Source organism: uncultured Polaribacter sp., from assembly GCF_947497125.1.
Taxonomy (GTDB): domain Bacteria; phylum Bacteroidota; class Bacteroidia; order Flavobacteriales; family Flavobacteriaceae; genus Polaribacter.
The window spans coordinates 115,344-173,014 of sequence record NZ_CANMFI010000007.1; the positions used below are offsets into that span (position 1 = coordinate 115,344).

53 protein-coding genes (2 of these 53 cut by a window edge) are annotated in these 57,671 nt (G+C 30.9%); 30 read left to right on the top strand and 23 right to left on the bottom strand.

Annotated features, from left to right (window positions below; genetic code table 11):
- The 4 genes from Q0678_RS10960 to Q0678_RS10975 all read right to left on the bottom strand — a co-directional run.
- Positions 1-1,506 carry the 5' portion of a YifB family Mg chelatase-like AAA ATPase gene (locus tag Q0678_RS10960; protein ID WP_299057796.1) on the bottom strand. It extends 30 nt beyond the left edge of the window, so only the first 1,506 of its 1,536 coding nucleotides appear in the window; it begins with the start codon at positions 1,504-1,506; its stop codon lies beyond the left edge, outside the window.
- A gap of 88 nt (positions 1,507-1,594) precedes the next feature.
- Positions 1,595-4,174: a phosphoenolpyruvate carboxylase gene (locus Q0678_RS10965; RefSeq protein ID WP_299057798.1), complete on the bottom strand. Its 2,580-nt coding sequence runs from the start codon at positions 4,172-4,174 to the stop codon at positions 1,595-1,597.
- A 174-nt stretch (positions 4,175-4,348) separates the two neighbouring features.
- Complete coding sequence (gene tilS, locus Q0678_RS10970) at positions 4,349-5,644, bottom strand: tRNA lysidine(34) synthetase TilS (RefSeq protein WP_299057800.1); 1,296 nt, start codon at positions 5,642-5,644, stop codon at positions 4,349-4,351.
- A gap of 7 nt (positions 5,645-5,651) precedes the next feature.
- Entirely contained in the window at positions 5,652-5,888 is a 237-nt protein-coding gene (locus Q0678_RS10975; protein WP_299057803.1) for a hypothetical protein, read from the bottom strand.
- A 155-nt stretch (positions 5,889-6,043) separates the two neighbouring features.
- On the opposite strand from Q0678_RS10975, the gene Q0678_RS10980 reads away from it, so the two are divergent.
- The 11 genes from Q0678_RS10980 (at position 6,044) to Q0678_RS11030 (ending at position 18,557) form a co-directional block, all read left to right on the top strand.
- The gene (locus tag Q0678_RS10980) at positions 6,044-9,169 is read left to right on the top strand and encodes an exodeoxyribonuclease V subunit beta (protein WP_299057805.1); all 3,126 of its coding nucleotides are present in this window, start codon (positions 6,044-6,046) and stop codon (positions 9,167-9,169) included.
- A 47-nt stretch (positions 9,170-9,216) separates the two neighbouring features.
- Positions 9,217-10,410, top strand: a complete 1,194-nt coding sequence (gene kbl / locus Q0678_RS10985; RefSeq protein WP_299057807.1) for a glycine C-acetyltransferase — start codon at positions 9,217-9,219, stop codon at positions 10,408-10,410.
- A gap of 113 nt (positions 10,411-10,523) precedes the next feature.
- Positions 10,524-11,882: an OmpA family protein gene (locus Q0678_RS10990; RefSeq protein WP_299057810.1), complete on the top strand. Its 1,359-nt coding sequence runs from the start codon at positions 10,524-10,526 to the stop codon at positions 11,880-11,882.
- Positions 11,883-12,067: 185 nt separating this feature from the next.
- Positions 12,068-13,576: a F0F1 ATP synthase subunit beta gene (gene atpD / locus Q0678_RS10995; RefSeq protein ID WP_299057812.1), complete on the top strand. Its 1,509-nt coding sequence runs from the start codon at positions 12,068-12,070 to the stop codon at positions 13,574-13,576.
- A gap of 43 nt (positions 13,577-13,619) precedes the next feature.
- Entirely contained in the window at positions 13,620-13,913 is a 294-nt protein-coding gene (locus tag Q0678_RS11000; RefSeq protein WP_299057814.1) for a F0F1 ATP synthase subunit epsilon, read from the top strand.
- A gap of 356 nt (positions 13,914-14,269) precedes the next feature.
- Positions 14,270-14,899 carry a hypothetical protein gene (locus tag Q0678_RS11005; protein WP_299057816.1) on the top strand — a complete coding sequence of 210 codons (630 nt, stop codon included), beginning with the start codon at positions 14,270-14,272 and terminating at the stop codon, positions 14,897-14,899.
- Positions 14,900-15,213: 314 nt separating this feature from the next.
- Positions 15,214-15,558, top strand: a complete 345-nt coding sequence (locus Q0678_RS11010; RefSeq protein WP_299057818.1) for a hypothetical protein — start codon at positions 15,214-15,216, stop codon at positions 15,556-15,558.
- The gene (locus Q0678_RS11015) at positions 15,534-16,286 is read left to right on the top strand and encodes an ATP-binding protein (protein WP_299057820.1); all 753 of its coding nucleotides are present in this window, start codon (positions 15,534-15,536) and stop codon (positions 16,284-16,286) included. The genes Q0678_RS11010 and Q0678_RS11015 overlap by 25 nt, the downstream gene beginning before the upstream one ends.
- Positions 16,283-16,927, top strand: a complete 645-nt coding sequence (locus tag Q0678_RS11020; RefSeq protein WP_299057822.1) for a response regulator transcription factor — start codon at positions 16,283-16,285, stop codon at positions 16,925-16,927. The genes Q0678_RS11015 and Q0678_RS11020 overlap by 4 nt, the downstream gene beginning before the upstream one ends.
- A 20-nt stretch (positions 16,928-16,947) precedes the next feature.
- Positions 16,948-17,343 carry a 30S ribosome-binding factor RbfA gene (gene rbfA, locus Q0678_RS11025; RefSeq protein ID WP_299057824.1) on the top strand — a complete coding sequence of 132 codons (396 nt, stop codon included), beginning with the start codon at positions 16,948-16,950 and terminating at the stop codon, positions 17,341-17,343.
- 14 nt (positions 17,344-17,357) lie between these two features.
- Positions 17,358-18,557: an FtsX-like permease family protein gene (locus Q0678_RS11030; RefSeq protein ID WP_299057825.1), complete on the top strand. Its 1,200-nt coding sequence runs from the start codon at positions 17,358-17,360 to the stop codon at positions 18,555-18,557.
- Positions 18,558-18,571: 14 nt separating this feature from the next.
- Here Q0678_RS11030 and dusB read toward each other — a convergent pair whose 3' ends face one another.
- Positions 18,572-19,570, bottom strand: a complete 999-nt coding sequence (gene dusB / locus Q0678_RS11035; RefSeq protein WP_299057826.1) for a tRNA dihydrouridine synthase DusB — start codon at positions 19,568-19,570, stop codon at positions 18,572-18,574.
- Positions 19,571-19,714: 144 nt separating this feature from the next.
- Here dusB and Q0678_RS11040 point away from each other — a divergent pair, with 144 nt between their 5' ends.
- Complete coding sequence (locus Q0678_RS11040) at positions 19,715-19,990, top strand: EF-hand domain-containing protein (protein ID WP_299057828.1); 276 nt, start codon at positions 19,715-19,717, stop codon at positions 19,988-19,990.
- 117 nt (positions 19,991-20,107) lie between these two features.
- Positions 20,108-21,904, top strand: a complete 1,797-nt coding sequence (lepA, locus tag Q0678_RS11045; protein WP_299057830.1) for a translation elongation factor 4 — start codon at positions 20,108-20,110, stop codon at positions 21,902-21,904.
- A 218-nt stretch (positions 21,905-22,122) separates the two neighbouring features.
- Here the strand turns inward: lepA and Q0678_RS11050 are convergent, their stop codons facing one another.
- The 4 genes from Q0678_RS11050 to Q0678_RS11065 all read right to left on the bottom strand — a co-directional run bounded on the left by Q0678_RS11050 (position 22,123) and on the right by Q0678_RS11065 (position 27,380).
- The gene (locus tag Q0678_RS11050) at positions 22,123-22,887 is read right to left on the bottom strand and encodes a LytTR family DNA-binding domain-containing protein (RefSeq protein WP_299057832.1); all 765 of its coding nucleotides are present in this window, start codon (positions 22,885-22,887) and stop codon (positions 22,123-22,125) included.
- A gap of 233 nt (positions 22,888-23,120) precedes the next feature.
- Complete coding sequence (locus Q0678_RS11055) at positions 23,121-24,128, bottom strand: sensor histidine kinase (RefSeq protein WP_299057834.1); 1,008 nt, start codon at positions 24,126-24,128, stop codon at positions 23,121-23,123.
- 15 nt (positions 24,129-24,143) lie between these two features.
- Complete coding sequence (locus Q0678_RS11060) at positions 24,144-26,519, bottom strand: outer membrane beta-barrel protein (RefSeq protein ID WP_299057836.1); 2,376 nt, start codon at positions 26,517-26,519, stop codon at positions 24,144-24,146.
- Positions 26,520-26,684: 165 nt separating this feature from the next.
- Positions 26,685-27,380 carry a zinc metallopeptidase gene (locus Q0678_RS11065; RefSeq protein WP_299057917.1) on the bottom strand — a complete coding sequence of 232 codons (696 nt, stop codon included), beginning with the start codon at positions 27,378-27,380 and terminating at the stop codon, positions 26,685-26,687.
- Positions 27,381-27,477: 97 nt separating this feature from the next.
- Between Q0678_RS11065 and Q0678_RS11070 the strand changes: the two genes are divergently transcribed.
- The 6 genes from Q0678_RS11070 to Q0678_RS11095 all read left to right on the top strand — a co-directional run bounded on the left by Q0678_RS11070 (position 27,478) and on the right by Q0678_RS11095 (position 31,799).
- The gene (locus Q0678_RS11070; protein ID WP_299057838.1) at positions 27,478-28,515 is read left to right on the top strand and encodes an asparaginase; all 1,038 of its coding nucleotides are present in this window, start codon (positions 27,478-27,480) and stop codon (positions 28,513-28,515) included.
- Between the two features lie 218 nt (positions 28,516-28,733).
- Complete coding sequence (locus Q0678_RS11075; protein WP_299057840.1) at positions 28,734-29,456, top strand: MotA/TolQ/ExbB proton channel family protein; 723 nt, start codon at positions 28,734-28,736, stop codon at positions 29,454-29,456.
- An 8-nt stretch (positions 29,457-29,464) separates the two neighbouring features.
- Entirely contained in the window at positions 29,465-29,920 is a 456-nt protein-coding gene (locus Q0678_RS11080; protein ID WP_299057842.1) for a hypothetical protein, read from the top strand.
- A gap of 4 nt (positions 29,921-29,924) precedes the next feature.
- Positions 29,925-30,545, top strand: coding sequence for a biopolymer transporter ExbD (locus tag Q0678_RS11085; protein WP_299057844.1), 621 nt, complete (start codon positions 29,925-29,927; stop codon positions 30,543-30,545).
- A gap of 17 nt (positions 30,546-30,562) precedes the next feature.
- Positions 30,563-31,024: a biopolymer transporter ExbD gene (locus Q0678_RS11090; RefSeq protein ID WP_299057846.1), complete on the top strand. Its 462-nt coding sequence runs from the start codon at positions 30,563-30,565 to the stop codon at positions 31,022-31,024.
- A 97-nt stretch (positions 31,025-31,121) separates the two neighbouring features.
- Entirely contained in the window at positions 31,122-31,799 is a 678-nt protein-coding gene (locus tag Q0678_RS11095) for a porin family protein (protein ID WP_299057848.1), read from the top strand.
- Here Q0678_RS11095 and Q0678_RS11100 read toward each other — a convergent pair.
- The 10 genes from Q0678_RS11100 to rplM form a co-directional block, all read right to left on the bottom strand.
- Positions 31,794-32,393 carry a hypothetical protein gene (locus tag Q0678_RS11100; RefSeq protein ID WP_299057850.1) on the bottom strand — a complete coding sequence of 200 codons (600 nt, stop codon included), beginning with the start codon at positions 32,391-32,393 and terminating at the stop codon, positions 31,794-31,796. The genes Q0678_RS11095 and Q0678_RS11100 overlap by 6 nt on opposite strands.
- Positions 32,393-33,850 carry an RNA polymerase factor sigma-54 gene (gene rpoN / locus Q0678_RS11105; protein WP_299057852.1) on the bottom strand — a complete coding sequence of 486 codons (1,458 nt, stop codon included), beginning with the start codon at positions 33,848-33,850 and terminating at the stop codon, positions 32,393-32,395. The genes Q0678_RS11100 and rpoN overlap by 1 nt, the downstream gene beginning before the upstream one ends.
- A gap of 119 nt (positions 33,851-33,969) precedes the next feature.
- Positions 33,970-35,406, bottom strand: a complete 1,437-nt coding sequence (asnS, locus tag Q0678_RS11110) for an asparagine--tRNA ligase (protein ID WP_299057854.1) — start codon at positions 35,404-35,406, stop codon at positions 33,970-33,972.
- 333 nt (positions 35,407-35,739) lie between these two features.
- Positions 35,740-38,121 (bottom strand): MMPL family transporter, encoded by a 2,382-nt coding sequence (locus Q0678_RS11115; protein WP_299057856.1) that lies wholly within the window; start codon positions 38,119-38,121, stop codon positions 35,740-35,742.
- Between the two features lie 91 nt (positions 38,122-38,212).
- Positions 38,213-38,767 (bottom strand): ribosome recycling factor, encoded by a 555-nt coding sequence (gene frr / locus Q0678_RS11120; protein WP_299057859.1) that lies wholly within the window; start codon positions 38,765-38,767, stop codon positions 38,213-38,215.
- A 14-nt stretch (positions 38,768-38,781) separates the two neighbouring features.
- Positions 38,782-39,495 (bottom strand): UMP kinase, encoded by a 714-nt coding sequence (gene pyrH, locus Q0678_RS11125; protein WP_299057861.1) that lies wholly within the window; start codon positions 39,493-39,495, stop codon positions 38,782-38,784.
- 136 nt (positions 39,496-39,631) lie between these two features.
- Positions 39,632-40,603, bottom strand: coding sequence for a translation elongation factor Ts (tsf, locus tag Q0678_RS11130; protein ID WP_299057863.1), 972 nt, complete (start codon positions 40,601-40,603; stop codon positions 39,632-39,634).
- A gap of 23 nt (positions 40,604-40,626) precedes the next feature.
- Positions 40,627-41,445, bottom strand: a complete 819-nt coding sequence (rpsB, locus tag Q0678_RS11135) for a 30S ribosomal protein S2 (RefSeq protein ID WP_299057865.1) — start codon at positions 41,443-41,445, stop codon at positions 40,627-40,629.
- Positions 41,446-41,601: 156 nt separating this feature from the next.
- Entirely contained in the window at positions 41,602-41,988 is a 387-nt protein-coding gene (rpsI, locus tag Q0678_RS11140) for a 30S ribosomal protein S9 (protein WP_299057869.1), read from the bottom strand.
- Entirely contained in the window at positions 41,988-42,443 is a 456-nt protein-coding gene (gene rplM, locus Q0678_RS11145) for a 50S ribosomal protein L13 (protein WP_299057871.1), read from the bottom strand. The genes rpsI and rplM overlap by 1 nt, the downstream gene beginning before the upstream one ends.
- A 223-nt stretch (positions 42,444-42,666) precedes the next feature.
- Between rplM and Q0678_RS11150 the strand changes: the two genes are divergently transcribed.
- The gene (locus Q0678_RS11150; protein WP_299057873.1) at positions 42,667-45,306 is read left to right on the top strand and encodes a DUF5916 domain-containing protein; all 2,640 of its coding nucleotides are present in this window, start codon (positions 42,667-42,669) and stop codon (positions 45,304-45,306) included.
- A gap of 96 nt (positions 45,307-45,402) precedes the next feature.
- Here the strand turns inward: Q0678_RS11150 and Q0678_RS11155 are convergent, their stop codons facing one another.
- Positions 45,403-46,458 (bottom strand): branched-chain amino acid aminotransferase, encoded by a 1,056-nt coding sequence (locus Q0678_RS11155; RefSeq protein WP_299057875.1) that lies wholly within the window; start codon positions 46,456-46,458, stop codon positions 45,403-45,405.
- A 123-nt stretch (positions 46,459-46,581) separates the two neighbouring features.
- Between Q0678_RS11155 and Q0678_RS11160 the strand changes: the two genes are divergently transcribed.
- Together Q0678_RS11160 and mnmD are read left to right on the top strand one after the other, a co-directional pair.
- Positions 46,582-47,091, top strand: coding sequence for a DUF4920 domain-containing protein (locus Q0678_RS11160; RefSeq protein ID WP_299057877.1), 510 nt, complete (start codon positions 46,582-46,584; stop codon positions 47,089-47,091).
- Positions 47,092-47,136: 45 nt separating this feature from the next.
- On the top strand, positions 47,137-47,802 hold the full coding sequence (gene mnmD, locus Q0678_RS11165; protein ID WP_299057879.1) for a tRNA (5-methylaminomethyl-2-thiouridine)(34)-methyltransferase MnmD: 666 nt from the start codon (positions 47,137-47,139) through the stop codon (positions 47,800-47,802).
- 319 nt (positions 47,803-48,121) lie between these two features.
- On the opposite strand, the gene Q0678_RS11170 is transcribed toward mnmD, so the two are convergent.
- Together Q0678_RS11170 and Q0678_RS11175 are read right to left on the bottom strand one after the other, a co-directional pair.
- Entirely contained in the window at positions 48,122-49,237 is a 1,116-nt protein-coding gene (locus Q0678_RS11170) for a glycosyltransferase (protein WP_299057881.1), read from the bottom strand.
- Positions 49,234-50,193 carry a lysylphosphatidylglycerol synthase domain-containing protein gene (locus Q0678_RS11175; protein WP_299057883.1) on the bottom strand — a complete coding sequence of 320 codons (960 nt, stop codon included), beginning with the start codon at positions 50,191-50,193 and terminating at the stop codon, positions 49,234-49,236. Before Q0678_RS11175 ends, Q0678_RS11170 begins: the two co-directional genes overlap by 4 nt.
- Before the next feature lie 66 nt (positions 50,194-50,259).
- On the opposite strand from Q0678_RS11175, the gene ruvC reads away from it, so the two are divergent.
- From ruvC to Q0678_RS11195, 4 genes are read left to right on the top strand one after another with little or no spacing between them, the layout of a single operon-like run.
- Positions 50,260-50,811, top strand: coding sequence for a crossover junction endodeoxyribonuclease RuvC (gene ruvC / locus Q0678_RS11180; protein WP_299057885.1), 552 nt, complete (start codon positions 50,260-50,262; stop codon positions 50,809-50,811).
- A gap of 5 nt (positions 50,812-50,816) precedes the next feature.
- Positions 50,817-51,944: a radical SAM family heme chaperone HemW gene (gene hemW, locus Q0678_RS11185; protein ID WP_299057887.1), complete on the top strand. Its 1,128-nt coding sequence runs from the start codon at positions 50,817-50,819 to the stop codon at positions 51,942-51,944.
- Between the two features lie 16 nt (positions 51,945-51,960).
- Positions 51,961-52,710 (top strand): cyclase family protein, encoded by a 750-nt coding sequence (locus Q0678_RS11190; protein ID WP_299057889.1) that lies wholly within the window; start codon positions 51,961-51,963, stop codon positions 52,708-52,710.
- A gap of 49 nt (positions 52,711-52,759) precedes the next feature.
- Positions 52,760-53,656: an alpha/beta hydrolase gene (locus Q0678_RS11195; RefSeq protein ID WP_299057891.1), complete on the top strand. Its 897-nt coding sequence runs from the start codon at positions 52,760-52,762 to the stop codon at positions 53,654-53,656.
- A 6-nt stretch (positions 53,657-53,662) separates the two neighbouring features.
- Here the strand turns inward: Q0678_RS11195 and Q0678_RS11200 are convergent, their stop codons facing one another.
- On the bottom strand, positions 53,663-54,643 hold the full coding sequence (locus Q0678_RS11200; RefSeq protein ID WP_299057893.1) for a CorA family divalent cation transporter: 981 nt from the start codon (positions 54,641-54,643) through the stop codon (positions 53,663-53,665).
- Between the two features lie 78 nt (positions 54,644-54,721).
- On the opposite strand from Q0678_RS11200, the gene Q0678_RS11205 reads away from it, so the two are divergent.
- From Q0678_RS11205 to Q0678_RS11220, 4 genes are all read left to right on the top strand, one after another.
- Positions 54,722-55,090, top strand: coding sequence for an MmcQ/YjbR family DNA-binding protein (locus Q0678_RS11205; RefSeq protein ID WP_299057895.1), 369 nt, complete (start codon positions 54,722-54,724; stop codon positions 55,088-55,090).
- A gap of 1 nt (position 55,091) precedes the next feature.
- The gene (locus tag Q0678_RS11210) at positions 55,092-55,649 is read left to right on the top strand and encodes a 5-formyltetrahydrofolate cyclo-ligase (protein ID WP_299057897.1); all 558 of its coding nucleotides are present in this window, start codon (positions 55,092-55,094) and stop codon (positions 55,647-55,649) included.
- Position 55,650: 1 nt separating this feature from the next.
- A complete protein-coding gene (gene ade, locus Q0678_RS11215; RefSeq protein WP_299057899.1) occupies positions 55,651-57,273 on the top strand; it encodes an adenine deaminase in 1,623 nt (540 codons plus the stop codon).
- A gap of 226 nt (positions 57,274-57,499) precedes the next feature.
- A protein-coding gene (locus Q0678_RS11220) for an alkylphosphonate utilization protein (protein ID WP_299057901.1) crosses the window boundary here: on the top strand, positions 57,500-57,671 show its beginning. The gene runs 425 nt beyond the window's last position; 172 of the gene's 597 nt are visible here — the first part of the coding sequence; its start codon is at positions 57,500-57,502; its stop codon lies off the right edge, out of view.

The following is a 57,671-nucleotide window of genomic DNA, read 5'->3' on the forward strand; positions in this document are numbered from 1 at the left end:
TCTATATTGTATGGCTTCTGCAATATGATCTGGTAAAATATCAGTTTCATTTGCCAAGTCTGCAATGGTTCTCGAAACTTTTAAAATTCTGTCATATGCCCTTGCAGAAAGGTTTAGTTTTTCCATGGCAGTTTTTAAGAGAGCTAAACTTTCTTTAGATAATTTACAGAATTCACGAATTTGTTTTACATTCATTTGCGCATTGTAATGTATGTTTTCGAAATCTTTAAAACGTACAGATTGAATTTCTCTTGAAGCAGTAACTCTTTTTCTAATAGTTACCGATGATTCTCCTTTTCGTTCTTCCGAAAGTTTTTCAAAAGGCACAGGTGTTACTTCTATATGAATGTCAATTCTGTCTAACAACGGACCAGAAATTTTACTTAAATAACGTTGCATTTCTTGCGGAGAAGAAGTCATGGGCGAGTTAGGGTCGTTAAAAAAACCACTCGGACTCGGATTCATACTTGCCACCAACATAAAACTACAAGGGTAAGTTACCGTAAATTTTGCACGCGAAATGGTAACATCTCTATCTTCTAATGGCTGACGCATAACCTCTAAAACTTCTCGCTTAAATTCGGGCAATTCATCTAAAAATAAAACACCATTATGAGACAAAGAAATTTCGCCAGGTCTTGGATATTGTCCGCCGCCCACCAGAGCAACATTTGATATGGTATGATGAGGTGAACGAAATGGTCGCTGATAAAGCAACCCCTCTTTTTTAGTTTTACCAACCACAGAATGAATTTTTGTGGTTTCTAAAGCCTCGTGTAACGTCATTGGTGGTAAAATAGAGGGTAATCTTTTGGCTAGCATGGTTTTTCCAGATCCTGGAGGACCAATTAAAATAATATTATGGCCGCCAGCTGCAGCAATCTCCATACATCGTTTTATAGATTCTTGTCCTTTTACATCAGAAAAATCAAACTCAGGGAAATCGATATTTTTATAAAATTCTGCTCTTGTATCAACAATGGTAGGTTCAATCTTTTTATCATTATTAAAATGATTGATTACCTCTAGTATGTTTTCTGCGCCTAAAACCTCTAAATTATCTACAATAGCCGCTTCTTTTGCATTTTCTTTAGGTAAAATTAAATGTTTAAATCCTTCTTCTCTTGCTTTTATGGCTATTGGTAAAGCACCTCTTATGGGTTGCAAACTTCCGTCTAAAGAAAGCTCTCCCATAATAATATAGTAATTTATATTTTCTGATTGTATTTGATTTGATGCTGCCAAAATTCCTACAGCCAGAGTTAAATCATAGGCAGCACCTTCTTTTCTAATATCGGCAGGCGCCATATTAATAATGATTTTTTTACCTGGCAGTTTGTAGTTGTTATTATTTAAAGCCGCCGAAATTCGATAAGAACTTTCACTTACCGCCTTGTCTGGCAAGCCTACTAAATGATACCCAATTCCTTTATCAATATTTACTTCAACAGTAATTGTGGTTGCTTCAATACCAAAAACTGCTGATCCATAGACTTTTGTAAGCATCTTTTTTCTTTAAATGTAGAGAAATTTAAGGCATAAAAAAAATGCAATCAAATTAATGATTGCATTTCGAATACTTTTTATAGAAATATTAGGCTGAGTTTCTACTGGCGTTAATGTTACCAAATAAAGAACGCATTACCATTTTTTCGTACACTTCTATCTCCTCTAAATTACCCTTAGATTTTTGAAGTTCTTGTATCTTTTTTAATGCAAACTGCTGTATCGTTAATAAAGGTAATACTATTTGCTCTCTCATTTCTATAGAGGCTTTTCCTGCCGGAAAGTTTTCCATCAATTCTTTATGTCCTGTTAGTTTTAAAAGCAGTCTTTTAGAAGTTTCGTACTCTTTAAAAATTACTTTCCAAAATTCACCAAATTCTTCGTCATCGGCCATATAAGCAGTTAAGCCAAAGAAAGATTTTGTTAAACTCATCATACTGTTTTCTAACAAGGTTCTAAAAAAGTCTGAGGTATTGTAGAATTCAATAATTTCATCAAATCTACCTTCGTCTTCATACTTTTTTAAGGCAGTTCCTAGTCCGAAGAAACCAGGTACATTTTGTTTTAACTGGCTCCAACTACCTACAAACGGAATGGCTCTAAGAGCAGAAAAATCTAGTGTATCTGAGTTTGATCTTTTACTAGGTCTACTACCAATATTGGTTTTAGCATAGTATTTTAGAGTACTCATTTTTTCTAAGTACGGTAAAAATTTAGGATGATTTTTAAAGTCTACATAGGTTTGGTAGCTTGTTGCTGCCATATCTTCTATCAACTTTCTATGATCGTTATTTAATTGATCTTTGGTAAAAACATCATTTTTAATACCAGAACTTATCAATTGTTCTAAATTGTATTGTGATGAGTTTAAGGTACCAAAATTAGAACTAATAGTTTGCCCTTGTATGGTTAATTGAATTTCTTTATCTTCAATTGTTGGCCCTAAAGAAGCATAAAATTGATGTGTTTTTCCGCCACCTCTTGCTGGTGGCCCACCACGTCCATCAAAGAAAATTACTTCAATATCAAATTCTCTAGATACTTTTGTAAGCGCTTCTTTTGCTTTAAAAATTCCCCAATTTGCCATTAAATAACCGCCATCTTTTGTTCCGTCAGAAAAACCTAACATAATGGTTTGTTTGTCTTTTCTATTTGCAACATGTTTTCTGTAAACAGCATTCGAATACAAAGTTCTCATTACATTTTCTGCATTTTCTAAATCTTCTACAGTTTCAAAAAGCGGAATTACATCTACCGGTAATTCATCTTTAAAACCACATAAGTTTAGCATTGCAAAGGTTTGCATTACATTTAACGCTGTTTGATTGTTACTAATAATATATCTATTTGCACCTCTTTCACCATTTCTTTGCTGAATTTGTTTTAATGCGTAAATAGATTCTATCGTTTTTATTGAGGTTTCATCAGATAGCAATTTCGGGTCTATATTTCCTTTAATAGTTGCTAAAACAGCTACTTGTTCTTCTTGCGAAAGCGTTAGGTAGTTTTCAGGAAAAGTAGTGTCTCCAATTTTCTGTAAATCTTCTACAATTTTTGTAAAAGCCTCGTGGTGTGCTCGACTGTCTTGTCTAATGTCTAAAGTAGCAAAATGAAAGCCAAAAATTCTAACTTTATTAATTACATCATTTAACTCTTCAATAAATAAAGATTGATGTTTGTTTTCAATAATTTCTCTTGCAGCATACAATTCTTCTAAAAGAATTTTCTGAGAAAAGTTTACTTTGTCATAGGTTCTAACTACATGTTTATAGAGTCTTTTTTCTACTTTTGCTAAAATATCTTGAACCCCATCAAAAGTAAAACGTCTTTTTAAACGTCTAATGTCTCTGTAATAACTTCTTAAGATAGTTTGGCGCAATCTTTCTGCAACATCTAAAGTAATTTTGGTGGTAACAAAAGGGTTTCCGTCTCTGTCTCCGCCTGGCCAAAAACCTAAATCTATCACTTCATTTTCAATCGGTTTTCCGTCATAAATATGATGCTGAATATAGTTGTATATTTTAGGTACAGAGTGATAAAATACATGCTCTAAATACCAAATTAAGCTAACCGCTTCATCAAAAGGAGTTGGTTTTTCTTTTTTATAAAAAGGAGTTTTACCTAGTTGAGCTAATAATTTCTTTATTAAAAGCAGGTCGTCATTTTGTATTGCCTTGTCTAAATCGGTTATAATACCTAAAACAGAACCAGGATAAAATTGCGTTGGATGCGCTGTTAACACAATACGAACCTTAAAATCTTCTAAATGAGCTTTTAATTCATCTTTTTTATTATTTAAAAAAGCCGATTCTTTAGAGTTTCTAAGCGTACCAATACCATCCATATTATTTACCACAGAAAAGGCAGCATCTTCAATAGCATCAAACAGTACAACTTGTCTTTCTATAAATTGTATAAAAAGAAACAGTAGGTCTCTTTTTTCTTTTTCAGTCGGATTTTCGTGATATTTTTTAAAAAAATAATCAATAATTTCAGTCGGATTTTTACCTAATTTAAAACCTTCATTACAAACTTTGTGTAAAAGAGGCAGCAAAACGCCGGTATCGTCTATAGTATCAAAAGGAAGTGTTGTAAAAACACTATTGTAAATTTGATATTTAGAGAGTACATTTTCATTAAATCGATCTAGCTTCGGTAGTGTGTTCATCTGTTGATATTTTCAGCTATAAAACTACAAAAAAGGGCAATTATAATGCTTACATTATTGTAAATAATTCCTAATTTATTTACGAAAACGATATAAATAACAAGTTTTATTAATTAAATGTTTAAAATTTAAGTCACTTTGTTGATTTTGTTTTTATTTAAACAAGTAAAAATGTTAAAAAGATATTTTAAGAATTTCTGAAGTGTTTTTAGTAGCAGAAAATCGACGATCTGCCCGATGATTTATCACCCAAATAATGTCATTGTTATTGTTACAAAGTAGCCAGATATTTTCTTTTTCTAAAAGTGGTATTTTTTTATCTTTAAAGTACTTACTTACCTTCTTTTTTCCTGTCATTCCTGTAGGATAGAAAAAATCTCCATGTTCCCATTTTCTAATTGATAAAGGAAAACTTAACATCTCTTTGTCTACATAAATAGTTTCTAAAGTATTTGCAGTAGTTTTTAAAACTTGTTTAAGGTTTAAAGAAATTGGATGTGTAATTTTTGTGTCTTTCTCTGTAATAAAATAACGTGTTATTTCATCTTTAGAAACTTCTTTTTTTTGAAGTAATAAAAAGTTTCTGTCTTTTAAGAGTACATGTGTTTCCGAATAAATTTTTTTACCAGATTGAGCAGAAAGTAGCTTTAAAAGCACATTCCAATCTGTAAAGTTAAAATCTTTTAAAAGTTCGTATAAGTATGCTTTTGGGTTTGATAATGCTAAGATTTTAGTAATATCAATCTTTAAAATTGCATTTTCTTTGGTAGTTGTTTTTAAAGAAACAGTTTCAATATGGTCTTCAATAATTTGTTTACTTCCTTTTAAGTGAGAAATTGTTTTGGTAAAATTCTCTAAAAATGAAGGGTTAATTTCCTTTAAAACAGGTGCAATTTTAAGCCTTATTTTATTTCGGATGTATTTTGTTGTTGCGTTGCTTTTATCTTCTCGCCAAGAGAGTTTATTTGTGGTTGCATAGTCTAGAATTTCTTGTCTAGAAAACGGCAATAAAGGGCGCACAATATTGTTGTTAATTGCTGGAATACCCGTTAAACCTTCTAAGCCACTACCGCGAGATAAATTGATAAGAAAAGTTTCTAAGTTGTCATCTGCATGGTGTGCGGTTAAAACAAAATCAAAAGTGTTTTTTTGCATTAGTTCTTTAAACCACTGGTATCTTAGATCTCTTGCTAAAACTTGTATAGACCCTTTTTCTGAAATATTAAAAGACTTTGTAAATGTTTTAATATTTAAATTGTTACCTAAATTTATAACAAATTGCTCGTCTAAATCACTGTCTTTTTCGCGTAAATTAAAATTACAATGTGCTATTGATACAGAAAATTTTAAACAGTGTAATAGGTGTGTTAAAACAACAGAATCTATTCCGCCAGAGACAGCAATTAATAGTTTTTTACCTTCTAAAAGAGGTAGGTTTTTTTGTATATGTTGTGCTAGATTATGCAGCATTTTTTGGTTAAAGTTGTTTTTTTAACCAAGTGCGCAGTTCTTTTCTTAGCGTAACTTCGGGTTTGGGTAGTGGTATCGTTTTTCCGAACTGTTTACTTCTATTAAATTTAGAAAAATTAATTTTTAGTTGTTTCCATTGTTCGGGATATAACTTTAAAAAAGCATGAAACATATTTTGTTCTGTTGGCTTTTCTGTGAGTTGTTCGAATGTTTTTTTAAAAAGTTTGTCTTGATCTAAAATCATCTTTTAAAATAAGGTTCAATTCCTTTTTTACATAAGGATCAAAGTAAAATCAAAGATATGAAAACAAAATAACACCCATTCACTTTCGTGACTTTTTATAAAAATTTAAAGCTATTTTTTCTTAAATTCGTAGCATTCATTTTTAAAATAAGAACGTGGCTGAAACATCTACTTTTCAAGTTTACAATGCCTCTGCAGGCAGTGGTAAAACGTTTACCTTAGTTAAAGAATACTTAAAGGTGTTGTTGGCATCTGAAGATCTTTTTTTGTTTCAGAAAATCTTAGCAATTACATTTACAAACAAAGCTGCTGCAGAAATGAAAGAGCGTGTAATGCTTAATTTAGAAGAGTTTGCTTCTGGAGAAAACAATGCTCTTTTACCTATAATTTTAAAGGAAATAGAAATAGATAAATCGCTTGTTAAGGTTAGAAGTCAGAAAATTTTAGAGGCAATTTTACAAAATTATTCCGCTTTTTCTATTACAACAATTGATAGCTTTACACATAAAATAATTAAAAATTTTGCATTCGATTTAGGGTTGTCTTTAAATTTTGAAGTAGAAATGGATGCTGTTTCTCTTTTAAATGAAGCGGTAGATGTTTTGATTTCTAAAATTGGTACCGATACAAAATTAACCAATTTATTAATTGCTTATTCGTTAGATAAAACAGATGATGATACTTCTTGGGATATTTCTAATGATTTAAGCGAATTTGCTCGGCTTTTATTAAACGAAGAAGATGCCCTTCGATTTAAAAATTTATCTGATAAAAAATTAGAAGATTTTACACAATTAAAAACAACCTTACAAAATCAGCAAAAAGAACATTTAAAAGCATTGACAGAAATAGGTGCTTTAGGTTCAAAACTTGTTGATGAGGCAGGTTTAGATTACAAAGATTTTTACTATTCATTATTGCCTAAACATTTTAGTTCTTTAGCATCAAACCCAGAAAAAACCAAGTTTTTCGAAGATAATAAGCTAAAGGAAAGGCTAGAAGAAGGAGTATATTATTCTAAAAACAAACCAGATAGCACAAAGGCTGCTATAGAGAGTATTGTGCCTCAATTACTTGATTTGTATTATAAATCAGAATCTTTTTATCAGTTTTTTATTTTAAATAGATTGGCTTTAAAAAGTATGACTCCTTTATCTGTTTTAAATCATATAAATGGAGAGTTAACACAAATAAAAGAAGATAATAACATTCGTTTAAATGCAGAATTTAACCAGCTAATATCAGATCATATAAAAGACCAGCCAGCGCCTTTTATCTATGAAAGAATAGGGCAGCGTTTTCAATATTATTTTATTGATGAAATGCAAGATACTTCGCTTTTACAGTGGCAAAACTTAATTCCGTTAATTACCAATGCATTGGCGCAAGAAAACAGTAACTTATTATTAGTAGGCGATGGTAAACAGGCAATTTACAGATGGCGCGGAGGTAAGGCCGAGCAATTTATCGGACTTGGTGCCGGCTCTGATAATCCTTTTCAGGTTCAAAAAACAATCAAAAGTCTAGAAACAAATTACAGAAGTTTTTCTGAGATTATTAAGTTTAACAATTCCTTTTTTCAGCATGCAGCCGCATTTTTACAAAACAAGTCATATAGTAATTTATTTTTAGAGGGTAATAAGCAGTTAGAGAACGATCGTAAAGGAGGGTTTGTTTCTTTATCTTTCTTAGAAAAAGAAGAAGATAAGGAAATAGAAAAACAAAAGTATCCAAAGAAAGTATTCGAAAAGATAGTTGCCTTGCAAGAACGCTTTTCATTAAACGAAATTTGTGTTTTAACACGAACCAGAAAAAGTGGTGTGTTGGTGGCAAATTACTTATCAGAAAACGGAATTGCTATTGTATCATCAGAAACATTATTACTTCAAAATAGTGCTAAAGTTTCATTTATTATAAACGTTTTAAGTGTTTTAGAGAATCCGAATGACGAAGAAACACGCTTCGAAATGCTGTATTTTTTACAAGAGCATTTAGGGGTGTCATTAACCAAACATCAATTTTTTAATGCTTTTTCGAAGGTAGATTTTCAGCCTCTTTTAAAGGACTTACAGCAATATGACGTAACCTTTAATATAAGTGCTTATTTTGAGATGCCTTTTTACGAAAAAATTGAAGAAATTATTAGAGGTTTTCGATTAACTAATTCTTCGGATGCTTATCTCCAGTTTTTTTTAGATGTTGTTTTAGAGCAGCAAAGAAAAGGAACCGATGTAAGTGCTTTTTTAGATTTTTGGAATCTTAAAAAAGAACAACTAAGTATTGTTGCTCCGCAAAGTGCCAATGCCGTTCAAATTATGACGGTTCATAAATCAAAGGGACTAGAGTTTCCGGTTGTTATTTTTCCGTTTGATGTAGATATTTATGGTCAAGTAAAACCAAAATCTTGGTTAGATGAATTACCTACCACTTACAATGGTTTTAAAGAGTTGTTGTTGGCAAACGGAAAAGATTTAAGTAGGGTTAATCATAGAGGGTTAGAAATTTACAACCAACAAAGAGAGGCATTAGAATTAGATAATTTTAATCTTTTATACGTAACCTTAACTAGAGCGGTAGAAGAGTTACATGTAATTACAGAAAAAAGACTTAATGTTAAAGGTGTAGAGAATACTAATTATTATTCAGGTATTTTTATCAATTACCTTAAAGAAAAAAATCTTTGGAATGATGCTCGATTAACATATACTTTTGGTAATGAAAATCGAAATCGTGTTATAAAATCCGAAGCTATAACAGCAGAGGTGCATTCTAAATTTTTATCATCACCATGGCAGCAGCACAATATTGTTTTGTTAGCAGGTGCTTCTAAACTATGGAACACGGACCAAGGAGCAGCCATAGATTTCGGAAATTTATTGCATGCTATTTTTGCTAAAATAGAAACCAAAAATGATATTAAAAATTCTGTTAGGCAATATTATGAGCAAGGAGTGTTAACTAAAGATCAAGCAGCTTTTATTGAAAAAAGTGTTTTTAATGTGGTTACTCATAAAGATTTGGCGTCTTATTATTCTAGTAGTACAAAAACTTTAAATGAAAGAGAAATTTTAACAGAAGACCATCAGGTTATAATTCCAGATCGATTGGTTTTTACTTCTAGCGATACTGTTGTTATCATAGATTATAAAACAGGCTTGCCTTCAAAGGAACACCATCAGCAATTATTAAAATATGAAAGAGCTATAAACACCATTGGTTATAGGGTAGACAAAAAGCTACTAGTTTATATTAATAACGAGATTGATGTGGTTGCAGTATAATCAAAAAAAATAATCTTTGTAACTTTACATTTTTAAATTCATAAAAAATGTACGGTAAAATTAAAGATACTTTAAAAAACGAAATTCAAGATTTAAAAGACGCAGGCTTATTTAAGTCAGAGCGAATTATAACTTCATTTCAAGACGCAACAATAAAAATAAGTACAGGAGAAGAGGTGCTTAATTTTTGTAGTAACAATTATTTAGGTTTGTCTAATCATCCTGCAGTTATTCAGGCAGCAAAAGATACTTTAGATACTCACGGATTCGGTATGTCGTCTGTGCGTTTTATTTGCGGTACACAAGATATTCACAAATCATTAGAAAAAAAGATTGCAGATTTTTATACCACAGAAGACACTATTCTTTATGCTGCAGCTTTTGATGCCAACGGTGGTGTTTTCGAGCCTTTATTGACTGCTGAAGATGCTATTATTTCAGATAGTTTAAATCATGCTTCTATAATAGACGGAGTTCGCTTGTGTAAAGCAGCGCGTTATCGTTATGATAATAATGACATGGTTTCTTTAGAAAACCAGCTCAAAGAAGCAAATAAAAAAGAACATCGTTTTAAAATAATAGTAACAGATGGTGTTTTTTCTATGGATGGTATTGTGGCAAAGCTAGATGAAATTTGTGATTTAGCCGATAAATATAATGCTTTAGTGATGGTAGATGAATGCCATGCGACTGGTTTTATTGGAAAAACAGGTAGAGGTACCGTTGAATTGAAAAATGTAATGGATCGGGTAGATATTGTTACCGGTACTTTAGGCAAGGCTTTGGGTGGTGCCATGGGAGGTTATACAACAGGCAAAAAAGAAATTATAGAGTTATTAAGACAACGATCTAGACCTTATCTGTTTTCAAACTCTTTAGCTCCAGCAATTGTTGGCGCTTCATTAAAAGTGTTTGATTTAATTACAGAAAACACCTCTTTAAGAGATAGGTTAGAAGAGAATACTAATTATTTTAGATTAGAAATGGAAAAAGCAGGGTTCGATTTAGTGGGTGCAGATGCTGCCATTGTTCCGGTTATGTTATATGACGCAAAACTATCTCAAATAATGGCTAATAAATTGTTAGAAAAAGGGATTTATGTGATAGGGTTCTTTTTTCCGGTTGTGCCAAAGGGCAAAGCTAGGATACGAGTTCAGTTATCTGCAGCCCATACAAAAAAACATTTAGATGCTGCAATTGCTGCATTTATAGCTGTAGGTAAAGAGTTAAACGTTATTTAGAAATATTAAAAATACTTTTTTTTATGAATTTTTTTCATTTTTATCTTTGTAGATACATTTTAAGAGTTTACTTTTGTCTATTATAAAAAAGAATTTAATTTAAAAATTTGATAATGAAACAATTAAAATTAGCTGTGATCGCTTTATTTACTATGGTGTCTTTTAGTAATTTAAGTGCACAAGATGAGAACAACCCTTGGGTAGTAGGTTTTGGTGTTAATGCTGTGGATATGTACGGTATAAACTCAACTTCTGACCAGTTTAAAGATTTATTAGGAAGTACAGATTGGAATATTTTACCATCTATTTCTAGAATTTCTGTAGACAAGTATTTAGAAAAAGGTTTTAGCTTACAATTAGCTGGATCTATAAACAAAATTACTACGCATTTAGAGAAAAATGATGCTGATTACTTATTATGGTCTGTAGGGGCTTTAGTAAAGTATGATTTAAATCATTTAATAGGAGAGACTGCATGGTTTGATCCTTATGTAGCTTTGGGTGGAGACTATGTAAATAGTGGAAAAAGTGACCAAAGTGAATTAATGGGTCATGGTGCTTTAGGTTTTAACGTATGGTTTAATGATAACTTAGGTTTAAACTTTCAACACGGAAGTAAATTAGGTTTTGCAAAAAATGTAAGATCTCATTACCAAAACTCTATTGGTTTAGTAGTTAAGTTTGGTGGTAAAGATACTGACGGAGACGGAGTATATGACAAAGAAGATGCTTGTCCTGAAGTAGCAGGTTTAAAAGAATTCAACGGATGTCCTGATGCTGATGGCGATGGAGTAAAAGATTCTGAAGATACTTGTCCTAATGTTGCTGGTTTAGCTGCAATGAATGGATGTCCTGATGCTGATGGCGACGGAGTAGCTGATAATGATGACATGTGTCCTAACGAAAAAGGAACAAAAGCAAACAAAGGTTGTCCTGATGCTGATGGAGATGGTGTTGCTGACAAAGATGATAAATGTGCTAACGTAGCAGGTCCTGTTGCAAATGCAGGTTGTCCTTGGCCAGATACTGATGGAGATAGCATTTTAGATAAAGATGACAAATGTCCTAATGAGGCAGGAGTTGCTTCTAAAAATGGATGTCCTGATGTAATGACAAACGAAGCTAAAATAGGAATGAATGCTTTTGCAAAGTCAATCTTATTTAATTCTGGTAGAACTTCATTTAAATCAGGTGTTACTAAAGAATTAGACGGTATGTTAGCTATCATGAAAGAATATTCTGCTTCAGAATTTGCAATCAGAGGTTTTACTGATAGTACTGGTTCTAAAGCTGGAAACTTAAAGTTATCTAAGCAAAGAGCAACAGCTGTTATGAACTATTTAGTTAAAAACGGTATTGATGCTTCTAGATTAACTGCAGAAGGTTTTGGTCAAGCAAACCCAGTAGACTCTAACAAGACTAGAGCTGGTAGAGCTAACAACAGAAGAGTAGAAGTTAAAGTTACAAACTAAGCATTAGTTTTAAATTAACTATAATTTATAAAGCCTCATCATTTAGATGAGGCTTTTTTTATGAAGTAAGATTATTGTTTTTAAGTAAAAAAACTTTTTTAGTTTCAATCAAAAAAATTACCTTTGCAACCTTAAAATGAGAGTAAAGACTCTTAAATAAAATAATAACTTTAATTAGATACATAATGTCTACGATAACAGGTAAGGTTTCACAGATTATTGGACCAGTAATTGATGTAGAATTCAATACTGAAAATGAACTTCCTAAAATTTATGATTCTTTAGAAATCAAAAAAGCTGACGGCTCAATTTTAGTATTAGAAGTACAACAGCATATTGGAGAAGATACAGTTAGAACTATATCAATGGATGCTACCGATGGATTAAGTAGAGGTACAGAAGTAGTTGCTACAGGTAACCCTATTCAGATGCCAATTGGTAACGATATTTATGGTCGTTTATTTAACGTAACTGGTGATGCTATTGATGGTCTAGGAGATTTAAAAAAAGAAGGTAAAGATGGTTTGCCAATTCATAGATCTGCACCAAAATTTGAAGACTTATCAGTATCTACAGAAGTATTATTTACAGGAATTAAAGTAATCGATTTAATTGAGCCGTATGCAAAAGGTGGTAAAATTGGATTGTTTGGAGGAGCAGGTGTAGGTAAAACTGTTTTAATACAAGAGTTAATTAATAACATTGCAAAAGGACACGGTGGTTTATCTGTTTTTGCGGGTGTAGGAGAAAGAACTCGTGAAGGAAATGATTTACTTCGCGAAATGTTAGAGTCTGGTATTATAAAATACGGTGATGACTTTATGCATTCTATGGAAGAAGGAGGATGGGATTTATCTAAAGTTGATAAGTCTGGTATGAAAGATTCTAAAGCAACTTTTGTTTTTGGCCAAATGAATGAGCCACCAGGAGCACGTGCACGTGTTGCCTTATCTGGTTTAACAATAGCAGAGTATTTTAGAGACGGAGCAGGTGAAGCACAAGGAAAGGATGTACTTTTCTTTGTTGATAATATTTTCCGTTTTACACAAGCAGGTTCAGAGGTTTCGGCACTTTTAGGTCGTATGCCTTCTGCAGTAGGATATCAGCCAACATTAGCAACCGAAATGGGTGCAATGCAAGAGCGTATTACATCAACTAAAAAAGGTTCTATTACTTCTGTACAGGCAGTTTATGTACCTGCGGATGATTTAACAGATCCGGCACCAGCAACAACTTTTGCCCATTTAGATGCAACAACAGTATTGTCTCGTAAAATTGCAGAATTAGGTATCTATCCAGCCGTAGATCCTTTAGATTCTACCTCAAGAATCCTATCAGCAGAAATCTTAGGAGACGAGCACTATAACACAGCAACAGCTGTAAAAGAAATTTTACAACGTTATAAAGAGTTACAAGATATTATTGCTATTTTAGGTATGGAAGAATTATCTGAAGAGGATAAATTAGTAGTTCATAGAGCAAGACGTGTTCAGCGTTTCTTATCTCAACCTTTCCATGTAGCAGAGCAGTTTACTGGAATACCTGGTGTTTTAGTAGATATTAAAGATACTATTAAAGGGTTTAATATGATTCTAGATGGTGAATTAGATAAGTACCCTGAAGCAGCATTTAATTTAAGAGGATCAATTCAGGATGCAATTGATGCAGGAGAAAAAATGTTAGCAGAAGCATAATTAACCGCTTAAAGCCCATAGCTTAAAGCCAAAAGTATTAAATATGTATTTAGAAATTGTAACACCAGAAGCTATATTATTTTCATCAGAAGTTGATTCTTTATCGGTACCTGGTGTAGATGGTGAGTTTCAAATGCAGAATAATCATGCTCCGATAGTTTCAAACTTAAAAGAAGGAGTTGTTAAAGTTCATGTACATACTCAAGAGCACCTAGTTTTAGATGATTTATCTGGTAAATTTGAATCTCATATAGATGATGATAAAATTTTATTGTTAAACATTAATTCTGGTACTTTAGAACTAAATGATAACAAAGCGATTATCTTAGCAGATTAATCAAACATATACAATTTATTAGAACCTCAAAGTAATAGTACTTTGAGGTTTTTTTGTAATAAAAAACATCTTATTTTAAAATAAGATGTTTTTATAGCAATTTCCCCTAATTAATGTATGAACATACATTTTAATACTACAAATATTTGCCTTTTTTTAATTGTAAACAACAGTAAAAACCTTCATTATTTTAGGGGAAAACCACCTTTTTTAGACATTGTTTACACTCTTTTAATTGTTTCATGTGAATTTAAGAATCTCTTTATCAGTAATTTAAAAATTTATAGGTTTTGATTATCAATTTATATTCCTAATATGTTTGTACATTAGTGAGTATTAATTTTAAATAAATAATTATGAAAATGTTTTTTAAAAAAACCGGTTTAGTATTTTTTATGTTCTCTATTCTATTAGCTTGTGATTCTACAGAACAAAAGAAAGAAAATTTTATTGCCAAAGAAGCTCAGAACAATTGCTACCCAAATAATGAACGACCAAAAAATGCAATTACTTATAAAGAACTTTCAGCTATGTTAGCACAGTATGAAACTCATCAAAAAGCAGTATTAAAAGATTATGTAAATAAAGAGTTTAGTTATAAGGAGGGTGACACAGAGTCTAATTGGTATTCTATAGATGAATTAAAACAATATATTGCTTATGTAGAGAGACTTTCAGAAGAAAAAGGTATTCCTTTAACGGGTATTAAAATATTTTCTGCAGCATACCCAGATAATAGTGTTGGTAAAGATCATAAAGGTAGGCAAACACTTATTTTTGCACCTACTACAACAATAGGATCTGATGACAAAGTTGCCTTTGAGCCTTTAAAATCGTCTAATAAAAACCCTGTTCCAATGTTAAAATATTTAGCAGAGTTTAATAATAAGAATAACGTTAACAAAGCTTCTTTTTTACCAAGTATTTATGTAAAAGATGAAAATAGTTCTGCTGCAAATAGAACACATATAGCGCCACCTTATTAGTATTATATATGTTTTATCTAATTTACTTAATCTCTTTTGTAACTCTTTTATTTTATTTTATATTTAAAAATAAAGTAAAAGAGTCTCAAATAATATATTTTATATGGTATTTGTTTGCCATGTTTTTTTTAGATTTTATTGCACATTTGTCAAGGGAGTTTACTGAATTTAGGTACAATGTTATTTTTTATAACATTCTAATTTTTGTTCAATATAATTTAATTCTGTTTTTTTATTACAAGGTTTTTAATAACGAAGTTGTAAAAAAATGGAATTATATTTTACTTTATTTATTTAATATTTGTTATGTTGCTTTGGCACTGTTTTACGGAATTAAATATTCTTTTTTAAATAAATATTTTGTAATTACAGATATTATAGGATCATCTTTAATAAGTATTATTTTATTATTATATCTTAGAGAGCTTTTAAATTCAGAAAAAATTTTAGATTACAAGCGGCTAATTAATTTCTGGATTACAATTGGGTTATTAGTATATTATTTAGCTTCTATACCTTTTGTATCTGTATTAAATACAATGGCTAATTTGTCTAAAGAAAATTTAGATTTTATCTATAATATTCAACATTTACTTTCTGTGTTTATGTACGCTTGTTTTATTTTAGGGTTACTATGGAATCAAAAGAAAGTCAAATAATTTTAATTGTATCAACAGTTGTAATAGTATTAATAATTATTGCCATTATTCTATTGTTTTCTGTTTTTCAGAGTAGAAAAAATAAACTTTTACTAGAAAGAGAACAATCAGAGAAAAGATTTCAAAGAACAATTGCAGAAACGCAAATTGAAATAAGAGAAGAAACTTTGCGAAATATTAGTTGGGAGTTGCATGATAATATTGGTCAGTTATTAACCTTAGCAAAAATTCAGTTACAGAATGCTACAGCAGAAAATTTTACAGAGGTTTCCAATACAATATCAAAAGGGTTAAAAGAAGTACGTTCTCTATCGAAGTTAATCAATCCAGAGGCAATAAACAACATCGACTTAAAAGAAGCAATTCAGTTAGAGATAGATAGGTTTAATAGATTAAACTTTATAAATGCTAGTTTGGTAGTTACGGGTAAAGAGCAAGAAATTAAAAGTCAGTCTAACATTATTATTTTTAGAATTTTACAAGAATTTTTTTCGAACACTATTAAACATTCAAAAGCGTCTAATTTAGATGTAACAATGTCTTTTACTAAAACTCAACTGATAATTAATGTTAAAGATGATGGTATTGGTTTTTCGATTAAAAATAAAACGTATAAGGGTATTGGTTTAGATAATATTAAAAATAGAGCAAAATTAATTGGAGCTTCTGCTATTTTTTCTTCTTCAGAAAATACAGGTACTTCTTTAAAAATAATATACAATTTATGATGAAACATTCGGTAGTTATAGTAGACGATCATACTTTATTGTCTCAGGCCATAGAGAGTATGGTAAATACGTTTGATAAGTTTAAGGTGTTGTATACTTGTAAAAATGGTAAAGAATTGATGGGTAAATTTGCAGAATCTGCTAAATTTATTCCAGATGTTGTTTTAATGGATATAAATATGCCAATCATGAATGGGATTGAAACTACAGAGTGGATTACCAAAAATTACCCAGACGTAAGTGTTATGGGGCTTTCTGTAGAAGATGAAGACAGTACTATTCTTAAAATGTTACAAGTAGGTGCTATTGGGTATTTGCTAAAAGACACCGAAAAAACAGTTTTAGAGAAAGCTTTAGTAGAAATTGTAGAAAATGGTTTTTACCACAATAAAAGTGTGACAAATTTATTATTAAAATCTATTTCAGGAAAAGCAAAACAAGAAATTACCTTTAAAGAAAGAGAACTTACTTTTATGAAATTGGCTTGTACAGAATTAACTTATAAAGAAGTAGCCGATAAAATGTGTTTAAGTCCTAAGACGATTGATGGCTATCGAGATGTTTTATTTACAAAATTAAATGTAAAAAACAGGGTTGGATTGGTAATGTATGCTATAAAAAATAAAATTTACACTCCATAAAAAAAGTGTAAATTTGCAGTATGGAAGAAACGAACAGACAACGCAAAATAGCAGGAGTATTACAGAAAGATTTAGTAGATGTTTTACAAAAAGCTGCCCAAGATGGCATGAAGGGTGTAATTATTTCTGTTTCTAAAGTTCATGTAACTTCAGATTTAGGAGTTGCAAAAGTATACTTAAGCGTTTTTCCTTCAAGCAAAAGAGAAGAATTAATTAAAGGAGTGATTTCTAATACTACTTTAATTAGGCATGAAATGGCCGCAAGAACAAAAAATCAATTACGAAGAATGCCAGAATTACTTTTTTTTGGTGATGATACTCTTGATTACATAGAAAAGATAGATAAATCTTTAAAAGGAGAAGACGAAAACCCTATTAAGAATCCGAGTGTTTTGCCAAAACGTAAAAGGAATTAATTAACCCTTTTTATTTGAACTTTTCTCTATACATAGCAAAACGGTATTTATTTGCAAAAACAACAAATAATGCCATTAATATTATTACAATTATTGCTTCTTTTGGTGTAATAGTTGGTGCATTGGCATTGTTTATTATTTTATCTGGCTTTTCTGGTTTGCGTACCTTTAGCAACAGCCTTTTAGAATCTTCAGATCCAGATATTAAAATAACTGCTACGTCTGGTAAAACATTTTTATTTACAAATAACATAGAACAAGATTTAGCAGATGCTAAGATTTTTTCTTACTCTAAAGTGATAGAAGAACGAGCGTTTTTAGCTTATAATGATAAAAATGAAATTGCTTACATAAAAGGTGTTGATGAGAACTATACGTCTATTATAAACATAGATAGTGCCTTAAATACAGGTAATTGGTTGCAGAAAGATGTTTTAAATACAGCCGTTATTGGTAGTGGAATATCAAGAAAATTATCTTTAGGTGTTTTAAGTTTTGGCGAGCCTTTGTCTATCTTAATTCCGAAAGCAGGAAAAGGTTTTTTTAATTTAAACAATGCATTTAAGAAGTTAAATGTTCAAATTGTTGGTTTGTATTCTGGTACAGAAGAATTTGAGAATAAGTATGTTTTTGTAGCACTATCAGACGCAAAAACCTTGTTAAGCTTAAAAGAAAATGAAATAACGGCCCTCGAAATTCGACTTCATAACAATTTAGATTCCGATGCTTTTGCAGAAAAATTACAATCTAAATTAGGTGTTTCTTTTAAAGTAAAAACCAAGCAACAATTAAATGCGGCCCTTTATAAAGTAATTAATACCGAAAATTTTGTTTCATATTTGATATTTACCTTAATCGTAATTATAGCCTTGTTCAATGTAATCGGTGCAATAATTATGATGATTATCGATAAAAAGCAAAATTTAAAAACCTTATTAAATCTTGGAGCAACAATTCAGGAAATTAAAAAAGTGTTTGTTTTTCAGGGGTTTTTACTAACCTTGGTAGGCATGTCAATTGGGCTACTTTTAGGAATACTATTAGTAATGCTTCAGAAACATTTTGGTTTTTTTATGATTACTCAAAACTTATCTTATCCAGTAGAATTTAGATTCTCAAATCTTTTTATTGTAATAGCTACCATTTCTATTTTAGGCTATATTGCTTCTAAAATTGCAAGTAGTAGAATTTCTAAAGAATTTATAGATAGGTAACTATTTGTTACTCTTTATAATTGCGGAATAATAGTGTTCCCAAATTTTGCTTCAACTTCATTAAAGGCATTAAAGACATCTTTTGCGTCATCTGAGGTTACCATTTTCATTCTGTACTCTTTAAAATGAGGTATTCCTTTAAAATAGTTGGTATAATGCCTTCTTGTTTCTACAACGCCTAAATGTTCTCCTTTCCAGTCGATCGCCATTTGCAAATGCCTGCGAGCCATTTCTGTTCGTTGTGCAATGGTAGGTTTTGCTAAATGTTCACCTGTTTTAAAATAGTGTTTTACTTCATTAAAAAACCACGGATACCCAATTGAAGCTCTTCCAATCATGGCGCCATCTAGGCCATATTTATCGCGCATTTCCATGGCTCTTTCAGGTGTGGTAACATCTCCGTTGCCAAAAACAGGAATGTGCATTCTTTGGTTGTTTTTAACCGCTGCAATAGGTTTCCAGTCTGCATCTCCTTTGTACATCTGTGCGCGTGTTCTACCATGTATAGATATTGCGGCACATCCTACATCTTGCAGGCGTTCTGCAACTTCAACAATTCGAATAGAATCGTGGTCCCAACCCAAACGAGTTTTTACTGTTACTGGTAAATTGGTGTGTTTTACCATCGCTTCAGTAAGTGAAACCATTAAATCGATATCTTTTAAAATACCTGCACCAGCACCTTTAGAAACTACTTTTTTAACGGGGCAACCAAAGTTGATGTCTATAATATCTGGTTTCGATTTCTCTACAATTTCAACGGTTTTAAGCATCGACTCTAAATTGGCACCAAAAATTTGAATTCCAACAGGTCTTTCTTTTTCATAAATATCTAATTTCATGACACTTTTAGCAGCATCTCTAATTAAACCTTCCGAAGAAATAAATTCTGTATACACAACATCTGCGCCATTTTCTTTACACAAAGCTCTAAACGGTGGGTCAGAAACATCTTCCATTGGAGCCAATAAAAGTGGAAATTCTGGAAGTTCTATGTTGCCTATTTTTACCAAAACTGATTATTTTTTCTGCAAATTTAGTGTTTTTTCATCCTTTAGTAAAAAAAGTTTTTATTAGTGGTTTAGAAATCATTTTTCAATATAATTATTACATTTTATTTAAAAGTTTTTATATTACACATCAAAAAAATAATTATTATGGGAGCAAAAGAAGATATTTTAAGAAAAATTAGAATTTTAATAACCAATCAGTTTGATTCACCTGAAGAAGCTTTTCAGTTTTTTGATTCAGATAAAGATGGCAGATTAAATAAATCTGAAATAAAGAAAATGTTACGAGCAGGTGAAGTAAGTGGTTTTATATCTGGTTTGGTAGCAAATGAATTGCTAAAAGGGTATGATGAAAATAGTGATGACACTATTAATTGGGAAGAATTTAAAGTAGCCATTGCAGAATTAGAAAGAGATTATTAAAAATAAATACAACAATTTTTACTTAAAAGGTACATTGTTTTTCAATGTACTTTTTTTATTTGAATAGGTTTGTAAATACCATATCTTTGCAAGCAACAAGTAGTTAGAAAACGACGTATGAAGAACATAAGAAACTTTTGCATTATCGCGCATATAGATCATGGTAAAAGTACATTGGCAGATAGATTGTTAGATTTTACAGGGTCTGTAACAAACCGTGAAAAAAAGGCACAGCTGCTAGATAATATGGATTTGGAGAGAGAGCGTGGTATTACCATAAAATCTCATGCCATACAAATGGATTATGAGTTAGATGGAGAAAAATATGTACTAAACTTAATTGATACTCCAGGTCACGTAGATTTTTCTTACGAGGTTTCTAGATCTATTGCTGCTTGTGAGGGAGCATTATTAATTGTAGATGCTGCACAAAGCATACAAGCCCAAACCATTTCTAACTTATACCTAGCTTTAGAGAACGATTTAGAAATTATACCTGTATTAAATAAAGTAGATTTACCTTCTGCAAACCCAGAAGAAGTAACCGATGATATTGTAGATTTATTAGGTTGCGAACCCGAAGATGTTATTCATGCAAGTGGAAAAACAGGTTTTGGTGTAGATAATATTCTAAAAGCAATTATAGCAAAAGTTCCTGCGCCAAAGGGAGATCCAGAGGCACCTTTAAAAGCTTTAATTTTCGATTCTGTATACAATTCATACAGAGGTATCGAAACGTATTTTAGAGTTATAGATGGTTCTATTAAAAAGAATCAGCAAATAAAATTTATGGCAACTGGCAAACAATATGGTGCAGACGAAGTAGGTACTTTAAAGTTAGAGCAAGTTGTAAAAAAAGAAGTTAAAACAGGAGATGTTGGGTACTTAATAACAGGAATTAAAACAGCAAAAGAAGTAAAAGTAGGAGATACTATTACAGATTTTGAGAATCCAACGGCTACAAAAATAGAAGGTTTTGAAGATGTAAAACCAATGGTATTTGCTGGTATTTATCCGGTAGATACTGAAGATTATGAAGAGTTGCGTAGCTCTATGGAAAAATTACAATTAAACGATGCTTCTTTGGTGTTTCAGCCAGAGAGTTCTGCCGCTTTAGGGTTTGGGTTTAGATGTGGTTTTTTAGGCATGTTGCACATGGAAATTATTCAAGAACGTTTAGAACGTGAGTTTAATATGACTGTAATAACTACGGTGCCAAACGTTTCTTATCATGCATTTACCAACAAAGAGCCTAACGAGATTGTTGTGGTAAACAACCCATCTGATCTTCCGGAGCCTTCAAAATTAAACAGAGTAGAAGAGCCGTTTATTAAAGCGTCTATCATTACAAAATCAGATTTTGTTGGGCAAGTAATGTCCCTTTGTATAGAAAAAAGAGGGCAAATTGTCAATCAAACATACTTAACCACACAAAGGGTAGAGTTGATATTTAACATGCCCTTGGCAGAAATTGTATTTGATTTTTACGACCGCTTAAAAACGGTTTCTAAAGGATATGCCTCTTTTGATTACCACCCAATTGGTTTGCAAGAATCTAAGTTGGTGCGTGTAGATATACTATTAAATGGAGATTCTGTAGATGCGCTTTCTGCACTTTTACATGCAGACAATGCTTATTCTATCGGTAAAAAAATAGTAGAAAAGTTAAAAACATTAATTCCAAGACAGCAGTTCGATATTCCTATTCAGGCAGCTATTGGTGCAAAAATTATTGCACGTGAAACCACCAAAGCGCTTCGAAAAGATGTTACCGCAAAATGTTATGGTGGAGATATTTCTAGAAAACGTAAACTGTTAGAAAAGCAGAAAAAAGGTAAGAAAAGAATGCGTCAAGTGGGTAATGTAGAAATACCGCAAGAAGCATTTATGGCGGTTTTAAAATTGAATGATTAGAAACAGCATTAAAATTTTAGAATTAAAAACCAAACATAAGATAAGAACCTTTTTAAGAAATTAAGAAGGTTTTTTTATGAGTAGCTATTTCCAGCTTTCCACTATATCTTTTTATTGAGTTCTCGATACAAATTTGCAAAAAAAAGCAAATTTACTCGAACAAAATAAAAAGGATGCCGTTGCAATCTGGGCTAAAAATTAGTCAACTTTTAATACTGTTAATTTTCGATCCATTTTCTAAAATCTGCAGTATTCGAAGAGCTTGTCATAACTTTCTCTTTGTAGTTTTTTATAGAAAGTAACAATCTATTTTTAAAATGAGATTCTATTTTTTCTATACAATCAATGTTTACAATTTCACTTCTATTGATTTTAAAAAAAAGTTTTGGGTTTAATTGAGAGAAAGTGGTTCCTAAATTTTGAGAAATTGTGTGGCGTTTACCAAAATTGTCTATTACCAAACAAAAATCTCCTGAGGCAGAAATTAGTGCTATATCCTCTGTATTTAATAACTGTATGCCTGTAGTTTTTTTAATTACAAAACGCTTTTTGTAGATATTGTTTTCTTCTTTCAGTGCAGATTTTAATGCATTAATTGTTGTTTTGTCTAAAGCATTATAATCAGTTTTATTAAATAAAGATTGATGTTTTTCTAAAGCTTTATTAAAATCGTCTTGCGAGTATGGTTTTAAAATGTATGCAATTCCGTTTGTATTAAATGCCTCAAATAAATATTCATCATGAGCAGAGCAAAAAATAATAGGACAGTTTATTTCACTTTCATTAAATATATCAAAAGAAAGGCCATCTAAAAGCTGAATGTCAGATACTATAAAATCGTATTTATTTTCTTTTAATAATTTTTTACCATCAGCAATACTTCTTGCCCAATCGCTGGTAATTTTTATATCAAAAAAAAGATCCAAACATTTTTGCAGTTTTTGATAGGCTGGTATTTCGTCTTCTAAAATTAAGATATGCATTGTTTATTTCATTTTTTTATTCAGGTGTCATTTTAAACATAGTGAAAAGTAATGTAAGACAACTAACTGTTAAATACTCTTGTTGTGATTTCTCTTAAAATCGAAAAGTCAAAACGATACTTTTAAAATAACAATTTATTCGCGTTTGAGTGTCATTTCGAACAAAGTGAGAAATCACATAAGGCAACTAACCCTTAAATACTCTTGTTGTAATTTCTTTTAAATTAATAAAATTATTCGCTTAAATTAATAATTGGTATTAGAACTTCAAACTTTACATCCATGTTATGTATTTGTATTTTTTTGTCCGAAAGCAATTGATAGCGTGTTGTTAAATTTTCTAGACCTGTGCCAAAAGATTCTTCATTTATTTTTACAGACGATTTAGAATTGGTAATCATTAACCACCCGTCATTAATTGAAATGTTTGTTATAATTGGTTTTTTCCCATCAGATTTATTGTGTTTTACAACGTTTTCTAATAATGACTGAATTGCGCCTGTTGGCACAAATTTATCTTTTAAAGAAATATGTTCTTCGATCGTAAATTCATAATCATCCTCAAAACGAGTTTTTATTAAGAAAATATAGTTTTTAGCAAATTCAATTTCACTAGCAAGCTCCATTACTTCAGCATCTTTAGTCTTTATCAAATATCTGTAAATTAAAGAGAGTTTGTTAATATATTCTTTTGCTTTAATTGGATTGCTATCTATTAGGCTATCTAGGGTGTTTAAATTATTAAACAGAAAATGAGGATCAATTTGTGAGCGTAATAATTTTAATTCGTTTTCTTTTTGTTGGTTTTGTATTGTGGTTAATTCTTGTTGTCCTTCATAGAATTTTTTTATTAATAAAATTCCTAGTGGAAAACTTGCCATATCAACGGCATTATATAATCCGTCAATAAAATAAGCAACCATATTAGAAATTGAACTTAAATTTTTTCCGGCAGTAAACCGACCAATTACATTATCTAGAGTGCCTAAAAAAGTTAATAAGATTAAACTTGATAAAAAGAATAAAAAGTAATTTTTTCTATCAACCAAAAAAGTAGGTACCAATTTTTGAATAAATATTAAAATAATTACAATTGATAAAAATGTTGACGTTGGGAAATCTACAAGATATTCTATAAGCTTATTCCCTTCTTTATAATAATCAAAACATCCTAAAATAATTGTTGTTCCAAAAACTACGGCTAAAATAATCCAGTCAGATTTATTTAATTTGGTGTTCATCTGTTTACAAACGTATTAATTACCATCATTAATTCTGTTTTCTTCGTCATTATTTCTATTTCTACTCGATTTTTTCTTGCCGAATTTAGATCCAAAACTATATACCAATCTAAGTTGTATGTTTTGTCTAGACTCATTACTTTCTACATCAGCTATTCCGTTTCCATAGTCAATATGCCCCACAAAACCTCTATTTAGCATTTTATTGAAGCCTAAATTTACTTTTAATTTATCATCTAAAAACTTTTTGCCAAAAGAAAAATCTAATTCTGCAAACCAATCTACATCAATTTGTCCTTCTAAAGCACCTGTTCCATAATTTCCGCTTAGTTCAAAATTAACATCCCAAGGGAGTTGGTAACTAGCTTGTAAAAACCAAATAAGGTTCCATTTGTTTAAATCTACATTAAAAGTAGAAGATTCAAAATCTGTATTGGTTACAATAATACCTGTGTAACCTTCTAAACCTTTGGTGAAATTTACGGGTGCAAATAACCTAAAATTCCAATTTGCACTATTTTCTACGTTTACAACTTGCTGTCTAATTTGTGCAGTGGTGTTGTTTTGAGAAATCAGTTCAAAAATCTCATCGTCTGTTTTGCTATAACCAATTGTAAAAAATGGTTGTCCTTCATAGGTTAGGTTAAATTGATAATTGTTAGTAAAAGAAGGTGTTAAACTTGGGTTTCCTTCGCTTGCAGAAAAAGGATCTAAAAAGGTAGCAAAAGCATTTAAACTATTGTAAGAAGGTCTTTGTATTCTATAACTATAAGAAACACTTGCACCTAAAACATCGGTTAATTTTCTGCTAACAGATGCACTTGGAAATATTTTTTGAATCGGTCTTTTTTGAATTTCTGTGGTTAAATTCCCTTCTTTTAAAAAAGTAGAAGTTCCGTCTGTATTGCTATCTTCAAAACGCATACCGCCAGAAAAAGACCATTTGCCCAATTTTGCATTTATTTTAGAGTACAGTGCAAAAATGGTTTCGTCTATTACAAAACGACTGCTTTCTGCATTAATTTTACTAAAATTAGCACCATTTTCTATAAGTGCCTCTAAATCATTATCAGTATTTACATCTGCAAATCTAGAGCCTGCACTTATTTTAAAATTATCTGAAAACGTTTTGGTATAATCTAATCTATAGGTTTTAATGGTATAGGTGCCTTTTTGTATGTAGCGTCTGTCTGTAAAATTTATAGTACTACCAATAACATCATACAATGTATTGGTATTGTTGTTCGTAAAATCTACATAATTAAAATCTAAAACTAATTTATCGGTTGCTGTCTTGTATTCGTAATATGGATTTATATTAAAAGTAATTCTATCTCTATCGAAATAATTTTCAGAAAAAAGGGTGTTTGTGGTATTTGAGTTAGAAATAATAGTTTCACTTCTTGCTGTTCTTGTAGATTTTCTAGTATTTAACCTACTGCCAATTCCTATAGATTGATTTTCTGTTAAGTAATAATCTATATTACCAGCTATGGTAAAGTTTTCAGGGTCATAAGGTTCTCTGGTAGCTTGGTCATAGGTTTCGTTGCCAACAGTTCTTACTAAAAATAAATCTTCTCTAAAGGTTGGTCTAGAATAATTTACACTTGTTTGCCAGTTTAACTTGTTTTTATAACTAGCAATAGAAAAACCGGTACCATATTCTACACCTTCATCTTCACCAACCCAAGCATTTGTGCTTCCATGAGTGCCTAATCTTACATTTTTCTTTAAAATAATATTAATAATTGCACCAGAACCAGAAGCTTGGTATTCTGCACCAGGTTGTTCTATTACTTCTATTTTAGCAATATTATCTGCCGGAAAGTCTCTTAATAAAGTATCTACATCCATATATTCTGTGGTTTTACCATTTATTAAAATGGTAACGCCACCTTTACCTGCAATAGAAATTCCGTTATTGGTTACTAAAACTCCAGGAACTTTTCGCATTACATCTTGTAGGTTTGTATTTATCATTTCAGAATTTGCCAGATCTACAACTAGTTTTTCTGCAGTTTGTTTAATAATGGGTCTTGTACTTTTTATAACCACTTCGTCTAAACTGGTACTTTGCTCTTTTAAAGTAATGTTAAAGGTTTTATTAGTATTTAAATCAAAGGCAGCAATTTTTTGAGTTTCAAAACCTAGACTAGAAACTTCTAACCTGTATTTTCCAGATTCAATATTTTTAAGTTGATAAAAGCCATTATCATCAGAAACGGTTCCTTTTGGTGTTTGTGCTGCATTAATTTTATACAAAATGATGTTTATAAATGGTAAAGCATTGTTTTTAGTGTCTTTAACATACCCAGAAATGGTGTGTTGTTGAGAAAATGTTGTAAAACATCCAAAGAAAAAAAGAAAAAGTAGTTTGGTAAAAAGTTTCATTTTGGTTTCTAGTGTTATTTAGGTATCAAAACTATTTATTTTGTAGAAGTTTACATAAAGAAATCTGCCCAATTGGGATAAATTACCGACCAACTGTTTTGTTTTAATAAAAAATGCTTCGAATAAATCGAAGCATTTTGTCCTTTAAATAAAGTTATGTAAATCTTAGTCTCTACTAGCCATTAACTTTAAAACCCAATAAGCTAACATTGCTAAAGAACCTAAAGCAGCTACCAAATAGGTTCTGGCAGCCCATTTTAATGCGTCTTTAGAGCCTACAAATTCTTCTCTATTAACAATATTCTTGTTTTTTAGCCAAGCTAAAGCTCTATTACTTGCGTCATATTCTACAGGTAAAGTAATAAAACTAAACAACGTTGCCATACCCATTAATACTACACCGGCTAATAAAACCCAATACCCCAAACTAGATGCGGCACCTAAAATTAAACCTCCCATAACCAAATATTGTGAAAATTTAGAAGATACATTTACCATAGGTACCAATTGAGAACGCATTGTTAACCATTTGTACGCTTGCGCATGTTGCACAGCATGACCAACTTCATGTGCTGCAACAGCGGCAGAAGCAGCATTTCTTTGGTTGTAAACAGCCTCACTTAAATTTACAGTTTTATTCTGTGGGTTGTAATGATCTGTAAGTTGTCCTGGTGTAGAAATTACTTTTACATCAAAAATACCGTTGTCTGCTAACATTTTTTCTGCAATTTCTGCACCAGACATTCCGTTTTTTAACTGAATTTTCGAATATTTTTTAAACTTTCTTTTTAAAGTATTGCTAGCTAACCAGCTAAAAAGAGAAATAACACCAATAATAATATAGTATTCCATGCCAATCATCATAATTTATGCTTTTTAAATTTTTGTTTCGTTTTTGTTTGATAAATTTACAACATAAAGTATTCCAAATTATATTTACAGACAAAAAATTGACAAAATGACAACAAAGCCTAACATATTATTGATTTATACTGGTGGTACCATAGGAATGGTAAAAGATTATAAAACAAATGCTTTAAAGGCTTTCGATTTTAGTCAGATTGTAAATAAAATTCCAGAATTACAACAGTTAAATTGTACAATAGAGAGTATTTCTTTTGATGCGCCAATAGATTCATCAAACATGAATACTAATTACTACCTTACTATTGCCGAAATTATTGAAGACAATTACAATGCATACGATGGTTTTGTTGTTTTAACAGGTTCAGACACCATGTCATTTACAGCCTCTGCCATTAGCTTTATGTTAGAAAATTTACAAAAGCCTGTTATTTTTACAGGATCTCAATTGCCAATAGGAGATTTAAGAACCGATGCTAAAGAAAATTTAATTACCTCTATAGAAATAGCTTGTGCATATAAAAATGGTAGCCCAATTATTAAAGAAGTTGGTCTTTATTTCGAGTATAAATTATATAGAGCCAACAGAACTACTAAAATAAGTTCTGAACAGTTTGAAGCTTTTGCTTCTTTAAATTTTCCGCCATTAGCAGAAAGTGGGGTGCATCTTAAATTTAATGAGCACTTGGTGCATCACCCAAAAGATGACAATAAAAAATTAATAGTTAGAAAGAAATTAGTAACCGATGTAGTTATTTTAAAGTTGTTTCCGGGCATTTCAAATGAAGTTGTAGCAAGTATTTTAGCTATTTCTAATTTAAAGGGAGTTATCTTAGAGACCTATGGTTCTGGTAATGCGCCAAACGCTAAACCATTTATAAAGCTTTTAAAAGCAGCGATTGATAAAGGAATTAAAATAGTAAATGTTACCCAATGTAAAAGTGGTAGTGTGCTTATGGGGCATTATGATACCAGTTTGTTACTAAAAGAAATAGGGGTTATAAATGGCCTAGACATAACCACAGAGTCTGCTATTGCTAAACTAATGTATCTTTTAAATGAACCCCTTTCTTTAGAAGATTTTACTCATTTTTTCGAAAAACCATTGCGAGGAGAAATGACTCTTAAATAGTTTTGTTTTAATTTTTTAGAAAAAAAAGTACTTTAAATCGTTAAATAGATTCATTTTTTTTTTCAATGCTCAATATTTTTTTGTTACTTGCCGTACTCTTAAGTAAAATGTTTTAAGAAGCTTTAAGTTGATGAACAAATAAAGCAGATTAAATTTTATTTATTTAAGTTAAAATTAGAACTTTAACCCGTTAACAATTAAAATTAATTATAACAAAGATGAAAAAAGTAGTAAATGTCTTATCTGTAACAGGATTTATGTTTTTTGGAGCTATTCAATCAACTTTCGCACAAGAAGCAGTCGAAGAATCAAGAACTTTTCACCAAGAATTAAAACAACGTTTTATTGAAGGTGATCCAGGATTTATGGGAATTGTATTAGTAGCCTTAATTTTAGGTTTAGCAATTGCAATTGAAAGAATTATTTATTTAAACATGGCAACAAGCAATACTAAGAAATTAGTTGCAAGTGTAGATGAGGCCTTAAGTTCTGGTGGTGTAGAAGCTGCTAAAGAAGTTTGTAGAAACTCGAAAGGACCTGTTGCATCTATTTTTTACCAAGGTTTAGATAGAGTAGATGAAGGTGTAGAAGCAGCAGAAAAAGCAGTTGTTTCTTACGGTGGAGTTCAAATGGGACTTTTAGAGAAAAACGTTTCTTGGTTGTCTTTATTTATCGCATTAGCGCCAATGCTTGGGTTTATGGGTACTGTAATTGGTATGATTCAGGCCTTTGATATGATTGCTGTAGCAAATGATATTTCTCCAGGAGTTGTAGCCGTTGGTATTAAAGTAGCACTTTTAACAACAGTATTTGGTTTAATTGTTGCAATTATCTTACAAATCTTTTATAATTACATCGTGTCTAAAATTGACAGTATTGTAAACAGTATGGAAGATGCATCTATTCAATTAATAGATTTGTTAGTAAAATATAAAAAATAAGATATATTATGAAGAATAATTTATCAAAAATATTAAGCATATTTATTGCTGTAGTGGCTTTAATTGGTGCTTTCCTATTTGTCAGAATTTTCATGACAGATAGTAACGATGTAGAGGCATTAAGTAGTTCTGTAGGAAGCATAGTTTCTTTTTCTACAATTTTACTTTATTTTGCTGTAGGAGCTACCATAGTACTTTCTTTAATTGGGCTTTTTAGAAACCCAGATAATTTAAAGAAAACATTATTAGGTATTGCTGTATTGGCTGTTGTATTAGTATTTGCTTACTTTTTAGCAGATAGTAACGCTGTTTTAGACACACAAGGAAAAGTTCTTGAAGGTGGCGAGGCAGGTTCGGCAACAAACCAATGGGTAGGAACAGGAATATGGTATAGCATTGCCTTAGGGTTTGTAGCTAGCATGTTTTTTGTATACGATTTAGTAAAAGGATTAATAAAATCATAATAATATGGCAAGAAGAGAGAATCCAGAAATTAATGCAGGTTCTATGGCAGATATTGCCTTCTTGCTGTTAATCTTTTTCTTAGTAACAACTACAATGAATGTAGATTCAGGAGTTTCTAAAAAGCTTTCTGAAAAACCACCAGCAGATTATGTGCCACCTGTAATTAAAGAGAAAAACATCTTTGAGGTTAACATTAATAGAAATAATGAGCTTTTAGTTGAAGGCGACAGAATGGAAATTAAAGACCTAAAAGAAGCTGCTATCAAATTTATTGATAACGGTGGAGGTGAAGGTAAGGTAGAAAATGGTGTTGCTACAGGACCATGTACGTATTGTAACGGAGAAAAAAGTGAGACATCATCAGATCATCCAAATAAAGCAATTATTTCGGTGCAAAGTGATCGATTAACAGAATATGGAACGTATCTAACAGTTCAAGATCAATTGTTAAGAGCTTATTCTGAGTTAAGAAATAGGTTGAGTATTAAAATGTACAAAATGCCTTTTGCAGAACTTGAAGAAGCGTATAAAGATGACAAGGATAACGAATCATTAAAGAAAAAAGTTGAGCTTATCAAAACAAGTTATCCTCAAATTATTTCGGATGCAGAACCTACAAATTAATTTAAAAAATTAACAGTATGTCTAAATTTAGAAAAAAGAAAAAAGGAATTCCAGCAGTAAACACTGCCGCTTTGCCTGATATCGTTTTTATGTTATTGTTCTTTTTCATGGTTACTACTACCATGAGAGAAACATCTTTACAGATTGATGCACCAAGATTACCTTCTGCATCTGAAGTAAAAAAATTAGAACATAAAAGTTTGGTAACAACCATATATGTTGGTAAGGCCAAAGAAGCAAAATTTGGAACAAGTTTTAATAGAATTCAGTTGAATGACAAAATTGCCTCGGCAGACGATGTTCCTGCATTTATTATTAATGCAAGATCTAAAGTTTCTGAAGCAGAGGTGCCTTTTATGACAACATCTATAAAAGCAGATAAAGAATCTAGCGTTGGTACAATTACAGATATTAGATTAAAACTAAGAGATGTAAATGCACTAAAAATTAGTTATTCTGCCTCTAAAACATCAGATTAATTTCTTTTTTTCAAAATAAAAAAAAGGGTAATTCTTAGAATTATCCTTTTTTTGTGCTTAATTTTAACCAACTATACAATTATTATAATATTTAGAAATGAAAGCAATCTCAATTTCTTTTTTGTTCTTCTTTATATCTGTTAGTATTTTAGCCCAAAAAGATACTTTGCAGTTAGGAGATCGTTATGCAGAAGATCAAATTTATGCAACCATTTCTTATGCTCAATTTTTTAACCAGCCAACAACAATTTTTAAAAGTAATTTTTCTTACGGACTGTCTGCAGGTTATTTAAAAGATATTAGTTTAAATAAAAAGGGTACGATTGCTATGGCAATTGGTTTTGGTTATGGTTTTGATTATTTTAATCATAAACTAACGGTACAAGAAGTGAATAGTACAACCCTTTTTTCTGATCAAACTGGTAACGAGAGTAATATATTTACTTCTCAAAATTTAGAGTTGCCCTTTGAGCTTCGTTGGAGAACATCTAACGCTACCAAATATGACTTTTGGAGAATATACGCAGGTATCAAATTTTTATACAACCTATCTAATAATTTTAAGTTTATAGATACTAATAATTCTGTTTTTAATTCATCGAATGTTAGTAGTTATAACAAATTACAATATGGGTTAACATTGTCTACGGGTTATGATGAGTTTAATTTTCATATATTCTACGGTTTGTCTCCTGTGTTTAAAGACAGTACCCTTAACGGTGAAAATATTAACACTAAAATATTAAAAGTCGGACTTGTTTTTTACCTTCTATAAGAGAAAATAGCAGCATATTGGGCTACTAAAACCTATTAAAAAACCCAAATACACTTCTTTAGGTGTATGTGCTTTTAAATGCAGTCTTGCACTTGCAACAATGCCTGATAGTAGTATTAAAGTAATAATTAGCACGTTTAAATTGGTATTGTAAATTGAAGTTAACACACAAAAGAAGCCAACAGAAACACCCATAGAAAGTAAGTGAATACTTGTTTTTATCTTCCAGAAGAACAAGATATAAATGAGTATCAATCCTAGAGTTGTTGCATAAAAAAGCATGCTAAAATCATATAAATAATCAATTTTAGATAAGGTATTTCCTAAAATATAGAAGAGTAAAATCATTATTGCTAATGGTTTTTTTCGTTCTTTAATTTCTGTGGCATTAAAAGACTTAATAAGCTTAAGTTCTTTAAAAAGTATTAATATAATTAAAGGAATTATGTAAGTAGTTAAAAAAATTAAACCTAAAATGGATAGTTTTTGTTGGCTACTAAAATAGTTAGGTATTGCTGTTAAATAAGCTAAAACACTAATTGTTGGTATTACAATTGGATGAAACAGTACTGATATTAAATTGTATAGTTTCACTACATTTCTTTTCTTAAACGAGCAACAGGTAAGTCTAATTGTTCTCTATATTTTGCAACTGTTCTTCTGGCAATCGGATACCCTTTTTCTTTTAAAATTACTGCCAATTTTTCATCAGTCAGTGGTTTTTTCTTATTTTCTTCTTCTATAACTGTTTCTAAAATTTTCTTTATTTCTTTAGTAGAAACATCTTCACCTTGGTCATTTTTCATCGATTCAGAAAAGAATTCTTTTATCAATTTTGTGCCATAAGGGGTAGATACGTATTTACTATTTGCTACTCTAGATACCGTAGAAATATCCATGTTTATTTTATCGGCAATGTCTTTTAAGATCATTGGCTTTAATTTTCGCTCATCTCCACTTAAAAAGTAGTCATATTGATAATGCATAATGGTATTCATGGTTACCAAAAGAGTTTGCTGTCTTTGTTTGATAGCATCGATAAACCATTTAGCAGCATCTAATTTTTGTTTGATAAAGAATACCGTATCTTTTTGAGATTTGCTTTTTACGGTTGCTTCTTGATACCCTTTAAGCATATTATTGTATTCTCTAGAGATATGCAGTTCTGGAGCGTTTCTATTGTTTAATACCAAGTCTAATTCACCATCAATTAGTTTAATTGAAAAGTCTGGTACAATCTGTTCTGCTATTTTATTATTACCCGCATAAGAACTACCAGGCTTAGGATTAAGCTTTGATATTTCTGTATTTACTTCTTTAAGCTGCTCTTCAGAAATATGAAATTTTTCTTGTAATTTTTTGTAGTGCTTTTTCACAAAATGATCAAAAGCATTCTCTAAAATATCAATAGCAAGCGTTCTTGTTATAGTCTTTTCTTTTCTTTTTAACTGTATTATAAGACACTCTTTTAAGTCTCTAGCACCAACACCAATTGGGTCTAAAGTATGAATTACTTTTTTTAGAATACCAATTACTTTCTCTTCAGTTGTAAATACATTTGCAGTAAAAGCTAAGTCATCTACTAGGTCTATAATTTCTCTTCTGATGTAACCACTATCATCGATACTACCAACTAAAAATTCAGCAATTACAAGTTCATCGTCTTTAAAACTATAGGTATTTAATTGATTTTTTAAGGATTGATGAAAACTTGTTCCGGCTGCATAAGGCATGCTTTTTTCATCATCATCAGCTGCATAATTATTAGCTTGTGTCTTGTAGCTGGGTATTTCATCATCACTCAAATACTCATCAATATTAATATCTTCAGCTTCTATTTTCTCGGTACCAGTTTCATCAAACTCATTAGACAAATCGTCATCAACAGTATTTGCGTCATCTTTACCAGTTTCTAAAGCAGGATTTTCTTCAATTTCTTGTTTTATACGTTCTTCAAAAGCTTGGGTAGGCAATTGTATTAACTTCATCAACTGTATTTGTTGTGGAGATAATTTTTGTAAAAGTTTATATTGTAAGCTCTGTTTTAACATATATACTTTCTTAAATCAATGTAAAGACTTTTGTTTTTTGGTTGAAAAAAATACTACTTTAAAATTACTGTTTTTTTAATAAGTATGCTTAAAAGTTTTAAGATTTTATTTTTAATAATTTAAAAATCTGCATTTTGAGGGGTTCTAGGAAATGGTATTACATCTCTAATATTGCTCATGCCTGTTGTAAATTGTACCAATCTTTCGAAACCTAATCCAAAACCAGAATGAACAGCTGTGCCATATTTTCTTAAATCTAAATACCACCAAAGTTCTTTTTCATCTATATCTAAGGCCTTCATTTTTTCTACAAGAACATCATATCGTTCTTCTCTTTGAGATCCTCCAACAATTTCACCAATACCAGGAAACAATACATCCATGGCTCTTACTGTTTTACCATCATCATTTAAACGCATGTAAAAAGCTTTTATATCTGCTGGATAATCAAAAAGAATAACAGGGCATTTAAAATGTTTTTCTACTAAAAAACGTTCGTGTTCAGACTGTAAATCTGCTCCCCATTCATTTATAGGATACTTAAATTTCTTCTTTTTATTTGGTTTCGAATTTCTTAAAATATCAATTGCTTCTGTATAAGAAACTCTTTTAAAGTTATTATCTACAACAAATCTTAATTTTTCTAGAAGACTTAATTCGCTTCTTTCTGCTTGTGGTTTGCTTTTATCTTCTTGTGTTAAGCGTTGGTCTAAAAAGGCTAAATCATCTTCGCACTTTTCTATAACATAGCTAATTACATACTTTATAAAGTCTTCTGCCAAATCCATATTGCCATCTAAATCCATAAAGGCAACTTCTGGCTCAATCATCCAAAATTCTGCTAAATGACGTGTGGTATTCGAATTTTCTGCTCTAAATGTTGGTCCAAATGTATAGGCTTTTCCTAAAGCCATTGCAAAGGTTTCTGCTTCTAATTGACCAGATACTGTTAAGTTTGTTTCTTTGCCAAAAAAGTCTTTAGAGAAATCTATTTTACCATCTTCTGTAAGCGGAGCCTTATTTTCTTTAAAAGTAGTAACTCTAAACATTTCTCCAGCACCTTCGGCGTCAGAGCCAGTAACAATAGGTGTGTTTACGTAATTAAAGTCTCTTTCTTGAAAATATTGGTGCACAGCAAAAGAAAGTTTAGATCGTACACGCATTACGGCGCTAAATGTGTTTGTTCTTACCCTTAAGTGGGCATTTTCTCTTAAAAACTCAAAACTATGTTTTTTAGGTTGAATAGGATATTCGTCTGGGTTAGAGTCTCCTAATATTTCAATTTTAGAAACTTGCACTTCTAAAGATTGCCCCTTTCCATTACTTTCGGTTAATGTACCTTGTAATGAAACTGAAGCACCCGTATTAATTCTTTTTAAAATTGATTCATCGGTATTTTCGAAGTCGATTACACACTGAATATTATGTATTGTAGAGCCATCATTTAAAGCAATAAAACGATTACTTCTAAATGTTCTAACCCAACCCTTTAGTGTTACTTCTTGTAAAATTAGGCCTTCAGAATTTAATAATTCGGCTATGTTTTTTTGTATCATATTCTTATAAATAATAGTGAAAGAGTTTTTTTATGTTACTAAACAGTGACTTTTAAATTAAAATTTTACGTTTATATCAAAAAATTTAAAAAAGTAAAGATACTTTTTTGACAGAAAATGAACAATGATAATTTAAAGTAGTTTTATAATATTTTAGGGGGAAAACCCTTATTTTTTGAGAGAATTAAAAAGTTATATTTGAAGTATTAAAAATACTTACTCGAATTTTATTATTTAATATTGATATAAATTCCCGTTATTTTTATTTTTTGTTAGATTTAAATCGGTTGCTAGTCTTTAGCAATCGATTTTCAATTTTAACAGTATATAAATTTATTTTTTTACCTCCTTTTTACCTTCTTCCGTTGGAAAAATTTTCATTTTTGGCTCTTTAAAAACTTTTTTATTAGCTATCTTTTTCTCAAAAGTCAATAATAAAGAGGGTAATAATAGTAAGTTAGACACCATCGCTAAGAGTAAGGTTATAGAAACCAAACCACCCAGTGCTATTGTACCACCAAAACTAGAAAGTGTAAAGGTTAAAAAACCAAAAAACAATACAATAGAAGTGTAAAACATACTAACGCCTGTCTCTTTTAAAGCTGCGTAAACAGAAGGTTTTATTTTCCATTTATTGGCCATTAATTCTTGCCTGTATTTTGCTAAAAAGTGAATGGTGTCATCAACAGAAATACCAAAAGCGATGCTAAAAACAAGTATGGTAGATGGTTTTATAGGAATATCTAAAAAGCCCATTAAACCTGCAGTAATAAGAAGCGGAAGCATATTTGGTATTAAGGATATAAAAATCATTTGCGGAGATCTAAACATCCAAGCCATAAAAATTGCAATTAATAAGATTGCTAAAGACAAAGAGATAACAAGGTTTTTAATTAAATAATTAGTTCCTTTTATAAATACAAGAGCTTTACCGGTTAAAGAAACTTCGTATTTATCTGCCGGAAATTCTTTAGCAATTACTGCTTTTAATCTTTCTTGAATAACATCCATTTTAGCGGTGCCAATATCTTTCATAAAAGTTGTAATTCTAGCATAACGTCCTGTAGAGTCTACAAAACTTTTAAGCATTCCTGCATCGTTATTCGAGTTTTTAGTGTACGCAAAAATATAACTCTGCTCTTGAGAGGTTGGCAATTGATAATATTTTGGATTTCCTTTGTAGTAAGCTTGTTTAGAGTACTTTACTAAGTTGGTAACCGACAAGGGTTTTGATAGTTCTGGAAAACTTTCGATGGCTTCATTTATCTTCTCCATCTTTTTTAGCGTCGATAATTTCATGACACCTTTTTCTTTCTTAGTGTCTATTAAAATTTCTAAGGGCATAATACCACCAAACTCTGTTTCAAAGAATTTTATATCTTTATAAAACTCGAGACTTTTAGGCATGTCTTCTATTAAGCTTCCAGAAACTCTAATTTGGTAAACACCAATAATTCCAGAAATTATAATGATTACAGTGGCAAAGTAAATAGTAATTCTTCTGTTTTTTACCATTTTTTCCATCCAATCAACCACATTTTCAATCCATTTTCTTTCTAAATGGTTCAAGTGTTTTTTCTTAGGAAGCGGCATAAAACTATATAAGATAGGAATTATAAGAAGCGCTAAAATAAAAATACTAATAATGTTTACAGAAGCTAAAATACCAAACTCTCTAAGTAGGCTACTTTTTACAAATACAAAGGTTGCAAAACCAGAAGCAGTTGTAATATTTGTCATTAATGTAGCATTACCAATTTTAGAAATTACCCGTTGTAATGCTTTTGCTTGTTGCCCGTGTTTTTTTATTTCTTGTTGATATTTATTAATCAGAAAAACAGCATTAGGAACCCCTATTACAATAATTAAAGGTGGTATTAATGCAGATAAAACAGTAATTTCATATCGGAATAAACCAATAAAGCCAAAGGCCCAAGTAACACCAATCATTACCACTAGTAAAGTGATAAATGTTGCCCTAAAAGATCTAAAAAAGAAGAAGAAGATTATTGCAGTAATTCCCAAAGCACCTAAAACAAAAAGTATTATTTCGTCTTGTATGTTTTGTGCATTTAGTGTTCTTATGTATGGCATGCCAGAAACACGAATGTTAACATTGTGTTCTTTTTCAAAACTTTTTATTTGAGGTATTAAAATGTTAAAAATAAAATCTCTACGTTTTGGCGTATTTATAATCTCTTTTTTAATGTAAATAGCAGTTTGTAGTGTGCCTGTTTCCTTATTAAATAGTAAGTTCTCGTAAAAAGGAAGTTTTTCAAAAAGCTGATTTTTTATTTTAGTAACTTCCTCAACTGTTTTAGGTTCTTTTTCATATAAGGGTTCTAAAACAAATTTTCTTTTTTTTCTATCTGCTTTCAATTTTTGAATATCAGCAATAGAAAGTGTAAAATCTATCTCTTCTAAACTATCAAATTTTTGGACTAAATTATTCCAAGCATTAAATTTTTTAGGGGTAAAAACAGTTGCATCTTTTATTCCTAAAATAACGAGGTTTCCTTCTTCTCCAAAAATTTCTAAAAATTGGTTGTATTGTAAGTTTGCTTCATGGTCTTCTGGTAGCAGATTAGCTTCTGTATACGAAAACTTCATATACTTCATTTGTGTTGCTAGTAAGCCAGTAATAATAGCGATACAGAGTAATACTAAATATCTATTTCTTAGTATTAGACCTGCAATCTTTGTCCAGAAGTTCATAAAATTATTATTTATGTAATATAGTTTATACGTCTTTTATGGTAAAAAAAAAGAGTGTTGTAAAACACTCTTTTTAATGTCTATTAGGTTTTTAAACCTTCATTATTTCTACTTCTTTTGTAGCAAGCATTTCATCTATCTGCTTTACAAAAGTATCGGTCATTTTTTGTACATCATCTTCTGCAATTTTTTTCATATCGTCAGAAATTTCTGTTTTCTTAATATCGTTGTTAGCGTCTTTACGCGCATTTCTAATACCAACCTTTGCATGTTCAGCTTCGGCCTTGGCTTGTTTTGCCAAACCAATCCTTCTTTCTTCAGTTAAAGGAGGTACGTTTATCATTATTACATCTCCATTGTTCATTGGGTTAAACCCTAAATTTGCAAGTTGTATTGCTTTTTCAATTTCTTGCAACATGTTTTTTTCCCAAGGCTGAACACTAATCGTTCTTGCATCTGGCGTGTTTACATTTGCTACTTGGCTTAATGGTGTTTGAGATCCATAATAATCTACCATTACATTGCTTAACATTGCAGGGGTTGCTTTACCAGCTCTTATGGTTCTTAGTTCTTTTACTAAGTGCGCTATCGCGTTGTTCATAGCTTCTTTAGCTGAGTCAAGAATAAATTCTATTTCTTCATTCATTAGTAATAAATTTTTTAATTATTTGCATCAACAATAGTTCCAATTTTTTCTCCTGATATCAACTTTAACAAGTTGCCGTTTGTGTTCATATCAAAAACAATAATTGGTAGTTTATTTTCTTCACTTAACGTAAAAGCGGTCATGTCCATTACTTTTAAACCTTTTTTAATAACATCTTTAAAAGTTATTGTCTCAAATTTAATAGCATTTTTGTCTTTTTCTGGATCTACGTTGTAAATACCATCTACTCTTGTACCTTTTAAAATAGCATCTGCATCTATTTCTATGGCTCTAAGTACTGCCGCAGTATCTGTTGTAAAATAAGGGTTTCCGGTACCTGCCCCAAAAATAACAACTCTTCCTTTTTCTAAGTGACGAATAGCTTTTCTTTTGATATATGGTTCTGCTACCTCTTTAATTTCTAAAGCAGTTTGTAATCTTGTATGCACACCTTCATCTTCAAGTGCACTTTGAAGTGCTAAGCCGTTTATACAAGTTGCTAGCATTCCCATGTGATCTCCTTGTACACGATCCATACCATTTGCAGCACCTGCAACACCTCTAAAAATATTTCCACCACCAATTACAATGGCAATTTCTATTCCTTTTGCTACAACCTCTTTTATTTCTTTTGCATATTCAGACAATCGTTTTGGATCTATTCCATACTGTCTATCTCCCATTAATGCCTCTCCACTTAATTTTAAAAGAATTCTATTGTATTGCATAAAGCTTTTAGATTTTTAGGCTTTTTAATATTAGTACCTGCGCAAAATTACAATTTTTTTTTCAGTTTCCTTTTTATGATAAATAAAAAAACCTCGCAAATTTGCGAGGTTTTTAGTAGTAATGTTATTAGGGTTTTTATCCTAAAGTAACTCTTTTAAAAGTACTAACTTCTACATCGCCATAAGTAGCAACATATTGAGCAACATTTTTCTTTTCGTCTTTAATAAAAGCTTGGTCTAACAAACACTGCTCCATATCTAGAGTTGTATTGTCTGCAATAAAACGCTCCATTTTACCTGGTAAAATTCTATCCCAAATTTGTTCTGGTTTTCCTTCAGCTTTTAATTCTGCTTTTGCAGCTTCTTCAGCTTTTGCTAAAACTTCTTCAGATAATTGAGACATAGAAATAAATTGAGGTACATTTTTCAATGTTTTACCTAATCTTCCTAATTCAATATTATCTTTTTCAATAACAGCAATTCTAGCTTCTGTCTCTGCGGCAACAAATGCAGGGTCAAAATCTTTATAAGATAAAGATGTTGCACCCATAGATGCTACTTGCATTGCTAAATCTTTCGATAAAGTTTCTGCATTATCTACAGCACTAGATAAACCTACTAAAGCAGCAATTTTACCAATATGTGTATAAGCACCAACATAAGCAGCTTCAATTTTTTCGAAAGCAGTTATTTCTAACTTTTCACCAATTACACCAGTTTGTTCAACTAGTTTATCAGCTACTGTCATTCCGCCAAAATCTGCCGCTAAAAATGCATCTTTATCTGCACAGTTTAATGCGATATCTGCAAATTGATTACCTAAAGCAACAAAGTTTTCGTTTTTACCAACAAAATCTGTTTCACAAGCTAAAACAATAGCAACACCTGCAGTTTTATCTGCATTTATCTTAGTTACTGCAACACCTTCTGTAGATTCTCTATCAGCTCTTTTTGCAGCAATTTTCTGACCTTTTTTACGTAAAATGTCTATTGCTTTATCAAAGTCTCCAGCTGCTTCAACTAATGCCTTTTTACAGTCCATCATTCCTGCGCCAGTTGCTTCTCTTAATTTTTTAACATCAGCAGCACTTATCTTTACTGTTTCCATGTTATCTATTTTTTAAATGATTGTTATTTTTTTTCTTCTGCAGGTGTTTCGGTAGTAGCTTCTGTTTTAGGAGCTTCTGCTTTCGATTCTTTAGCTTTAGGAGCTGCTTTCTCTGCTTTAGGAGCTGCAACTTCTTTTACTTTTTCTTTATCTGCTTTTCTGTCTGATAAACCTTCTGCGATAGCATCGGTAACAAAAGTTAATACTTTGTCTATAGATTTAGATGCATCGTCATTTGCTGGAATTACAAAGTCTACTAATCTTGGATCAGAGTTTGTATCTACCATTGCAAAAATTGGAATGTTTAATTTTTGAGCTTCTGCAACTGCAATGTGCTCTTTTTTAATATCAACCACAAATAAAGCACCTGGTAAACGAGTCATATCAGAAATAGAACCTAAATTCTTTTCTAATTTTTCTCTTTGACGGTTAATTTGTAATTTTTCTCTTTTAGATAAAGCATCAAAAGAACCATCTTGCTTCATTCTATCAATATGAGCCATTTTTTTAACAGCTTTTCTAATAGTAACAAAGTTGGTTAACATACCACCTGGCCATCTTTCTGTAATGAAAGGCATGCTTACTGCTTTTGCTTTGTCTGCAACAATATCTTTTGCTTGTTTTTTTGTAGCTACAAATAAAATTTTACGTCCAGAGTTTGCAATTTTCTTTAAAGCTTCTGCAGTTTCTTCTATTTTTGCTGCGGTTTTATACAAGTCGATGATGTGAACACCATTACGTTCTGTATAAATGTATGGAGCCATGTTTGGGTTCCATTTTCTAGTTAAGTGTCCGAAGTGTACACCACTATCTAATAATTCTTGAATGTTTACGTTTGCCATTTTTAAAATGTGTTTACTTTCTGTTTTTGAAATCAATATACAAGTAGTCTTTCGAGTCTTATATATTTAGATGCTAAACTGTTTTTTATTAATTGTTTGTAATAATAACAGTTCTCGAGTTTGATAATAAATGCCGAAACAAGTTCAGCAAACCTATTAACGTTTCGAGAATTGGAATTTTTTACGTGCTTTCTTCTGACCAAATTTCTTACGTTCAACCATTCTAGGGTCTCTCGTTAATAATCCTTCTGGTTTTAAGATTGCTCTATGATCTGCATCAATAGCAACTAAAGCTCTTGTAATTGCCAAACGAATTGCTTCTGCTTGACCTGTTACACCACCACCATATACATTTACCTTAATATCATAAGATGTTAAGTTGTCTGTTAACATTAATGGTTGTTGTACCTTATATTGTAAAGTTCCTGTTGAAAAGTAACTTTTATAATCTTTTTTGTTTACCGTAATGTTACCTTTTCCTTCAGAAAGATAAATACGAGCAACGGCAGTTTTTCTTCTACCAATTTTGTGAACTGTATCCATTATTTTAAGTCGTTAAGGTTAATAGCTTTAGGCTCTTGTCCTGCTTGTTTGTGCTCAGTACCTGCATATACATACAAGTTTCTAAACAATGCTGATCCTAAAATGTTTTTAGGTAACATTCCTTTTACTGCTTTTTCGATTAATCTTGTAGGATCTTTCTCAAACATTTCTGTTGCAGTTAACGATCTTTGTCCTCCTGGGTAACCTGTATGACGAATGTAAGATTTGTCAGTCCATTTTTTACCTGTTAAAACAATTTTTTCTGCGTTGATAATAACCACGTTATCTCCACAATCTACGTGTGGTGTAAAGTTTGGTTTGTATTTACCTCTAATTAGCTTTGCTACTTTAGAAGCTAGACGACCCAACGTTTGCCCGTCCGCATCAACTAAAACCCACTCCTTGTTTACGGTAGCGCTGTTTGCTGATACTGTTTTGTAACTTAATGTGTTCATAATTACACTATTAGTTTTTGTAAATTAATAATTTATTTTTTCCTTAAAAAAGGAGTGCAAATGTAAGGCTATTTATTTAATTGACAAATAGTCATTTAAGTTTATTTAAACATTTTAATTTTGTAATTATCGTTTTCTAATAATTAACATATAATTAAGAAAAAAGAAAACTATTTTTGTGGGATATTTCTTTGAAAAATTCTTAAAATTCTAACCTAAACCAATGAAATTTCTACACATTTCTCTTTTAATAAGCATTTTCTTTGCATTAAATATTTCTGCTCAGAAAACAGAAAAGGCTGTGATAGAAAAAAGAATATACACCACAAAAAAATTAAAAAAAGTACCAGTTATAGATGGGCTAATTCAAGAAGACGCTTGGAGTGTAGTGCCTTGGTCTTCTAATTTTACCGAGAAAACACCAGATGAAGGTACTGCACCTTTATATCAAACTAAATTTAAGGTAATGTATGATGCCAAATATTTATACATTGCCATACGTGCTTTAGATAATGAACCGCATTTAATTCAACAAAGACTTAGTAGAAGAGATGGTTTTGCTGGCGATAGGGTAAATGTAATTATAGACAGTTACCATGATAAAAGAACTGCTTTTGTTTTTACAACTACCGCAGCAGGTGTTAAGGGTGAAGAATTTACGTCGCAAAACGGTGATAATTGGGACGATAGTTGGAATCCAGTTTGGTATACAGATGCAAATGTAGATGATAAAGGTTGGACCGCAGAAATGAAAATCCCTTTCAGTCAGTTGCGTTTTGGAAATGCAAAAGAACAAATTTGGGGTTTTAACGTAAACCGAACTATTTTTAGAGTACAAGAACGTTCTCTTTGGCAAAGAATACCTAACAATCAAGCAGGTTTTATAAGTGAAGCCGGAGAATTGCATGGTTTAATAGATTTAAAATCTCAAAAACAACTAGAAATTCAACCTTTTACTGTGATGCAATACGATGCGTATCCGGCTGAGTTTGGAAACCCATATAGAGATGGAAGCGATTTTAAAATAAATGCAGGTTTAGATGCAAAAATAGGAGTAACCAACGATTTAACCTTAGATTTAACTGTTAATCCAGATTTCGGACAAGTAGAAGCAGATCCAGGAGCAATTGCTTTAGATGGTTTTCAAATATTTTTTAGAGAGCAACGCCCATTTTTTGTTGAAAACAGAAATATTTTCGATTTCGAATTTGCCAATGGAAGAGATAATTTATTTTACAGTAGAAGAATAGGAAGAAACCCGCACAGAAGTGCTTCTTTAAACGAAGGTGAATTTTCAAAAGAACCACAAAACTCAAGAATATTAGGCGCTGCAAAGTTTTCTGGTAAAACACAAAATGGTTGGTCTTTGGGTGTTTTAGAAACTGTAACAGCCAATGAATATGCAGAAATAAAGCAAGTAAACGGAGAAACTAAAAAAGAGATAGTAGAGCCGTTTACCAATTTTTTTGTAGCAAGAGCTCAAAAAGATTTTAACGAAAGAAACTCTTTTTTAGGTGCAATTTTTACAGCAACAAATAGAAACTTAAATGGGAATTTTAATGAGTTACACAAAGCAGCATATACAGGCGGTGTAGATTATCAGCATAACTGGAAAAATAGAGACTATTATCTAGATGGTAATGTTATTTTTAGTCATGTTTTAGGTAGCCAAGAGGCCATAGAAAACACACAACGTTCTATTACCAGATTGTTTCAGAGAGAAGATGCAACCCACGTCTCGGTAGATCCAACAAGAACCTCTTTAACGGGTTCTGGAGGTAGAATAGAACTAGGAAAAGCCGGTGGTGGTAACTGGCGTTACAACGGAGGTTTTATTTGGCGATCTCCAGAATTAGAGTTAAATGATGTAGGCTTTTTAAGAAATACAGATGAAATGATTCAGTTTGCAAATGGATCTTATTTATGGCAAATACCTACAGATACCTATAGAAATATGTCTGTAAATGCAGAAGAATTAACAGAATATGACTTTCAAGGAAATTTAAACAGAATTCGTTTTGAGGGTTCTGCTGATGTAAACTGGATAAATAACGCAACTACAAGAATTGGTTTTGGCGCCAATTTTAAACGTTTTTCAAATTCTTTTTTAAGAGGTGGCCCAAGATGGAGAACAGCAAATAGTAGATATTTATTTACTTCTTTTGGTTCTGATGCAAGCAAGTTATTTAGCTACAATGTAAACTACTTAAATGTACATTCTGATGAAAATGTTTTGGGTAGAAATCGATATAGAATTGGTTTTGTGTATCAACCTACAGATGCTTTAAATATCACTTTTGAAAATCAGTTAGAAATTACAAAAGACAGGTCTCAATATGTAACTGTTGCAGATTTTGGGGCTTCTAACAGATATATTTTAGGAAATATTAAAAATGATGAGTTTACTTCTACTTTACGTTTTACCTACAGTATCAATCCTAATTTTTCTATTCAATTTTATGGGCAACCTTTTATTTCTAGAGGGCGTTTTTCTGATTTTAATTTTGTAAAAACTGCTGCTGCAGACTCATTTAAAGATAGGGTTAGTTTCTATGACGCGCAACAAATAAATGAAATAACAGATGCAAGCGGTACGTCTATTTTTACTGTTGATGAAAATAGAGATCAAACTATTGATTATCAATTTACCAATCCAGATTTTTCTTTTGTGCAATTGCAAACCAATCTTGTTGCTCGTTGGGAGTATATACCCGGTTCTGAATTGTTTTTTGTGTGGGCAAGAGGCTCTGTAGGTAATAGAGATTCTGCAGATTCTTTGTCTGACGGAATTAGAGAGCAAGTTTTAAATACGCCTGCGGAGGACACTTTTTTAATAAAAGCAACCTATCGATTTGTAAGATAAGTAGTCATTTTTTACGACAACAATATATTTATAAATTCAATAAAAAAGCATCCAAATTAATGGATGCTTTAAAAGTAATTAAGTATAATTTTTGTGCTATATAAAAACTCTCCAACCGTGTGGGTCTTCTGCTTTGTTTGTTTGAATATCTGTAATTGCTTTCTTTAGTTTTTGCGCAAAAGGTTCTGATAATTCTGGCAAATCATAATCGGTATCTTTGTAACCGAAACCTGCTATTGGAGAAATAACAGCAGCCGTACCTGCACCAAACATTTCTTTTAAACTACCACTTTGTGCCGCAGCAATAACTTCAGAAACTGTAATTTTTCTAACTTCTACATCTATGTTTAAGTCTTCAGCAATTTGAAGTACACTTCTACGTGTAATTCCGTCTAAAATACGATCGCTGGTCGGACTTGTAATTAGAGTATCATTTATTCTAATAAAAATATTCATCGCACCAGCCTCTTCAATATATTCGTGCGAATTATCGTCGGTCCATATTACTTGGTTGTAGCCTTTTTCGATGGCTAATTGAGTTGGGTAAAATTGAGCAGCATAGTTACCACCTGCTTTTGCAAAACCAACACCACCATTAGCAGCACGTGCATATTTTTCTTCAATTAAAACCTTTACTTTACCAGCAAAATAAGCACCCGATGGCGCTGTACAAATTACAAATTTATATTCGTTGGCAGGTGATGCATGAAATCCTAAACCAGATGCAAACATAAAAGGTCTTATGTATAAAGAGCTACCATCATTAGTAGGTATCCAGTTAGCATCTACTTCTAATAATTTGGTTAAACCATTCATAAAAATTTCTTCAGGAATTTCTGGAATCACCAATCTTTTAGCAGATTTATTTAATCGCTTCCAGTTTTCTAATGGTCTAAATAATAAAGACTTACCGTCTTTATCTTTATAGGCTTTCATTCCTTCAAAAATAGATTGACCATAATGAAAAATCTTTGCAGAAGGGTCTAAAGAAATAGGAGCATAAGGCTTAATAACAGGTGTTTGCCATGCGCCGTTCGTATAAGTACATTCTAACATATGATCAGAATATACGCTACCAAAAGGTAGGTTGTTAAAATCTACAGAATCGATCTTCGATTTTTCGATGCGTTGAATTTCTATATTAGATTTCATTCTATTAAGTTGAGTTAAAGCACAAATGTACATAAATTATTCATCTGACAACATACCTAATCATTGCTTTTACTGCTAAAAAAAATGTATTTTTGTGTCAGAAATTTAAAAAAAAAATAGACAATGAAAAATATAATGATCTTTAGTTTACTTGCCATCTTTGTTTTAACAGCATGTAAAGAAGTAAAAAAACCAGCAGTTAAAGACAATAGTGTAACAACAGAAATTGCTTACGAGTCTTTTGGAGCAAAAATATCTTCAGAAAAAGCAGTAGATGCTGCAGCTCTTTTAGCAACTTTTAACTCTTTAAAAATTGGCGATACGGTTTCTGTAAAATTTGCATCAACCATAAAAGAAGTTTGCTCTAAAAAAGGTTGCTGGATGAAGTTGCCATTAGATAATGAAACAGAAACGATGGTACGTTTTAAAGATTATGGTTTTTTTATGCCATTAGATGCCAACGGAAAAGAAGTAATTGTTAACGGAATTGCTTACCTTAAAGAAACCTCTGTTGACGAATTGCAACACTATGCAAAAGATGCCGGTAAATCTGCAGAAGAAATTGCTAAAATTACAACCCCGAAAAGAGTGCTTTCTTTTGAAGCAGATGGTGTTTTGTTAGCTAAAAAATAACAATTATTACAGCTGCTTTTAAGAAAAACCTTTTAATTTTAAAATATGAAAAGAGAAATATTAATTACTTCAGATGGTTCATCTACAATTCATTTGCCGGATTGGGATGAGCAATACCATTCTAAAAATGGTTCTATTAATGAAACCTATCATGTTTTTATAAATTGTGGTTTAAAAGAGGTTACTGCAGAAAATGTATCAATCTTAGAAATCGGTTTTGGTACGGGTTTAAATTGTTTTATTACGTATTTAGAAGCTAATAAAAACATTAAATATGTTGGTGTAGAGGCGTATCCGGTTACTCCAGAAGAGGTAGAAAAGATGAACTTTATCAATGTTTTAGATGCAGAAAATGAATCTGAAGCATTTAAAAAAATACACCAAGTTTCTTGGGAAAAAGAACATCAAATTTCAGAACGCTTTTCACTTACAAAAAGAAAACAATTCTTTGAAGATATTACAGACAAAGAGGCTTTTAATTTAATTTATTTTGATGCTTTTGGGGCACGTGTTCAACCGCAATTATGGACGGTAGAAATCTTTCAAAAAATGTATAATGCCCTTAAAGAAAACGGAATTTTAGTTACCTATTCTGCCAAAGGAAGCGTAAGAAGAGCAATGCAAGAAGTTGGTTTTGTTGTAGAAAGATTGCCCGGACCTCCAGGTAAAAGAGAAATGTTGCGCGCTACTAAAAAGAAAATTACCGAGTAAAGTAGGTTTTATAATTTACTTAAAATAAAGTAATTACACAATTTTGTAAAATAAAAATACATGGAGTTTAAAAGAAAATTTAGTAGAAGAAAACGAACAAAGCCCACAAAAGGACTTTTTTTGGTCATACTTTTAGCCTTTATCATTATTTTTTGGTTTAAGGCAGAAGCTATATTAGAGGCTCTTTTTTAGAAGCTATTTCCAGCTTTACACTATATCTTTTTTCTACTGTTTTAGATACAATTTGTTCTTTCAGAAAAGTTATTTAAAGAAACAGCAGCAAAAAGGATGCCGTTTCAATCTGGGCTAAAATAAAGAGTTATTTTTTAAACACGCGCCCTTTCCATGAATACTTAAAAAACAGCGAATTAAATACAACCAAAGTACTAAAAAATGGATAAACAATACTTGCTATTACATACCATTTAAAAAAAGAGTTTTTAACATTAAAAAAACGACTAGCTGTTAAAAATAAGAAAAAATCTACTCCTACTTTAAACGCCAAAAGATAAACAGCTAGGTTAAAATATTTAGTAGCCAAACAAAGAATTATAAAGAGGTTTGCAGCAAATACAAGCAAGCCAATTGTTTTTACTTTAAAAGAATTAAAGTTGCTTGTTTTTGCCGCCCAACGAGTTCTTTGATGTAGTAATTTTAGCCAACTGTTTACCGGAAAAGTAGTTACAATTGCCGATTTAGATTTTAGATACAATACCTTTTTCTTATTGTCTTTTATAAATTTTTCGAACAGAAAAATGTCATCACCACTAGCAATATCTTCATTGCCTTTAAACCCTTCTAATTTTAAAAAAGTATTTTTTTTGTAGGCAAGGTTTGCGCCATTGCATAAAAAGGGAAAATCAAGACCAAAACCACCAATTGTTGTAGCCTGCATGCTTAAAAAATCTAACAGTTGAAATTGTTCTAAAAAACTGTTTTTTGCAGAATAATTAACAGGTGCAACTACCATATTTGGGTTCTTTTTTTGAATGAAAGCATCAAAAGAAGAAAGCCATTTTTTAGATAAAATACAATCTGCATCAGTGGTTATTATCCATTGGTTTTTAGCCTCTGTTATGGCCGTAGTAATAGCATCTTTTTTAGGAGAGTTCGTGGTTCTATTATTTTTAAGGACAGTAATATTGGTATCTAAATTATTAAAAATTGCTGCTTCAACAACTTTTAGTGAAGTATCTATAGAGGCGTCATCAACAAAGATAAATTCTACCAATTTTTTTGTGTAATCTATGTTAGAAATAGAATTTAATAAAGCAGGTAAGTTCTTAGCTTCATTTCTAAAAGGAATTATCACAGAAAAAGAATTCTGGTGTTGTTTTACAGTATCGTTATTGTTTTTAACTTTTAAAACACCTATTGCAAGGCTAATAATTAAAACTGTATATAAGAAAAATAGAACGTAGCCAGCTATTATCATTCCTTAAAATTGGTTTTAAATTGAAGCACAAAATAACTACCTATAATAGCAGGTATAACAAAATTAAAAAGCCACATAAGTGTTGTTATTGTAAGTACAGTATTAGCGTTTAAAGATAGAAAAGAAAATATCCAAATAGCAACAGTCCCTTTTAAAACAACATCAAAAATAGACAACATTGGTATAATAGAAGCAATTAAATATATGCTAACAATAGCAATTATTGCCATGTAGTAAGAAATATCTACTTTAAATATAAGGAGCAAAAAATAAAACTGATTCACAAAAATAAAAAATCGAATACAAGAGAGCATCGCAATTTTTAAATGCAATTTAATAGATATTTTACTTAAGAAATGTGTTGTTTTTTGGAGGTACTTAATGCGGTAGCTGTATTTTTTTATAACCACAAAAAAAAGGACACCTACTATAACAAGAAATACAATGATTTTAAAAATAGCATAAGAATAAATGTGGATAGATTGTTCTTTACTAAATAAAATAAAGCCTATGCAACCAAAAAATAATGTTGTTAAAAGTTGGTAAAAGTTACCCACAAAATTAAGGCCAACCACTTGTTTTCTATACTGTTTTTTATAATAAAGTGCTTTTGCGCCATATTCTCCTATTCTATTAGGTGTTATTAAAGAGGCTGTTAAGGAAGCTAAACTTTGTTTTGTAGCTGCTAAAAATGATATTTTTTTAATAGGAAAAACAAGGTTTTGCCATTTTAAAATTTCGAAATAATGGTTTAAAATTGAAAATAAAAGAAGAATTACAATGTTTTTTGCCTTAAAATTATCGTTTTTAATCAAATTATGGTAAAATTCTGAAAACGAAAACGCACTGTTAGAAGTAAGTTTTAGCCATATAAAATACCCGCAGCCAATAACTATAAAAAGTTTGATGCCTAGCGCTAAGAATTGCTTAATTTTGTAAGAATGAGAATTGTACATTATTTGCAAAGTAATAAATAATCGTCAGTAAATTTGACGATATCTTTAAAAAAAGAGTAGACTATTTTGGCCATCGAAAAAATTATTTTAGGCATAGACCCAGGAACCACTATTATGGGTTTCGGATTGATAAAAGTTGTTGGTAAAAAGATGGAATTTATTCAAATGAATGAATTAATGCTTAAAAAGTATGATGACCATTACCTGAAATTAAAACTTATTTTTGAGCGAACAATTGAGTTAATTGACACCTATAATCCAGATGAAATTGCAATTGAGGCTCCTTTTTTTGGTAAAAATGTACAATCGATGTTAAAGTTGGGTAGAGCACAAGGGGTTGCTATGGCCGCAGGTTTATCTAGAGAAATACCTATTACAGAATATTTGCCAAAGAAAATAAAAATGGCAGTAACAGGAAGTGGTAGTGCTAGTAAAGAGCAGGTTGCGTTGATGTTAAAGTCGCTTTTAAACTTAAAAACCTTACCTAAAAATTTAGATGCTACCGATGGTTTGGCAGCAGCAGTTTGCCACTTTTATAATTCTGGTAAAGTAATAGGAGGAAAAAATTATACAGGTTGGGCTAGTTTTGTAAAACAGAATCCGAAGAAGGTAAAATAATTTTTATGGCAGGTATTTACATTCACATTCCTTTCTGTAAACAAGCATGTTTTTATTGCGATTTTCATTTTTCTACTTCTTTAAAAAAGAAAGAACAGATGATTTTTGCACTTATAAAAGAGTTAGAAATTAGAAAGAATGAGTTTAAAACCAAAGAAGTAGCAACTATTTATTTTGGCGGCGGTACTCCATCGATATTAACAGTTACAGAAATTAAAAGATTAATAGCTGCTGTTTATGATAATTATAAAGTAGTTGCCAACCCAGAAATTACGTTAGAGGCAAATCCGGATGATTTATCCGAAGAAATAATTGTTGCTTTTTCAAAGTCGCCAATTAATAGATTAAGTATAGGTGTACAGTCTTTTTTTGAAAAAGATTTAAAGTTAATGAATAGGGCTCATAATGCTACCGAGGCAAAAAATTGCCTGTCCTTGGCGAGTCGTTATTTTAAAAATATATCTATAGATTTAATATACGGTATACCCGATTGTAGCCATCAAGAATGGTTGATAAATATACAAACAGCTTTAAGTTTTGGTGTGCAACATATTTCGAGCTATGCACTAACGGTAGAGCCAAAAACTGCTTTGGCAAGTTTTATTAAAAAAGGCATTATTAAAAATGTTGATGATGAGAAATCTGAAGAACAGTTTCATATTTTGTTAGACACTTTAGAAGCTGAGGGTTTTATTCATTACGAGCTTTCTAACTTCGGAAAAGAAGGTTTTTTTAGTAAAAATAATTCTTCTTATTGGCTGGGTAAGCCTTATCTTGGTATTGGGCCTTCTGCCCATTCATTTAATGGTTTAGAACGTAGTTGGAATGTAAAAAGCAATGCCAAATACATCGCTGAAATAGCTGCTAATAATTTGCCGTCTGTTAAAGAAGTTCTTACAAAAACAGATTGTTATAATGAATATATTATGACAGGCTTAAGAACTATTTGGGGAGTTTCATTAGAAAAGGTTGAACAAGATTTTGGGTTTCGATATCGAGAGTATTTAGAAAAAGAAGCTCAAAAATATATAGCCCAAGAATTATTGTATATTGAAAACGGAATTTTAAAAGCAACCCAAAAAGGTAAATTTTTATCAGACGGTATTGCTTCAAATTTATTTATTTTAAACTAAAAAGTGTTTTTATAATATGAAAGCTGTTATTGAATATAACTCAAGAAAAATAGAAGTAAATATTTCGAAACCTATTGATATTTCTATTCCTATAGATCCTAAAAAAAACAATATAAACGCTTGGTATATTGATGCGCCAAAAATTTCGGCAGAAACACAAGAAGGTTATGAAATTAGTGTTGCAAATGGCGCTGTTGTAAATTTTAACAGTATTCATTTTAATCCACATTCTCATATTACTCACACAGAATGTGTGGGGCATATTACTAAAGAAGTACATTCTGTAAACAAGCATTTAAAGTATTTTATTTTTTTGGCAGAAGTAGTAACTGTTGTGCCAGAAAGTGATGGAGAAGATTTTTTTATATCAGAAAAACAATTAAAAACAGCACTGGGCAATAAAAAAAGAGATGCAATTGTAATTAGAACTTTGCCAAATCTAGAAGATAAAAAATCGATTGATTATTCAAATACAAATCCGCCTTATTTGTTAGAGTCTGCAGCAGTTTATTTAAGAGAAAAAGGAATTAAACACTTGTTAATAGATGTGCCTTCTGTAGATAAAGAAAAAGATGGCGGTAAATTATTAGCACACAATGCTTTTTGGAACACCGCTGGCAAAATAAGACTAAACGCTACTATTACAGAGTTTATTTATGTGCCAAATACGGTAAAAGATGGTGAGTATTTGTTAAATTTAATGATTGCACCTTTCGAGAATGATGCAACGCCAAGTAAGCCAGTGTTGTATGAAATTATAAAATAAATTGGTTTTAAAAAAAATAAATTTTAAACGAATTTTTTACCCATTAGTATTGCTGATTTTTTTCGGTATTTACTTAGGTTCTTATGCTGATATTACTCTAGAAGAGTTAAAAAAAGACTATGCGGATAAGAACTCTAAATTTATAGAAATTAATGGTGTGCAAGTTCATTACAAAGACCAAGGGGTTGGTTTTCCAATAGTTTTGCTACATGGTACTGCAGCATCTCTTCATACTTGGAATGATTGGACAAACGATCTGTTGCAAAAATATAGAGTTATTAGGTTAGATTTACCTGCATTCGGACTAACAGGACCTCATAAAACAGACAACTATTCTATTGCTGCGTATACTTCTTTTTTACATCAATTTATGACAAAAATAGAAGTGACTAAATTTTATTTAGCAGGAAATTCATTAGGAGGTAATATCGCTTGGAATTATGCTGCTAAATACCCAAATGAAGTAGAAAAATTAGTATTGATTGACGCAAGTGGTTTGTCAACAAATAAACCACAACCCTTTATTTTTAAGATAGCAAAAACACCTGTGTTAAATGCTACTTTTTTATTTTTTACTCCAAAATTTTTAATTCAGAAAAATTTAGAACAAGTTTATTTTAACGATCATAAAATTACAGACACCCTAGTAACTCGTTATCACAAACTAGCGTTAAGAACAGGTAATAGAAAGGCATTTATAGACAGAGCTAATTTAAGTTTTAAGCCAAAAGATTCTAGCAATATAGGAATTCTTAGAGGTATTAAAACACCTACATTGTTAATTTGGGGAGAAAATGATGTTTGGATTCCGAAAGAAAATGGTAAAAAAATGGCGCATTATTTACCAAATTCAACTCTAGTTATACTTAAAAATACAGGGCATGTTCCTATGGAAGAAAAACCAATAGAAAGTTTGCAAGCACTTTATAGGTTTCTAGAGAATTAGTGTTTTTTAAAACCACTTTTTTCTTTTAAAATACCAAACAGATAAAACACTTATAACAGCCATTACTATCAGTAAAATAAAATAGCCATATTTACTTTTTAATTCGGGAATATTTTCAAAATTCATACCATAAATACCTGCTAAAAAAGTAAGAGGAATAAAAATAACAGACAAGATAGTTAGTGTTTTCATTACCTCATTTAATCGATGACCTTGAATACTAAAAATTAAATTTATTTTACTTTCTAACTCCTGAAGCTCGAAATCAATATTTGTAATAAGGTTATTAGTTTGTTCTTTTAACTCACTAAAATACATAGAGTTAAAGTCTTTAATTTTTATTTTTTCTAACTTAATAACAGTATCTCTTAAGCTAATAGTAGCTTTTTTAAAGTTAAACAATTCTTGTTTTCTTTTTTCTACTAAAGAGGTAAATTCTGGTGTAGGTTTTATACTGGTTGCATTAAGTTTATCTGCACTTAATGCGGCATTATTTAAGTAAGTTTCTTGGTAATTGTCTATGATAGACTCTAACAATAAAAACAACAAATAATCTGCTTTTTTCTTTCTAACAATACCTTTATTTGTTTCTAATCGTTCTCGTATCCAATTAAAATAATCGCCTTTTTTTTCTTGAATAGACCATAAAAAATCGGTAGAAACTACAAAAACCATTTGTTCAGACTCTAACTGGTTGTTTTCTGTAATTAACACTCTAGTAGTTACAAAAAGAAGGTTGTCTAGTAAAATTACTTTGTTTGGATGCTCTTCATCTGCTAAAAGTTTAATAAGAAAATCATCTAATTTATTTTGATGAATAATTTCTCTGTAAGCAGTTTGAAACTGAATTCCGTATGTATTTAGCCATTTTATATCTGTAGCTTTTTCAGAAAAAATAATTTCAGAAATAGCAGAATATTTCTTTTTTTCGAAATTCTTGGCAGAATAACTTATTATTGAGGAGTTGTCTAAAAAATCGGTTTCCATCTTTAAAATAATTGTAATTTTGAATTATAAAGATAGTTTTTAAAAATGGTATTTAAGGGTTCTTTAAAAAAATAATAGATGCACATCGAGCAATTTAGAGATTTATGTTTGGCGAAAAAAGGAGTTACAGAACATTTTCCTTTTAATAAAACTACCCTAGTATTTAAGGTAATGGATAAAATGTTTGCCTTAACAGATTTACTTAATTGGGAGCAAGGTTTGCCAAAGGTTAACTTAAAATGCAATCCAGAAAAAGCTTTAGAACTAAGAGAACAATTTGAAGGTATTTCCCCAGGTTTTCATATGAATAAAAAACATTGGAATACTGTTATTATAAATGTTGCCGATGTTTCTGATGTTTTAGTAAAACAACTAATTAACCATTCGTATGACTTGGTTATAACTGGTTTGCCTAAAAAATCACAAAAAGAGTTACAAAATTTATAGCATGAAAAAAAATCAGCTTCGAGAGTTATATAAGCAAAAACGGTTAAATTTAACAGCCGATGAAATTGTGTCTTTTCAAAAAAATATCTTCGATCAAATTTGTAATTTAAATATTTCGAACATTACAACGGTGCATTTTTTTCTTTCATTAACTAAGTTTAAAGAGATTGATACCCAACCAATAATAAATTATTTTAGAGAAAATGGTAAACGGATTGTTGTCTCTAAATGCAATTTTAACAACCAAACTTTAACCCATTATTATTTAGAAAAAGAAACTGTTTTAGAGCCAAATAAATTTGGAGTACCAGAACCTGTAAATGCAGTTGAGGTTTCAGAAGAAGAATTAGATTTAATTTTTGTGCCCTTATTAATTTCTGATGATAAAAATTACAGAGTTGGTTACGGAAAAGGTTTTTACGACCGTTTTTTGATAAAATGTAAAAAAGAAGCAAGATTTATTGGGTTAAATTTTTTCAAACCAATCGAGCATATTAATGATATAAATGAATTTGATATTCCGTTGCATCAAGTAATATATCCAAATAAAATTGAGTAGAATGATAGTTCAAGGAAGTATAGTAGACATACAAAATAGACAGATTTTTAAAGGCGAAATTGAAGTTGAAAACGGAAAAATTAAAGCTGTTAGAAAATCTAATCACTCTGTAGAAAATTACATTTTACCAGGCTTTGTAGATGCGCATATTCACATAGAAAGCTCCATGTTAGTTCCGTCTGAATTCGCAAAAATTGCGGTTGTACACGGAACAGTGGCAACCGTTTCTGATCCGCATGAAATTGCCAATGTGTTGGGTGTAAAAGGCGTTGATTTTATGATTGAAAACGGAAAAAAAGTTCCGTTAAAATTTAATTTTGGCGCGCCAAGTTGTGTGCCAGCAACATCTTTTGAAAGTGCTGGTGCAATTATCGATTCTCAAGATATTCAATTGATGATGGAAAATCCGGACATTAAATATTTGGCCGAAATGATGAATTATCCTGGTGTTTTGTTTGATGATGAAGAGGTGTTAAAGAAAATTAAACATGCAAAAAACAATAACAAACCCATTGATGGGCATGCACCAGGTTTAAGAGGGAATGACATTACTAAATATATTGCTGCCGGAATTTCTACAGATCACGAATGTTTTACCTATAAGGAAGCATTAGAGAAATTACAGAAAGGAATGAAGGTGATTATCAGAGAAGGTTCTGCTGCAAAAAACTTTGATGCGTTGATTGATCTATTACCAGAACATTTTGAAAATATGCTATTTTGTTCTGATGATAAACATCCAGACGATTTGTTGTTAGGGCATATCAATCAACTGTGTGAAAGAGCTGTAGCAAAAGGAATTGATGTTTTTAAAGTGTTACAAGCAGCTTGTGTAAATCCGGTTAAGCATTATAAGTTGGATGTTGGTTTGTTACAAAAAGACGATTTTGCAGATTTTATTGTTGTAGAAGATTTAGAAAAATTTAAAGTCTTAGAAACGTATATAAATGGTGAGTTAGTTGCCAAAAATGGCAATTCTTTTGTAAAATCTGTAGCTTTTGAAGTGTTGAATAATTTTAACACCGATTATAAAACTATTTCTGATTTTAGATTTGAATCTGATGCAAAAAAGATTCGTGTTATCGAGGCTTTAGATGGCGAATTGGTTACCAATCAAATTACAGTAGATTCGTTAATTGAAAACGGAAACTTGGTTTCAAATACAGCAACTGATGTTTTAAAAATGACGGTTGTAAATCGCTATAAAAATGATGAGCCAGCAATTGCATTTATCAAGAATTTCGGAATTAAAGAAGGTGCTATTGCAAGTTCTGTTGGGCACGATTCTCATAATATTATAGCCGTTGGTGTTTCTGATGAGGCCATTTGTAAAGCAGTTAATTTAATCATCAAAAATAAAGGTGGAATATGCGCTGTAAATCAATCTGAAGAAAAAATAGTGTCGTTGCCAGTTGCCGGAATTATGTCTGATTTATCAGCTGAAGAAATAGGCAAATCGTATGCAGCATTAGACGCAATGGCAAAACAAATGGGTAGTAAATTGCGTGCGCCATACATGAGTCTATCGTTTATGGCATTGCTGGTAATTCCGTCTTTAAAATTATCTGATAAAGGGCTGTTTGACGGAGAAAAATTTGAATTTACATCTTTAGATTTTTCATAGTATTCTTTAGTTTCAAAGTTTCAAAGTATTAAAGTTGAAAAGTTGAAAAGATGAAAATGTGAAAGGTGGAGCGGTTTGAGTGTTATTTCGACTTTTTAGGAGAAATCTCATCAAGTTTTTTTAAACTGTCGATTGTGTAATTTTAACGAATATATTACAACGCTTCTTCTACAGCCATAACTTCAAATAAAATGGTACTTTTGCCAAAATCAACCAAAAATAAAAAATGAGTTTACAACAAGATTTAGAAAACAGAAGTGGCAATCAATGCGAGTTATGTACTACAACTACTAATTTATCAATTTACGATGTAAAACCCACGATAACTGGCGGAGGTGGCGTTGACGGAAGTGTTTTAGCTTGCGAAACTTGTATCACTCAGATCGATAATCCAGAAC

What these genes read in the sequence shown, in the direction of transcription:
- Q0678_RS10965 (WP_299057798.1), bottom strand. Translation starts at nt 4,174, where the DNA reads ATGAACACACTACCGAAGCTAGATCGATTTAATGAAAATGTACTCTCT.
- Q0678_RS11155 (WP_299057875.1), bottom strand. Translation starts at nt 46,458, where the DNA reads ATGAAATCTAATATAGAAATTCAACGCATCGAAAAATCGAAGATCGAT.
- Q0678_RS11055 (WP_299057834.1), bottom strand. Translation starts at nt 24,128, where the DNA reads ATGAACACCAAATTAAATAAATCTGACTGGATTATTTTAGCCGTAGTT.
- Q0678_RS11000 (WP_299057814.1), top strand. Translation starts at nt 13,620, where the DNA reads ATGTATTTAGAAATTGTAACACCAGAAGCTATATTATTTTCATCAGAA.
- rbfA (WP_299057824.1), top strand. Translation starts at nt 16,948, where the DNA reads ATGGAAGAAACGAACAGACAACGCAAAATAGCAGGAGTATTACAGAAA.
- Q0678_RS11115 (WP_299057856.1), bottom strand. Translation starts at nt 38,121, where the DNA reads ATGAACTTCTGGACAAAGATTGCAGGTCTAATACTAAGAAATAGATAT.
- Q0678_RS11005 (WP_299057816.1), top strand. Translation starts at nt 14,270, where the DNA reads ATGAAAATGTTTTTTAAAAAAACCGGTTTAGTATTTTTTATGTTCTCT.
- tilS (WP_299057800.1), bottom strand. Translation starts at nt 5,644, where the DNA reads ATGCTGCATAATCTAGCACAACATATACAAAAAAACCTACCTCTTTTA.
- Q0678_RS11065 (WP_299057917.1), bottom strand. Translation starts at nt 27,380, where the DNA reads ATGATTGGCATGGAATACTATATTATTATTGGTGTTATTTCTCTTTTT.
- rplM (WP_299057871.1), bottom strand. Translation starts at nt 42,443, where the DNA reads ATGAACACATTAAGTTACAAAACAGTATCAGCAAACAGCGCTACCGTA.
- Q0678_RS11060 (WP_299057836.1), bottom strand. Translation starts at nt 26,519, where the DNA reads ATGAAACTTTTTACCAAACTACTTTTTCTTTTTTTCTTTGGATGTTTT.
- Q0678_RS10975 (WP_299057803.1), bottom strand. Translation starts at nt 5,888, where the DNA reads ATGATTTTAGATCAAGACAAACTTTTTAAAAAAACATTCGAACAACTC.
- hemW (WP_299057887.1), top strand. Translation starts at nt 50,817, where the DNA reads ATGGCAGGTATTTACATTCACATTCCTTTCTGTAAACAAGCATGTTTT.
- kbl (WP_299057807.1), top strand. Translation starts at nt 9,217, where the DNA reads ATGTACGGTAAAATTAAAGATACTTTAAAAAACGAAATTCAAGATTTA.
- asnS (WP_299057854.1), bottom strand. Translation starts at nt 35,406, where the DNA reads ATGATACAAAAAAACATAGCCGAATTATTAAATTCTGAAGGCCTAATT.
- Q0678_RS11040 (WP_299057828.1), top strand. Translation starts at nt 19,715, where the DNA reads ATGGGAGCAAAAGAAGATATTTTAAGAAAAATTAGAATTTTAATAACC.
- rpsB (WP_299057865.1), bottom strand. Translation starts at nt 41,445, where the DNA reads ATGGCAAACGTAAACATTCAAGAATTATTAGATAGTGGTGTACACTTC.
- Q0678_RS11075 (WP_299057840.1), top strand. Translation starts at nt 28,734, where the DNA reads ATGAAAAAAGTAGTAAATGTCTTATCTGTAACAGGATTTATGTTTTTT.
- Q0678_RS11080 (WP_299057842.1), top strand. Translation starts at nt 29,465, where the DNA reads ATGAAGAATAATTTATCAAAAATATTAAGCATATTTATTGCTGTAGTG.
- Q0678_RS11050 (WP_299057832.1), bottom strand. Translation starts at nt 22,887, where the DNA reads ATGCATATCTTAATTTTAGAAGACGAAATACCAGCCTATCAAAAACTG.
- Q0678_RS11190 (WP_299057889.1), top strand. Translation starts at nt 51,961, where the DNA reads ATGAAAGCTGTTATTGAATATAACTCAAGAAAAATAGAAGTAAATATT.
- Q0678_RS11170 (WP_299057881.1), bottom strand. Translation starts at nt 49,237, where the DNA reads ATGATAATAGCTGGCTACGTTCTATTTTTCTTATATACAGTTTTAATT.
- Q0678_RS11160 (WP_299057877.1), top strand. Translation starts at nt 46,582, where the DNA reads ATGAAAAATATAATGATCTTTAGTTTACTTGCCATCTTTGTTTTAACA.
- Q0678_RS11070 (WP_299057838.1), top strand. Translation starts at nt 27,478, where the DNA reads ATGACAACAAAGCCTAACATATTATTGATTTATACTGGTGGTACCATA.
- Q0678_RS11015 (WP_299057820.1), top strand. Translation starts at nt 15,534, where the DNA reads ATGGAATCAAAAGAAAGTCAAATAATTTTAATTGTATCAACAGTTGTA.
- Q0678_RS11085 (WP_299057844.1), top strand. Translation starts at nt 29,925, where the DNA reads ATGGCAAGAAGAGAGAATCCAGAAATTAATGCAGGTTCTATGGCAGAT.
- frr (WP_299057859.1), bottom strand. Translation starts at nt 38,767, where the DNA reads ATGAATGAAGAAATAGAATTTATTCTTGACTCAGCTAAAGAAGCTATG.
- tsf (WP_299057863.1), bottom strand. Translation starts at nt 40,603, where the DNA reads ATGGAAACAGTAAAGATAAGTGCTGCTGATGTTAAAAAATTAAGAGAA.
- Q0678_RS11150 (WP_299057873.1), top strand. Translation starts at nt 42,667, where the DNA reads ATGAAATTTCTACACATTTCTCTTTTAATAAGCATTTTCTTTGCATTA.
- Q0678_RS11090 (WP_299057846.1), top strand. Translation starts at nt 30,563, where the DNA reads ATGTCTAAATTTAGAAAAAAGAAAAAAGGAATTCCAGCAGTAAACACT.
- Q0678_RS11175 (WP_299057883.1), bottom strand. Translation starts at nt 50,193, where the DNA reads ATGTACAATTCTCATTCTTACAAAATTAAGCAATTCTTAGCGCTAGGC.
- rpsI (WP_299057869.1), bottom strand. Translation starts at nt 41,988, where the DNA reads ATGGATACAGTTCACAAAATTGGTAGAAGAAAAACTGCCGTTGCTCGT.
- Q0678_RS10990 (WP_299057810.1), top strand. Translation starts at nt 10,524, where the DNA reads ATGAAACAATTAAAATTAGCTGTGATCGCTTTATTTACTATGGTGTCT.
- pyrH (WP_299057861.1), bottom strand. Translation starts at nt 39,495, where the DNA reads ATGCAATACAATAGAATTCTTTTAAAATTAAGTGGAGAGGCATTAATG.
- Q0678_RS11205 (WP_299057895.1), top strand. Translation starts at nt 54,722, where the DNA reads ATGCACATCGAGCAATTTAGAGATTTATGTTTGGCGAAAAAAGGAGTT.
- Q0678_RS11210 (WP_299057897.1), top strand. Translation starts at nt 55,092, where the DNA reads ATGAAAAAAAATCAGCTTCGAGAGTTATATAAGCAAAAACGGTTAAAT.
- Q0678_RS11020 (WP_299057822.1), top strand. Translation starts at nt 16,283, where the DNA reads ATGATGAAACATTCGGTAGTTATAGTAGACGATCATACTTTATTGTCT.
- Q0678_RS11200 (WP_299057893.1), bottom strand. Translation starts at nt 54,643, where the DNA reads ATGGAAACCGATTTTTTAGACAACTCCTCAATAATAAGTTATTCTGCC.
- Q0678_RS11095 (WP_299057848.1), top strand. Translation starts at nt 31,122, where the DNA reads ATGAAAGCAATCTCAATTTCTTTTTTGTTCTTCTTTATATCTGTTAGT.
- rpoN (WP_299057852.1), bottom strand. Translation starts at nt 33,850, where the DNA reads ATGTTAAAACAGAGCTTACAATATAAACTTTTACAAAAATTATCTCCA.
- mnmD (WP_299057879.1), top strand. Translation starts at nt 47,137, where the DNA reads ATGAAAAGAGAAATATTAATTACTTCAGATGGTTCATCTACAATTCAT.
- ade (WP_299057899.1), top strand. Translation starts at nt 55,651, where the DNA reads ATGATAGTTCAAGGAAGTATAGTAGACATACAAAATAGACAGATTTTT.
- lepA (WP_299057830.1), top strand. Translation starts at nt 20,108, where the DNA reads ATGAAGAACATAAGAAACTTTTGCATTATCGCGCATATAGATCATGGT.
- atpD (WP_299057812.1), top strand. Translation starts at nt 12,068, where the DNA reads ATGTCTACGATAACAGGTAAGGTTTCACAGATTATTGGACCAGTAATT.